The following is a 43,557-nucleotide window of genomic DNA, read 5'->3' on the forward strand; positions in this document are numbered from 1 at the left end:
ATGGGCGGGCTGATGATCCTGATCTCTTTGATGATTTCGGCGCTGCTGTGGATGGATTTGTCCAACCGCTTCGTCTGGGCCTGCATCTTCGTCACCGGCGGGTTCGCGCTGGTCGGCTTTCTCGACGATCTCGACAAGGTGACCAAGTCGAGCCATCGCGGCATTCCGGGGCGCGTGCGCCTGCTCGTCGAATTCGTGATCGCGGGCATCGCGGTCCTGCTGATCGTATCGCGGACCGGCACCGATCTTTATCTGCCCTTTTTCAGCGAAGTCTATATTCCCCTGGGGCCGCTCTATTATGTCTTCGCGATGGTGCTGATCGTCGGTTTCGGCAATGCGGTGAACCTGACCGACGGGCTCGACGGGCTCGCGACCTTTCCGGTGATGATCGCCAGTCTTGCTTTCCTCGTCATCGTCTATCTGTCGGGTAACGTGAAATTCGCGGGCTATCTGGGCATTCCCCATGTGCCGGGGGCGGGTGAGCTTGCGATCTTCGCCGCCGCGATCATCGGGGCCTGCCTTGCCTTTCTGTGGTTCAATGCGCCACCCGCGGCGGTGTTCATGGGCGATACGGGCAGCCTCGCGCTCGGCGGCGCGCTTGCCACGATTGCGGTGACGGCGCAGCACGAACTGGTGCTGGTACTGGTCGGCGGGCTGTTCGTCGTCGAGGCTTTGTCGGTGATCATCCAGGTCTTCTGGTACAAACGGACCGGCAAACGCATCTTCCGTATGGCGCCGATCCACCATCATTTCGAACAATTGGGCTGGCCCGAATCCACCGTCGTCGTCCGTTTCTGGATCGTCTCGATCGTCCTCGCGCTCGCGGGACTCGCGACGCTCAAGCTGCGGTGATCACCGCGCGCGCCTTTGCCGGTCGCCGCTATGCGGTGCTGGGACTGGCGCGCTCGGGGCTGGCGACCTGCGAGGCGCTGATCGCCAGCGGCGCGGGGGTGACCGCGTGGGACGAGCGCGAAGCGGCGCGCGATGCCGCGATGGCGCTCGGCACCGACATCGGCAATCCGTTGAAGATCGACCTTGTCGGCTTTGCCGGCGTCGTCGTGTCGCCGGGCGTGCCGCTCAACCGTCATCCCATCGCCGACCATGCCCGCGAAGCCGGCGTGCCGATCCTCGGCGATATCGAATTGTTTGCCGAAGCCGCGGCTGATCTGCCGCCGCACCGCATCGTCGGCATCACCGGCACCAACGGCAAATCGACGGTGACCGCGCTCGTAACCCACATGCTGGAAAGCGCGGGCGTCCCGACGCTGATGGGCGGCAACATCGGCCTGCCGATCCTTGCGCGCGATCCGCTCCCCGAAAACGGCGTCTATGTGCTCGAACTGTCGAGCTATCAGATCGACCTTGCGCACAGCCTGGCGTGCGATGTCGCCGTGCTGACCAACATCAGCCCCGATCACCTCGACCGTTATGACGGTTTCGCCGGCTATGCCGCGTCGAAGGAGCGGCTGTTCGCGCTCCAGCACCGCGATCAGGTCGCGATCGTCGCGGTCGACGACGATCCGTCGCGGATGATCGCGGGGCGCATCAACCACCGGCTCCACCGCGTCTCGGCGAAGGACATCGATCCCGCCGATCAGGCGCGCTGGCCCGCGCTGCAGGGACCGCACAATGCGCAGAATGCGGTGTGTGCGATCGCGGTATGCCGCGTGCTGGGGCTGAACGACGAACAGATCGAGCGCGGCCTCGCGAGTTATCGCGCGCTGCCGCACCGCATGGAATTGGTCGGCGAAGTCGCTGGCGTCCGCTGGTTCAACGACAGCAAGGCGACCAACGCGGCTTCCGCCGCACCGGCGCTGGCGGCCTTCCCGCCGGCGCCGGACCAGCGTGTCCACTGGATTGCCGGGGGGCAGGCCAAGGGCGACGGGCTGACCGCCTGTCGTCCTTGGTTCGGCCACGTCAAGCGCGCCTATCTGATCGGCGAGGCGATGGAGCCTTTCGCGGCCGAGATCGGCGACGCGCTGCCCGTCGAACGGTCGGGTGATCTGGCCGCCGCGGTCGCCGCCGCCGCCGCCGCGGCGACGCCCGGCGACATCGTGCTGCTGTCGCCTGCCTGTGCTTCGTTCGATCAGTTCAAGGATTATGAACAGCGCGGCGATCGCTTCCGCGAACTCGTGCAGGCGTTGGGGGATGGATGACGATATGAACGGGGGGGCGGACAATATGGATGCGACCACGGAACGGCCCGTCATCGCGACGACGCGGACGACGAAGCGCCGCGGCCCGCGCCTCAGCCGCGCCGACCGCACGCCGCTGGGCCTTTGGTTCTGGGAAATCGACCGCGTGCTGCTGCTGCTGGTGTCGATGCTGATCGCCATCGGCCTCGTCGCCGTGGCGGCGGCGTCGCCGGTCGCCGCGCAGAAGCTGTCGACCGCGACCGCCAGCCTCGACCCGCTCTATTATTTTTATCGCCAGCTGATGTGGGTCATGGTCGGCGTGCCGGTCATGCTCGCGGTATCGATGCTGCCCAAGCCGCAGGCCCGGCGCTTCGCCATCTATGGCACGATCACCTTCGTCTTCCTGCTGTTCATGGTGCCGCTGATCGGCACGACGGTGAACGGCGCACAGCGCTGGATCGGCAGCGGCATCTTCCGCCTCCAGCCGTCGGAATTTCTCAAGCCCTTCTTCGCGGTGTCGCTGGCGTGGATATTGTCGCTGCGGCTGCACGATCAGAATCTGCCGGTCGTGCCGCTGTCCTTCGTCTTTACCGGGATCATCGCGATCCTGCTGATGAGCCAGCCCGATCTGGGGCAAACGATCATCTTCGCGGGGACATGGTTCGTTCTCGTCATGGTCGCCGGCCTGTCGATGCGGATCATGGCGGGGCTCGCGGGCACGGGACTCGCCGGGCTGGTCCTTGCCTATTTCTTCTACCCGGTGGCGCAGCAGCGCATCAACATCTGGCTGTTCGCCGAGGGCGACAGCTTTCAGGTCGACAAGGCCCATGCGACGCTGACCGCCGGCGGGCTGATCGGCACCGGGCCGGGCGCGGGACTTGCCAAGTTCCAGCTTCCCGAGGCGCACACCGACTATATCTTCTCGGTCATCGGCGAAGAATTCGGGATCATCGCCTGCATCGCCATCGCCGTCCTTTATCTGGCGATCATCGTCCGCGTTCTGGTGCGGCTGCTCGACGAAGAGGACAGCTTCCTCATTCTCGCGGTCGCGGGTCTGATCGCGCAGTTCGGCGGGCAGGCGACGATCAACATGGCAGTGAATACCCAGCTCTTTCCGTCAAAGGGGATGACCTTGCCCTTCATCAGCTATGGCGGTTCGTCGTTCATCGCCTTGTCGATCGGCATGGGTTTGCTCTTGTCGCTGACCCGGCGAAACCCCTATGCGGCGCGGGTATCGATGACCCGCAACTGGAACAGGAAATGACGGCCCGGCCATGACCGCGACGCGCCACTATCTACTTGCCGCCGGAGGCACCGGCGGCCATATGCTGCCCGCTTATGCGCTGGCGGGCGAACTGATTGCGCGCGGACACCGCGTCGCGCTGGTCAGCGACGACCGCGGCCTCAGGATTCCGGGCGCGCCGGCCGAGCTGGAAACGCATGTTCTGCCTGCCGGGCGCGTTCATGGCGGTCCCGTCGGCTGGGTGAAGGCGGCGCTGGCGATCCGCAAGGGGCGCGCGATGGCGATCGACCTGATCCGCGATTTCGACCCGGCGGTGGTTGTGGGCTTCGGCGGCTATCCGTCGCTGCCCAGCCTGCTCGCCGCGCGCGCGACCAAGACGCCCAGCGTCATTCACGAACAAAATGCCGTGCTGGGCCGCACCAACCGGCTGATGGCGGGACGGGTCGATGCGATTGCGGTCGCCTACCATCATATCCGCCGTTTCCCGCCTGCCTGTGCCGACAAGCGCCACCTGATCGGCAATCCGGTGCGCGAGGAAATTATCGCGATCCGCGAGGACGGCTATCCGCCGCTGCCCGAGGACGGCATCGTTCGTCTGCTCATCGTCGGCGGCAGCCTGGGCGCGACGGTGCTGAGCGACGTCGTTCCCGCTGCCGTCGCCATGCTGCCGCGCGCGCTGCTCGACCGCTTGCAGGTGGTCCAGCAATGCCGCGAGACCGACATCGAAACGGTGCGCGCCAAATATGCCGCCCTTGGCGTCGCGGCCGAGTGCGCGCCCTATATCACCGACTTTCCCGAGCGGCTGCGCTGGGCGCATCTCGTCATCGCGCGGGCGGGGGCGTCGACGGTCGCCGAACTGGCCTGCGCCGGCAGGCCGGCGGTTTTCGTGCCCTATCCGCACGCGATGGACGATCACCAAACCTATAATGTCGGCGATCTCGTCGCGGCGGGTGGCGCGATCTCGATCCAGCAGAGCGATTTCAATCCCGCTGCGCTCGCCAAGCATATCCAGCGCATGGCGCTCGAACCCGGCGCGCTCGAAGAGGCTGCCGACCGGGCGGCGAACTGCGGCCTGCCCGATGCGACCCGCGATCTTGCCGACCTTGTCGAAAGCTTTGCCGCGCCGCCGATGATGGACGTCATCCGCGTCGGTGCCAGCACGCAGCGCGCCGCTTCGGGTGTCGCCGCCGCGCGGCGGGAGGCGAACTGATGCGCGGCGTCGCGACCGATATAGGTATCATCCACTTCATCGGCATCGGCGGCATCGGCATGTCGGGCATCGCAGAGGTGATGCACAACCTCGGCTATCAGGTGCAGGGCAGCGACATCGCTGACAGCTATGTTGTCGAAGGCCTGCGCAAACGCGGCATCAAAGTCGCGATCGGGCACGAGGCTGCGAACGTCGATGGCGTCGCCGTGGTTGTGACCTCGACGGCGGTGAAGCGCGGCAACCCCGAGGTCGAGGCCGCGCTCGCGCATCGCATCCCGATCGTCCGGCGCGCCGAAATGCTCGCCGAGTTGATGCGCCTCAAATCCACCGTCGCGATCGCGGGCACGCACGGCAAGACGACGACGACCAGCCTGGTCGCCGCCTTGCTCGATGCGGGCGGCATCGATCCGACCGTCATCAACGGCGGCATCATCAACAATTACGGCTCGAACGCACGGCTCGGCGCGTCGGACTGGATGGTGGTCGAGGCCGACGAGAGCGACGGCAGCTTCCTGCGCCTCGACGGGACGATCGCGGTCGTCACCAACATCGATCCCGAACATCTCGATCACTACGGCAGTTTCGACGCGATCAAGGACGCCTTCGTCGAGTTTATCGAGAATGTGCCCTTCTATGGTGCCGCGATGCTCTGCCTCGACCATCCCGAGGTGCAGGCGATCATCCCGCGCATCCGCGACCGCCGCATCGTCACCTATGGCTTTTCGGCGCAGGCCGATGTGCGCGGCACCAATGTGACACCGGGGCCCGACGGCAATCGCTTCGACGTCGTCGTGCGCGACCGCGACGGGAATAGCCGGACGATCGAGGGCATTCATTTGCCGATGTCGGGTCGCCACAATGTCCAGAATGCGCTCGCCGCGATTGCGGTCGCGCTGCATATGGGCGTCAGCGACGACAAGATCGCGTCGGGCTTCAACGGCTTCGCCGGGGTCAAGCGCCGCTTCACCAAGGTCGGCGAGATTGCGGCCGAAGGTGGAGTCGTAACGGTGATCGACGATTACGCTCATCACCCGGTCGAGATCCGCGCCGTGCTTTCGGCCGCGCGCGAGGGCGCCGGGGCGGGACGCGTCGTTGCCGTCGTCCAGCCGCATCGCTTTACCCGCCTGCGCGACCATATGGACGATTTCCAGCAGGCCTTTAACGACGCCGACATGGTGCTCGCGCTGCCCGTTTATGCAGCGGGCGAAAGCCCGATCGAGGGCGTGTCGTCGGATGCGCTGGCGCAGGGACTGCGCGACCGCGGCCATCGCCATGCGTCGACCGTTGCCGACGCCGGTGCGCTTGCTGCAACGATCGCGGACGCGATCCGCACCGAAACGCTCGGCGCGGGCGACATGATTATCTGCCTCGGCGCAGGCGACATCACCAAGATGGCAGCGGGGCTGGCGAGCGCGGTGGAGGCGGTATGAGCACCGCCGATACGCTTCCGGCGGTCCGCGGCAAGCTAACCGCAAAGGCGCCGCTGGCGCCGCTCGTCTGGTTCAAGTCAGGCGGTCCTGCCGACTGGCTGTTCGAGCCGAAGGACGCCGATGATCTTGCCGGTTTCCTGCGCGACCTCGATCCCGCGATCCCGGTAATGGCGCTCGGCCTTGGATCGAACCTCATCGTTCGCGACGGCGGCTTTCCGGGCGTCGTCGTCCGGCTCGGCAAGGCCTTTGCTAAGGTCGAAGCCGTCGACGCGACCAGCTTGCGCTGCGGAGGCGGTGCCTCGGGCATCCTCGTCTCGTCGACCGCGCGCGACGCAGGAATCGCGGGGATGGAGTTCCTGCGGTCGATCCCCGGCACCGTTGGCGGCTTCGTGCGGATGAACGGCGGCGCCTATGGCAGCGAGGTCAAGGACATATTGGTCGAAGCCGACATCGTCTTGCGCTCGGGCGAGCGCCGGACCTTGCCGCTTGCCGATCTGGGCTACACCTATCGCCACAGCGAATTGCCCGAGGGTGCTGTCGTGATCGGCGCGACCTTTCGCGGGCATCCGGGTGAGCCCGCCGCGATCCAGGCCGAAATGGACCGTATCTCGGCGAGCCGCGAGGCGTCGCAGCCGCTGCGTTCGAAGACCGGCGGATCGACCTTCAAGAACCCCGAGGGTCACAAGGCGTGGCAGCTTGTCGATGAGGCCGGTTGCCGCGGTTTCGCCATCGGCGGCGCGCAGGTGAGCGAGAAGCATACCAATTTCCTGATCAACACCGGTGCGGCGACGAGCGCCGACATCGAAGCGCTCGGCGAGGAAGTCCGCCGCCGGGTGAAGGCGAAGAGCGGCGTGGAACTGCAATGGGAGATACAACGCGTGGGAGTGGCGAAGTGAGCCGGGGTCCGTGGCATGTCGCCGTCCTGATGGGCGGCTGGTCCGCCGAACGCGAAGTGTCGCTGATGAGCGGCAAGGGCGTTGCCGACGCGCTGGAAAGCCGCGGGCACAGGGTCACGCGCATCGACATGGGCCGCGATGTAGCGCAGCGGCTTGCCGAAGCGCGGCCCGATGTCGTCTTCAACGCCCTCCACGGCGTTCCGGGCGAAGACGGCACCGTGCAGGGCATGCTCGACCTGATGGGCCTCAAATACACCCACAGCGGGCTCGTTACGTCGGTTATCGCGATCGACAAGGAATTGACGAAACAGGCGCTGGTGCCGCATGGTATTCCCATGCCGACGGGGACGATGGTCGACAGCGAAAATCTGTTTTCAGCCGACCCCCTGCCGCGCCCCTATGTCCTGAAACCCGTCAACGAAGGGTCGTCGGTCGGCGTCGCGATCGTCAAGGACGACAGCAACTACGGCAACCCGATCGCGCGCGAAGCGGTGGGGCCGTGGCAGGAGTTCGACCGGCTGCTCGCCGAGCCTTTCATCAAGGGGCGCGAACTGACCGTCGCGGTACTCGGCGACGAGGCGCTCGGCGTAACTGAACTGCGCGTAAAGTCGGGTTTCTACGATTATGACGCCAAATATACCGACGGGCTGACCGAACATGTCTGCCCTGCTGATGTCCCCGCCGACATCGCGCAACGGATGAAGCATCTGGCGGTCGAGGCGCATCGCCTGCTTGGCTGCAAAGGCGCGTCGCGTTCCGATTTTCGCTGGGACGACGAACATGGGCTCGCGGGCATTTTCTTGCTCGAGGTTAATACGCAGCCGGGGATGACACCGCTCAGCCTCGTGCCGGAACAGGCGCGCGCCATCGGCATGGACTATGCCGAACTCGTCGAACGCATCGTGGGGGAAGCATTGGCATGAGCAGCGGAGCATGAGCAGCACTAGGATCAAACGCGCGAAGGCGCCGCCGCGCCGTCCGTCGCGCGCGCCTAAAAGGCGCAGGTCGGTCAAGCAGTCGCGCCTCAACATGGTCATCAACGCCTTGCCGATCAGCCCGGCGCAGCTTCAGCGCGTCGCCAACTGGACGATCGGTATCGGGCTGGCGGGCGTGCTTGTGCTCGGTGCCGAGGTGACGGGCGTGACCGCGAAAATCCACGAAGAGTGGGCGCAGGCGGTCGGTCGCGCCGGATTCCAAGTGAAGAAGGTCGAAGTGGTCGGCGCCGATCGCATCGACCGGCTGAAGGTCTATGATATCGCGCTGGCGCAAAAAGACCGCTCGATGGCCGCGGTCGAGCTTGAGGATGTGCGCCGCGACCTGATGCAGTACGGCTGGATCAAGGATGCGCGCGTGTCGCGCCGCCTGCCCGACACGCTGGTCGTCGATATCGTCGAGCGCACCCCGGCGGCGATCTGGCAGAATGACGGTCGGTTGTCGCTGATCGACGACAGCGGGGTCGTCCTGGAACCGGTGACGGTCGCGACCATGCCCGACCTGCCGCTCGTCATCGGCCCCAATGCTAATCGGCGCGCGCAGGATCTCGACGCGCTGCTCGCCGAGGCCAGCTCGCTCAAGGAACTGCTCGCGGGCGCGACTTGGGTCGGCAACCGCCGCTGGGACCTGCGCTTCCGCAGCGGCGAAACGCTGTCGCTGCCTGAAGGCGATGCCGAAGCGAAGGCGGCGCTCGCCAAATTCGCGCACATGGACGGGGCAAACCGCCTCCTTGGCCGCGGTATCCTGCGTTTCGACATGCGCGATCCCAGCCGTTTCGTGCTACGCATGCCGCACGAAGGGCAGGTGGCGCCGTCGAAGATCGACGACGCGCGTGCCGCCGCCGACGCGGTGTCGGCGGGTCAGGCGAACGAGGGATAGAAGCGATGGCGCCGCCGCGCATCGAAAAGATTATCACCGCGCTCGATGTCGGGTCGTGGAAGGTCTGTGCGCTCATCGCGGGCCAGACCGCCGACGGGCAGTTGCACGTGCTCGGCACCGGCCAGCGCGAAAGCCGCGGCGTCCAGCGCGGCTATGTCGCCGACATGGAGCAGACCGAGCATATCGTGCGCGAGGCGATCGAACAGGCCGAGCGTATCGCGGGGCTCAATATCGACGATGTCTGGGTCAGCTTCTCGGCGGGCAGCCTCTTGAGCGACGTTGCCCCGATCGAGAGCGAACTCGGCGGCCACCGCATCGAACAGGAAGACATCGACGATCTGCTCGCCGCCGGGCGCGCCGGGATCGATCCCGAAGGGCGAATGATCCTGCACGCGCAGCCGGCGCTCTACACGCTCGACGGGCTGACCGGCGTCAAGAATCCGATCGGACTGCACGCCGACCGGCTGGGCGTCGATATCCACATCATCATGGCCGACGGCGCGCCGGTGCGCAATCTGGAAGCCGCGGTGCGGCAGGCGCATCTCGACGTCAATGCGGTGGTCGCCTCGCCGATCGCGGCGGGGCTCGCCTGCCTGTCGGAAGAAGAACGCGACCTTGGCGTGGCGCTTGTCGAGCTCGGCGCGGCGGTGACGACGGTGTCGCTCTATGCAGGCGGAATGCTCGTCGAGATGGTTTCGCTGCCGTTCGGGGCGAGCGACATCACCGACGACATCGCCTCGGCCTTCGGTATCCGGCGCAGCCAGGCGCAGCGGCTGCAGAGCTTCTACGGCTCGGCCTCGGCCAGCCCGCGCGACAACAATGATTTGATCGAACTCGATCCCGGCGCGCCCGCGGGCAGCGATGCGCCGCGCATCACGCGCGCGCAGCTGATCTCGGTCATTCGTCAGCGGCTCGACCAGATGATGGGCGACATCGGACGGACGCTGAAGGATCTTCACTTCGTCGGCCCGATCGGCCGTCAGGTCGTGCTCGTCGGCGGCGGCGCCGATCTGAAAGGCATCGCCGATTATACCCAGATCGCACTCGGCCGGGCGGCGCGCGTCGGGCGACCGCGCGGCTTGCACGGCTTGCCCGATGCCCATTCGGGACCGGCTTTCGCGACGCTTGCCGGTCTGGTTCTTTATGCCGCATCCGATCCCGTGGATCTGCGCGACCTGCCCACGATGGCGCAGGATGTGTACCGTCCCAAGGGGTCGTCGATCATCAACCGACTTATCACCGCGCTGAAGAGCAGTTTCTGACGCGCGGTTGCGCGAAAGGTTAATTTTTTGGGTGATTCCGGCGTCACAATAGTGCAATGCGATAAATCAATGACGGGCGGCCGGACTACCGCCCGAATGGGTCGCAAGGTGAGGGAAGCGGCGTTGGTCCGCCGCTACAGGGAGATTGGTTGATGAGCATCAATATTGGCCCGCCGCAGGTCGATGAACTGAAGCCGCGTATCGCCGTGATCGGCGTCGGCGGCGCGGGGGGCAATGCCATCGCGAACATGATCGCGGCGAAGGTCGAGGGCGTCGATTTCGTCGTCGCCAACACCGACGCGCAGGCGCTCAACGCCTCGCCGGCGGAGCGTCGCATCCAGCTCGGAACGCAGATCACCCAGGGTCTGGGTGCGGGTTCGCGTCCCGAAGTCGGCCGGGCGGCGGCCGAGGAAAGCATCGCGCAGGTCGAAGAGGCGCTGAACGGCGCGCATATGTGCTTCGTCGCGGCCGGCATGGGCGGCGGCACGGGCACCGGTGCGGCTCCGGTCATCGCCAAGGCGGCCCGCGACCGCGGCATTCTGACCGTCGGCGTCGTGACCAAGCCTTTCACCTTCGAAGGCAACCGCCGCATGCGGTCGGCCGAAGCCGGCATCGCCGAGCTTCAGGACCATGTCGACACGCTGATCGTCATTCCCAACCAGAATCTCTTCCTGGTCGCCAACCCGAACACGACCTTCAAGGAAGCCTTCACCATGGCGGATGAAGTGCTCCAGCAGGGCGTGCGCGGTATCACCGACCTGATGGTCATGCCCGGCCTCATCAACCTCGACTTTGCCGACGTGCGCAGCGTGATGCGCGAAATGGGCAAGGCGATGATGGGCACCGGCGAAGCCGAAGGCGACGGCCGCGCGCTCGAAGCTGCGCAGAAGGCGATCGCCAACCCGCTGCTCGACGGCGTGTCGATGGCGGGCGCGAAGGGCGTCATCATCTCGATTACCGGCGGCGAAGACATGCGCCTGATGGAAGTCGACGAAGCGGCGAACCATATTCGCGAACTCGTCGACCCCGACGCCAACATCATCTGGGGCAGCGCCTTCAACGAAGGGCTGGAAGGCAAGATTCGCGTATCGGTCGTTGCGACCGGCATCGACGGTTCTGGCGACGCGGCGGCTCCGGCCGCACCGGCGGCGCGCAGCTTCTCCTTCGCCCCCGCGCGCAGCCCGGCGCCGGCGCCCTTTGCCGAGGAGTCGGTCGAGGCGGCGGCTGTGGAAGCGCCGGTCGAAGCCGCGGAACCCGAAATCGACACCGACCCCGCACCGGGCTTCTCGCTGGGCGATGCTCCCGCGGCCGAAGCACCGGCGCCGGCCGAGGAAGAGCCGATGGAATTGTCGCAGGTCGCCGCGACCTATGACGATACCAGCGACGAGCTCGTACTCGATGCACCCGAGCCGGCGCCCGCGCCAGCTGCCGACCCGGCCCCCGCGGCCGAGCCTGCGCGGCCGATCGGTGGCGGCACCTTGTTCGAACGCATGTCGCGCCTGTCGCGTGGCGGTTCGGCCCCCGCCGAAGAGGGCGACAAGGAAGACGGGGTCGATATTCCGCGCTTCCTGGGCCGCCAGAACAACCAGTAACAGGGTTCATCGCGGCCGCCCGATGGGCAGGCGGCCCGAACACGGGATGATTTGCCCATGCGGCGATCCATATTGACGGCGGGGCCGCGGCGCGTTCGACTTCATGTCGGCGCGCTCGGCTTGCTGTTCCTGTCCGCTGCACCCTTCGCAGCGGCGCATGCATTTCAGGTGACGCCGCCCGATGCGGCCACCAAGGCGGCGATGGAAAAACGCACCGCCGCGCGGACGATGTTGTCGTCGGCGATCGCTAGACTCGCCTCGAATGCCACCGACAGCGCCGCGCTGCTTGAGGCCGGACGCGCCTCGATCGAGCTGGAGGATTATCGCGCCGCGCTCGGGTTTTTGACCCGTGCCGAGCAGGCGAACCCGCGCGACGGCGCGGTCAAGGCGGCGCTCGGGTCGGCGATGCTCCATCTCGAAAAGCCGTCGCGGGCGCTAGACTATTTCGGCGAGGCGCAGCTTCTCGGCGCTCCCGAGCGACTGTTCCTTGCCGACCGCGGGCTGGCGCGCGATTTGCTGGGCCAGCAGGATGCGGCGCAGCGCGATTATCAACTCGCCCTCTCGATCGCGCCGAGCGACGAAGTGATCCGCCGCTATGCGATCTCGCTCGGCATCACGGGGCAAGCCGACCGCGCGATTCAGCTCCTCACGCCGCAGCTTCGTACCCAGGACCGTGCCGCATGGCGGTCGCGCGCGATGATCCTCGCGATCAACGGCCGCAATGACGAGGCGACCGAGATCGTCAAGGCGACGATGCCCGCGCTGCTGGCGCAGAGCATTTTGCCCTATCTGACCCAGATGGATCGGCTCAACCCGGCGCAGCAGGCGGCCGCTGCGCATTTCGGGCGTTTCCCCGCCGGGGAACTTGGCCCGGTGCGCAAGCCCGTACAGGTCGCCGCGGCTGCTCCAGCCCCGACTCCCGTCCCATCCCCGACTTCGACGCCCAGCAAACGGCGCGGCGACAAGGACAAGCCGGTGCAGGTGGCCACCGCCACACGGCCACCGGCGACCCGACCCGCTCCTACGCCGACCCTGAAGCCGACACTGACACCGGCGCCCACGCCAGCGCCGACACCTGCGCCGACCGTGGCGCAGCCGCCGGCTGCCGTGCCGGTGCGCCGTGCCGATACGCCGTCCGTCCCGGCAGCAAAGCCCCCCGCGCCGACACCGGCGCCAGCGGCCGCCCAGCCGGTGGGCGTCGCCGCAAACAGCGGCGCCGGTCCCGTCGGCCCGGGTTTCTCGCTGAGCGATATCGGGCAGCCGCCGGCCGCCGCTGCCGCCCCGCCGTCGGCGACGGCCACGCCAACGCCCAGCGCGGCGGCTCCGCTCGCCTCGCTGGCGCAGATCGTCAACTCAATCGAGATTCCGCCCGAGGAACTGGAGCGCACCAGCGGCGCGGTCGGCGCCGATACGCTTGCCAAGCTGGTCGAGGACAAGCGCAAGGCAGACGCCGCCGAAGCGGCAAAGCGCGAAAAGGAAGAAGCCGCGGCCAAGGCCAAGGCGGAAGCCGACGCCAAGGCGAAGGAAGAGGCCGCGAAGAAAAAGGCCAATCCGTCGCGCATCTGGGTGCAAGTCGCGGCGGGGTCGAACCAGAAGGCGCTCGCCTTCGATTTCAACCGCTTCGCCAAAAAGAATGCCGCGCTGTTCAAGGGTAAGGATGGCGGTTCGACCGAATGGGGCCGTACGCGCCGCCTGCTCGTCGGGCCGTTCAAGGACAAGAAGGCGGCTGCGGACTGGCTCGCGCAATATAAGAAGGCGGGCGGCGACGGCTTCGTCTTCACCAGCGATGCGGGGCAGGAGGTCGACCTCTTCAAATGACGTTGTCGGCTTGTGCCAGCGACCCCAGGGCGACACGCGGACGCCGTCATGACGAACCGGGACGCGTTGTGCGCGGGCCGCGCGACGCCTTTCAGCGCGACCGCGACCGCATCATCCATTCGATCGCCTTTCGCCGGCTGCGCCACAAGACGCAGGTCTTCGTGGCGCCCGACGGCGACCATTATCGCGTCCGACTGACGCACAGCATCGAAGTCGCGCAGATCGGTCGCGGTATCGCCCGGGCGCTGGGGCTGAACGAAGATCTGACCGAGGCCTTGTGCCTTGCCCATGACATCGGCCACCCGCCCTTCGGCCATGCGGGCGAGGACGCGCTGAAAGCCGCAATGATGGCGCATGGCGGATTCGACCATAATGGCCACACGCTGCGCACGCTCGCGCGGCTCGAATGTCCCTATCCGCGCTTCGATGGCATCAATCTGACGTGGGAAACGCTGGAGGGGCTGGCGAAGCACAATGGTCCGGTGCGGCACCCCGGCTGGGCGTTGGCGGAAATCGACGCCGAATTTCCGCTCGACCTGACGAGCCACGCCAGCCTGGAGGCGCAGGTGGCGGCGGTCGCCGACGACATCGCGTACGACAATCACGATATCGACGACGGCCTGCGCGCGGGATTGTTGACGATCGACCAGTTGATGGCGCAACCCTTCGTCGCCGACAATTTCCGCCTCGTCGAAGGCCGCTTTCCGGGCGCGCCGCGCGACCGGTTGCTGCGCGAACTGGTGCGCGACCAGATCGGCGTGATGGTCAACGACGTGATCGCCGCGACCAAGGCCAATGTCGCCGATGCGGGGGTGGAGAGCGTGGCCGAAGTGCGCGCGGCGGGCCGCACGCTCGGCGGCTTTTCGGAAACGCTGGCGCGGCAGGAACGCGATCTCAAACGCTTCATGTATGCGAACCTCTATCACCATCCGTCGCAGATCGCCGCCGCCGACGCGGCGCGCACCGTCGTGTCGGGGCTGTTTGCGGCCTATCAGACTGACCCTGCGCTGATGGGCGAGGAATGGGCATCGCGGCTGCCCGATACGGACGGGGCGACGGTGCGCCACATCGGCGACTATATTGCCGGGATGACCGACCGATTCGCGATCGATCGCTTTGCCGAGATAAACGGGCGTGCCGCGGTGCCCGAGGCGCTGGCGCATGTCTGATTCCGCGCCCCGCGCGCTTCTGATCGGAGCGACGGGGCTCGTCGGACAGGCGGTTGACCGCTGCGGCCATGCCCTGCCACTGACCTTGCTGGCGCGCCGTCCGGTCGAGGCCGGGGCCAGCCACCGCGCCGTGACCGCCGATCCGGGCGAATGGGCCGAGATCATCGCGGCGGAGCGCCCCGGGATATTGATCTCCTGCCTCGGCACCACGATCCGCCAGGCGGGGTCGCAGGACGCGTTCCGCGCGGTCGATCATGATCTGCTGCTCGCCTGCGCCCGTGCGGCAAAGGCGGCGGGGACCGCGCACATGATCGCGGTCAGCAGCGTCGGCGCGGCGGCGCATAGCGCCAATTTCTATCTGCGGACGAAGGGTGAGGTGGAGGAGGCGCTGCGCGCGCTGAATTTCCTGCGGCTCGACCTGATGCGCCCCGGCCTGCTCACCGGTGACCGGCGGGGGCCGAAGCGGATTGGCGAGGGGCTGGCGATGCTTGCCGCGCCGCTCACCGACGCGCTGTTGCACGGATTGCTGCGCCGCTATCGCTCGATTCCGGCCGAAACGGTGGCGCGCGCGATCGTGGCGGCGGCGTCGCTGGCAGCGCCGGGGCAGTTCGTCCACGAAAATGACGCGATGCAACAGCTCGCCGATTGACTCTGCCGAAGGCGAGCGCCAAGGCTCAGGCGTCTGTCGAGCCTCTCCAAGAGATTCGACCGGCCACGCGGGAGAGCGCGGGGGCAGGGAAACCGGCCGTCGCCACCGAAGGAGCAACCGCCCCGGAAACTCTCAGGTCAACGGACCGCGCGGCTGGAACGGACACTCTGGAAAGCGTTCGGGCACGCCCGGACCACCGAAGGGGTAACTCCATGCCGGCCCGTCATTGTGGGCGCATGGACGAAAACTCTCAGGTTCCCGTGACAGAGGGGGCATGGCGAAGGAACGGCATCGGGCCGCGCCGCGTCATGTCAACGACGGGAGGCCGATATGAGCGAAACCGAAGAAATGGGCGAAACGGTCGCGATCGAATCGCTGCCGCTCGACGCCTGGCACCGTGCAAGGGGCGCGCGGATGGTCGAATTCGCCGGCTATCACATGCCGATCCAGTATGACGGCATCATGGCCGAACATCTGTGGACGCGCGACAATGCGGGCCTGTTCGACGTCAGCCACATGGGACAGCTCGTGTTCAGCGGTGAAGGCGCCGCCGAAGCGCTCGAAGCGCTGGTTCCGGGCGATATTTCGGCGTTGAAGCCGGGGCGGATGCGCTATTCGCTGCTGCTCGCCGACGATGGCGGCATCCTCGACGATCTGATGATCACCAATACGGGGCATGGCCTCTACATGGTCGTCAACGGCGCGGTGAAGTGGGACGACATCGCGCATCTGCGCGAACATCTGCCCGACGAGATCGAGATGAACCTGCTCGACGAACAGGCGCTGCTCGCGCTGCAGGGGCCAAAGGCCGCGGCCGCGCTGACGGCGCTCGGCGTGGTTCCCGAATTTCCCGACATTCTTCCCGTCGATCGCCTCGTCTTCATGCAGGCCGGCCCTTATCTGTGGGGCGACGTGCGGCTGGGGATCAGCCGTTCGGGCTATACCGGAGAAGACGGGTTCGAAATTTCGGTGCCGGCGAGCGACGTCTCGGCCCTCGCCGATGCGCTGTGCGCGCAGGGGGCGGTAAAACCGATCGGCCTCGGCGCGCGCGATTCGCTGCGGCTCGAAGCGGGATTGCCGCTCTACGGCCACGACCTTGACGAGGGCATCGACCCCGTGGAGGGCGATCTGGCCTTTGCGATCAGCAAGCGCCGCCGCGAGGAAGGCGGCTTTCCGGGCGCCGCGCGCATCCTCGGCCATCTTGCCGACGGCAGTCCGCGCAAGCGCGTCGGCCTGACCGTCGATGGCAAGATGCCGGTGCGCGAGGGCGCCAAGATTTTCGACGGGAACAGCGAAGTCGGCGTCGTCACCTCGGGCGGTTTTGCGCCGAGCGTCGGCGCCCCGATCGCGATGGGCTATGTGCCCACCGGCCTGTCCGAGCCCGGCACGGCGCTCGCCGCCGAAGTCCGCGGCAAGCGCGTCGCCGTGACGGTGACGCCGATGCCCTTCGTTCCACATCGTTACGTGCGCAAACAGGGAGGCTGATCGATGCCGCGTTTTTATACCGAAGAGCATGAATGGATTGATGTCGATGGCGAAGTCGCGACGGTCGGCATCACCGACTTCGCGCAGGGCCAGCTCGGCGATATCGTCTTCGTCGAGGTTCCCGACACCGGCGCCGAACTGTCGAAGGGCGGCGACGCCGCGGTTGTCGAATCGGTGAAGGCGGCGAGCGACGTCTACGCGCCCGTCGATGGCACCGTCACCGAAGGCAACGGCCAGCTTGAGGAGGACCCCGCGCTCGTCAATTCGGACCCCGAAGGCGAAGGCTGGTTCTTTCGCATGACGCTCAGCGACAAGAGCCAGCTCGACGGGCTGATGAATGCGCAGGCGTACAAGGATTTCATCGCCGATCTGTGATCGCAAACCCCTTCCGGTCGCGGGAGGGGGAAAGGCCGCAAGACCATGACGGACCCTGCGCTTGCCAATTGCCGCCTGATGGTGGCGACGCCCATCTATGACGGGGCGCAGGGTAGCTATGTCCGCGCGCTGCTCGACCTTGCGTTGCGGGCGCAGGCGATTGGCCTGACGGTGCGGTTCGAGTTCATCCTCTACCAGCCGTCGGTGACGCGCGCGCGCGACATGCTCGCCGCGATCTTCGCGGAAAGCGACTGCACCCACCTGCTGTTCGTCGATGCCGACATCGACTTCGGCGCCGAGGATGTGTTCGCGATGCTGCGCGCGATGGTCGGCCGCGACGATTGCGCGATTCTGGGGGCTGCCTGTCCGCGGCGGATGCTCAACTGGCGCAATGCGGCGCTGGCCGCCAAGGCAGGGCTGGGTGACGCCGATCCGGCGGCGCTCGGGCGCTTTGCGGGGGAGTTTGCGCTGCATTTCCTGCATCCCGACCAATCCTTCGCGCTCACCGATCTGGTCGAACTGACGCGGGTCGGCAGCGGGATGATGATGATCCGCCGCGACGTGTTCGACAGCCTGCGCGCGCGTCATCCCGAACTGGTCTTTCGCACCGATCCCGCCGAGCGCGCCGCGCACGGGATCGGCGAGGAGGCCTATGCCTATTTCCTGCCGATGATCGAACCCGACACGCGGGCGCAGTTGTCGGACGATTATGCCTTTTGCCGCCGCGTGCGCGATGCGGGGCTTCGCATCTGGCTCGCCCCCTGGGTGAAGACCACACATAGCGGGCCGGCGATCTTTACCGGGTCGCTTCCCGATCTGGCCCAACTTCTTGCTATAAAATCAGCTTCTTCGACGGAGTAGTTCATGCGTTATCTCCCCCTCACCCTCGATGACCGCAGCGCGATGCTCGCGGCGGTGGGCGCTGCCTCGATCGACGATCTGTTCGTCGACGTGCCCGCCGAAGCGCGGCTCGACGGCCCGATCACCGGCTTGCCCAACCATGCCAGCGAGCTGGCGGTCGAGCGCCATATGGCCGCACTCGCGCGACAGAATCGCGCCGCCGGCGACGGCCCCTTCTTCCTTGGTGCGGGCGCCTATCGCCACCATGTGCCGGCGAGTGTTGACCATCTGATCCAGCGCGGCGAGTTTCTGACCGCCTACACGCCCTATCAGCCCGAAATCGCGCAGGGCACGCTGCAGATGCTGTTCGAGTTCCAGACGCAGGTCGCGCGTCTGTTCGGCACCGACGTCGCCAATGCGTCGATGTACGACGGCTCGACCGCTTGCTGGGAAGCGATCGTGATGGCGCGGCGCATCACAAAGCGCGGCAAGGCGCTGCTCTCGACCGGCCTCCACCCTCATTATCGCAGCGTCGCGCGGACGATGGCGAAATATACCGGCGATCAGCTTGTCGACGGCGACCCGACGCTGGAGGCTGGTACCGACTGGGCTGTGCTCGCCGCCGCGGTCGACACGGATACAAGCTGCGTCGTCGTTCAATATCCCGACATATTGGGCCGCATCGACGACATGAGCGCGCTTGCCGCGGCATGCCAGGCCGCCGGCGCGCTGCTGATCGCGGTCGTTACCGAACCCGTTGCCCTCGGTCTCATCAAGTCGCCGGGCGAGATGGGCGCCGATATCGTGGTGGGCGAGGGGCAGGCGATCGGCGTCGGGCTCCAGTTCGGCGGCCCTTATGTGGGCCTGTTCGCCTGCAAGACGAAATATGTCCGCCAGATGCCGGGGCGGCTGTGCGGCGAGACGGTCGATGCCAATGGCAAGCGCGGCTTCGTCCTGACGCTGTCGACGCGCGAGCAGCATATCCGGCGTGAGAAGGCAACGAGCAATATCTGCACCAATGCAGGGCTTTGCGCGCTGGCCTTCAGCATTCACATGACCTTGCTCGGCGAAGCGGGGTTGCGGCAGCTGGCCGGTATCAACCACGGGCGCGCCAGGGTGGCGGCGGCCGCGCTGGCGCAGGTGCCGGGCGTGTCGGTCGTCAACAGCGGCTTCTTCAATGAATTCACGCTGCGGCTGCCCGTCGACGCGCGGGCGACGGTTCACAAGCTCGCCGAAAAGGGCGTGCTCGGCGGCGTGTCGCTCGGGCGCCTTTATCCTGACAATGACGCGCTTGCGAACGGGCTGGTCGTCGCCGTCACCGAAACCGCGACCGAAGAGGATATCGCCGCCTTTGCCGCGGCGCTGAAGGAGGTGCTGGCATGACCGCGCTCAACCCCGCCGGCTGGCGCCCCGAAATGCACGGCGCCGGTGGTGCCGCCGATACCGCGACCTTTACCGGCAACCGCGCACTGATGCTCGAGGAGCCGTTGATCTTCGAGATCGGTTCGACCGCGACCACCGGCGTCGATTTCGACGAGGCAGCGCCCGCTGCCGATCTCGGCGCGCTGATGCGCCGCGATCCCATCGGCCTGCCGGGGCTCAGCGAGTCCGAAACGGTGCGCCACTATACGCGCCTGTCGCGCCAGAATTATGCGATCGACCTCGGCCTTTTCCCGCTTGGCAGCTGCACGATGAAGCATAATCCGCGCCTCAACGAAAAGGTCGCGCGGATGCCCGGCTTCGCCGATGTTCACCCGCTCCAGCCGCAGGAAACGGTGCAGGGCGCGCTTGCGGTCATCAACGAACTCGCGGTGTGGCTGATCGAACTCACCGGCATGTACGGCGTCGCCATGTCGCCCAAGGCGGGCGCGCACGGCGAGCTTTGCGGGATCCTGTGCATCAAGGCGGCGCTCGAAGCGCGCGGTGAGGACCGGCGGGTGCTGCTCGTCCCCGAAAGCGCGCATGGGACCAATCCCGCGACCGCCGCCTTTGCCGGCTTCACGGTCGAGGATATTCCGGCGACCGCCGAAGGCCGCGTCGATCTCGCGGCGCTCAAGGCGCGGCTCGGCCCCGATGTGGCGGGGGTGATGATCACCAATCCCAACACCTGCGGCCTGTTCGAACGCGACATGAAAGCGATTTCGGACGCGGTGCACGCGGTGGGCGGCTATGTCTATTGCGACGGCGCCAACTTCAACGCGATCGTCGGCAAGGTTCGCCCCGGCGACCTTGGCATCGACGCGATGCACATCAACCTGCACAAGACCTTTTCGACCCCGCACGGCGGCGGTGGTCCCGGTTCGGGGCCGGTCGTGCTGTCGAAGGCGCTCGCGCCCTATGGGCCGATCCCCTATTCGGCGCGCTACGCCGACGGGTCTTTCAAGCTGATCGAGGAAGAAAGCGCGGGCGCCGAGCACCCCGACACCTTCGGCCGGATGACCGCCTTCCACGGCCAGATGGGCATGTTCACCCGCGCGCTGACCTATATTCTCAGCCACGGGGCCGACGGACTGAAGCAGGTCGCCGAGGACGCTGTGCTCAACGCCAACTATATCCTGCGCAGTCTGGAGGATGTGCTCGATGCCCCCTTCGCGGCATCGGGGCCGTGCATGCACGAGGCGCTGTTCAGCGATCGCGGGCTCGCCGAGGGCTTCTCGACGCTCGACATCGCCAAAGGGCTGATCGACGAAGGCTATCATCCGATGACGGTCTATTTCCCGCTCGTCGTCCACGGCGCGATGCTCGTCGAACCCACCGAGACCGAATCGAAGGCGGTGCTCGACCAGTTCGTCGGCGCGCTGCGCAGCATCGCGCTTCGCGCAAAGAACGGCGATCCTGCGCTCAAGTCGGCGCCGCATTTCGCGCCGCGCGCGCGGCTCGACGAGACGCTGGCGGCGCGCAAGCCGGTGCTTCGCTGGGAGGATTGATGCGCGCCGCGGGCGAGGATGAAAGCGGAGAAGCGCCGCGCCGGGGCGGCTGCGGCCTGGCCGCCGCCTTGTCGCTCGTCGTCTTCGCCGCGATCTGGCTTGCCGCGGTAACCGGCTACGGCCTTGTCGCCGAACAATGGGAAATCGTCCGGCCCCGCCGCGCGCTCGCGCACCACTGGGTGTTCGGCTATGCGCCGCTCATCGCGCTGGGTTTCGCGCTGCTTACCGCCTTCGTCGTGATGCGGCGGCGGGCCGCGGCGCAAATGACGCTGCTGATTTTGTCGGCGGGGCTGGTTGCATTGTTCGGCGGAATCCTCTTTCTCGGCGTCGGCGGACTGATCTGAAGGGGAGAAGCGATGAGCTGGGATAGCGTTTTCCTGCTGGCCAATTATTGGGCAATCGGTGGCTGGCTGCTCCTCGCCTTCGCGCCCCGCGGGCCGAAAGTGCTGGCGCTGATCCTCTATGCCGGGGTCTTCCTGCTGTGCCTCGCCTATGCCGTGATGCTCGGCGGCTTCCTCTCCGGCACGATCGATGCCGGCGGAACCGGCGGCGGCAATTTCACGACGCTGGCGGGGGTTATGAAATTGTTCGACAGTCCCGGCGGCGCGACGCTCGGCTGGACGCATTATCTGGCCTTCGACCTGTTCACGGGCATGTGGATTGCCCGCGATGCCGATGCCAAGGGTTTCAGCCGGATCGTCCAGTTCCCTTTCCTGTTCCTGACGCTGATGGTCGGGCCGGTCGGGCTGCTGGCGTGGCTGATCGTGCGCGAACGTCGCGCGCGGGCGCAGGCGAAGGCGAAGTGAGGCGGCCATGAACGCCGGAACCGCCCCGTCGCCGCTGCTGCAATATCTGATCCCCGCGGCGGTCGTTCTGCTCGTGTTGTTCTTTAGGCTGCGTTCGGTCGGCAAGGCGCGGCGGCTGCGGCTCGAACGGCTGTGGATCTTGCCGACCTTCTACGCGCTGTTGCTGGGGTTCGTTTTCTGGAACGCTCCGCCGCACGGCCTGGTGTGGATATGGTGTCTTGTCGCGCTCGCGGTGGGCAGCGGTCTCGGCTGGATGCGCGGCAAGTTGATGCAGGTCGCGGTCGATCCCGACACGCACGAGCTCAGTCAGACCGTGTCGCCCGCGGCGTTGCTCTTTTTCGTCGCGCTCATCTTCATCCGGGGTGTGTCGCGCAACATGGCCGAAGGCTTCGCCGGCCGCGGGCAGGCGGGGTTGATGGCCGTTACCGATATTCTGATGGCCTTCGCGCTTGGTTTCATCGTTTTTCAGCGGGTCGAGATCGCGCTGCGCGCCCGGCGCTTGCTCGCCGCGGCACGTGCGGCGCGGCGATGACGGGGCCGTGGACGCCGTCGGACGGCGGTGAGGGCGACAAGCGTCACGCCCCCGCGACCTTGCGCAATCGCGACGCGATCGCCGCGGTGCTCGCCGACTGGCTCCCCGCGTCGGGCACGGTGCTTGAGGTGGCAAGCGGTTCGGGCGAGCATGCCGTCCATTTCGCCGCCGCCTTCCCGAAGCTTCGCTGGCGGCCGAGCGACCCCGACCCCGCCGCGCTCGTCTCGATCGCGGCCTGGAGCGCCGAGGCAGGGCTGCCGAACATCGCCGCGCCGCTGCACCTCGACGCATCGGCACCGGACTGGCCGCTGGGCCACGCGGATGCGCTGTTGTGCATCAACATGGTGCATATCAGCCCGTGGGCGGCGACGCTGGGCCTGTTCGCGGGGGCGGCGCGATTGCTGGGTGCGGGTGCGCCTCTGATCCTTTACGGCCCCTATATCGAAGCCGCCGCCGCGACCGCCGACAGCAACCTTGCTTTCGACGCCAGCCTGCGCAGCCGCAATCCCGCGTGGGGGCTGCGCGAAGTGGAGGCGGTCGTCGATGCGGCCGCGCGGCACGGGTTTCGCTTTACCGAGCGCCGCACCATGCCGGCGAACAATCTGATGTTGCTCTTCCGCAAGGGCGGCTGAGTTCGGCGGCATACCCAAGCTGTCACTGCTGTCAGGTTGGGCGTTCGGCGCTTTACCTTGGCTGCCGAAGCTTTAGCGTCCTTCTCGATTGCAAATAGCAACGCGATTCGAGGAGAGAGGATCGATGGCTGCCGACGTTTCGGACCTTGTCACGTTCGACGAATTCATCACCCACTGGGCCGCCGACCGGCCGCAGCGCATTGCGATGCGCGAAGAGGACCGATTGTTCACCTATGCCGAGCTTGAGGAGCGGACCGCGCGCGTGGCGAGCGCGCTGCGCGCCGCGGGGCTTGAAAAGGGCGATCGCATCGCGTGGATCGGCAAGAACAGCGATCTCTATTTCACGCTCTTCTTTGGAGCCGCGCGCGCCGGGATCGTCATGGCGCCGATCGGCTGGCGGCTTTCGCCCGTCGAATGGGCCTATATCATCAACGATACCCGGGCGAAGATCGTCTTCACCGGCCCCGGCTTCGACGCGGTGCTCGATCAGTTGGCGGGCAAGCTCGACCATGCGCCGCGCATCGTCGGCGATACCGAGGCACGCGCGCTGATCGAGGCGACGCCGCGCGCGCCCTTCACCCCGTCCGGTCCCGACGATGCCGTGCTGCAACTTTATACCTCGGGGACCACCGGCAATCCCAAAGGTGCCGTGCTGTCGAACCGCAATTTGTTCGCGTTGCGGAAAAACTCGGCCGACGCCGACCTTGCCTATACGAAATGGGACGATGACGAGGCGGTCCTCGTCGCGATGCCGTGCGCACATATCGGCGGAACAGGGCTGGGGATCATGGCACTGGCGGCGGGACTGCCCGGTATCATCCTCGCCGAATTCAATCCCGACGGGGTTTTCGATGCGGTCGAACAGCATGGCGTGACGCGCTTCTTCATCGTTCCCGCGGCGCTTCAGATGCTGCTGCTCCACCCGCGCTGCGGCACCGTCGATTACAGCCGGCTCAAATATATCCTCTATGGCGCGGCGCCGATCCCGCTCGAACTGCTGCGCCAGTGCATCAAGATGTTCGGGGCGGAATTCATCCAGGCTTATGGGATGACCGAAACGACCGGCACGATCTGCATGCTGCCGCCCGAGGATCATGATCCCGAAGGCAACAAGCGCATGCGGTCGGCCGGCAAACCGCTGCCCGGCGTGGAGATCAGGATCATCGGCGACGACGGGCAGGACATGCCCGCGGGGGCGGTGGGCGAAGTCGTCACGCGCTCTTCGAACAATATGCTCGGCTACTGGAACCTGCCCGAGGCGACCGCGCGCACGATGACGGGCGACGGCTGGATCCACACCGGCGACGCCGGCTATATGGACGAGGACGGTTATCTCTACATCCACGACCGGGTGAAGGACATGATCATCACCGGCGGCGAGAATGTCTATCCGGCCGAGGTTGAAAGCGCGATCTACGGCCACCCGGCGGTGCAGGAAGTCGCCGTGATCGGCATCCCCGATCCCAAATGGGGTGAAACGGTCAAGGCGGTCGTCGTGCCCAAGCCCGGGACGACGGTGGAAGAGGCCGACATCATTGCCTGGGCGCGCGAGCGCATAGCGCCATTCAAATGTCCGCGCAGCGTTGACGTGATCGAGGCGCTGCCGCGCAACGCCAGCGGCAAGATTCTTCGCAAGGATCTCCGCGCCCCCTATTGGGAAGGCTATGAGCGGATGGTGAATTGACGGCCGATCCGATGCAGAGGCAGGGGTTGGAGGCCTTCCGGCAGGAGGTTCGCGGCTGGATCGCGGCCAATCTGACCGACGATCTGCGCGACGCCGCGGCGCGCGCGACGAGCGTGTTCGTCGACAAGCCGCATGCAATGGCGTGGCAGGCGATCCTGCATCGCCATGGCTGGGCGGCGCCGCACTGGCCGCGCGAATATGGCGGGACCGGCTGGGACGAAACGCAGCGGCATATCTTCGATTCCGAACTCGCCGCCGCCGGCGCGCCCAGCCTGTCGCCGATGGGATTGCGCATGGTGGCGCCGTGCATCATGCGCTTCGGCACCCCCGAGCAGAAGGCGCATTATCTGCCGCGTATCCTGTCGGGCGAGGATTTCTGGTGCCAGGGCTATTCCGAACCGCAGGCGGGATCGGATCTCGCCAGCCTGTCGCTCCGCGCGGAGCGCGACGGCGATGATTATGTGCTGAACGGGTCGAAAATCTGGACGACCCACGCCCATTTCGCGAACCGCATGTTCTGCCTGGTGCGCACCAGCCGCGACGGCCGCCCGCAACAGGGCATCACCTTCCTGTTGCTCGACATGGCGCTGCCGGGGATCGAGGTGCGGCCGATCCTGACGCTGTCGGGCGACCATGATTTCAACCAGGTCTTTTTCGACAATGTCCGCGTGCCGCAATCGGGCCGGCTCGGCGAAGAGGATCAGGGGTGGGGCGTCGCCAAATATCTGCTCGAGTTCGAACGCTCGGCGGCTTACGCTGCGGGGCTGACCGCGGCGCTCGATCGCCTGCTGGCCGGCGCGGCGGCGCGCGCTTTCGGCGAGGGCGGCACCTTGCTCGACGATCCGGCGATCCGGCGGCGTTTCGCACGGCTCTATACCGATGTACACGCGATCCATGCCGCCGAGCAGCGGATGATGGCGGCAATCGCGCGCGGGCGCAGCCCCGGCCCGGCGTCATCGATGCTGAAGGTGCAGGGCACCGAAGCGCAGCAGCGGATTCAGGAACTAGCGGTCGACATCGCCGGTCCCTACGCGGCGCCGCACCAGTTCGCGGCGCGCGCGGCGGGCAGCAATCTGCCCTTCGTCGGGCCCGAGGATGATCTCACCGCCTCGGCCCGCTATTTCAACGGTCGCGCCGCGTCGATCTATGGCGGGTCGAACGAGATTCAGCGCAATATCCTGGCCAAGCTGATGCTGGGGCTATAGCTGCGGCGCGTCGGTGCGCTGGCGTTCGCGGGCGCGAAGGAAGGCGGGGCGGGCAGTGCAGCGATGCAGCCAGTCGGCCGTCGCTTCGCCCAGCACGTCGGCCGCGCCCAGCGTCGTCGCAAGGAATGCGGCATAGCCGATGGCGATGTCGGCGGCGGTGAATCGCCCGGCGACCAACCATTCGCGCCCGTCGGCGAGCGCCGCCTCGATGCTCTTGGCGCGACCGCCGAAGAAGGCCTTGTAATCGTCGACCGCCTGCGCGAGCCGGCGCTCGGCGGGTTCGACCCGCGTGTAGCGGATCATGATCGCGAGCGGGAAGGTCAGCGTGGCATCGCTGCGGTGCAGCCAGTTGCGATAGTCCCAATAATCGGCTTCGTCGCGGCGCACCTCGAGCGCGCTGCCCTCGACGATGCGTTCGCATATGGCCGCCGATTCGGTCATCAATCGTCCGCCTTCGACCCAGCCCGGGACCGTCATCAGCGGATTGACCGCGCGATACTCGGGCGCAAAGGCGCGCGGCGGAAAGGGCAGGACGCGCAGGTCGACGTCTGCGCCCACCTCTTGGACCGCCCACAGGCAGCGCAGCGAGCGGGCATCGGGGCAATGGTAGAGGATGGGCGGGGTCATGCGGTGATATCCTTCATCCGTTCGATATGCAGGCGATGCTCGCGCCAGGCGATGAACAGCCCGCTCGCGACGATCAGCGGCGCGCCGACCCAGGTCGTCTCGGCGGGCAGAGTGCCGAAGAAGAACCAGCCGCAGGCAATCGACCACAGCAGGCTCGAATAATCCATCGGCGTCACCACGGCGACGGGCGCGAGGCGCAGCGCGCCGGTCAGCGACAATTGCACCACCGCGCCGAGCAGGCCGAGCCCGATCAGCAACGCCCATTCGCCGGCGCCGTGCGCGGTCATCACGAAAGGCAGCGCCAGACCGAGCGGGAGCATCGAGATCAGACTGAACCAGAAGACGATCGTCATCGGACTTTCGGTGCGCGCCAGGTCGCGGACCTGGATCGTGATCAGCGCGGTCATCACCGCGCCGCCGAGCGCAATCAGCGTGCCGAGCCCGTGATGGCCGGTGAAGCCCTGCGCGACGAGCGTCGTCGGATTGAGGACGAGCAGGACGCCGAGGAAACCGACCAGCACAGCGCTCCACCGCTGCAACCCCGTTGGCTCGCCGAGGAACAGCGCGGCAAAGATCACCGCGAAGATCGGCACCGACAGGTTGATCGTCGTCGCCTCGGCCATGGGCAAAAAGATCATCCCGCCGAAGTTGAGCGCCATGCCGGTCAGCCCCATCATCGCTCGCCGCGCGTGAGTGCCGATCCGCCGGGTACGATAGATGGCAAGGCCGCCCCGCGTCAGCGCCCAGCCGACGAGCATCGGCAGCACGATCGCCTGCCGCCAGAACAGGCTCTCGACGATATGGATGCCCGCGGCGTCGATCCGCTTCACGAGCACGAACATCAAGGAGAGACTGAGCATGGCGAGCAGCCGCAGCGCGATGCCGCCCAGATAATGCTGCGGAACCTCGGGGGACGGGGCAGTGCTCATGCGCCGTTTCGCATATCAGCCTGCCGATGCTTTGCAAGCTAGGGTTCCGGCCCGAGCCAAGCGGCGACAACAATGTTGGGATCGATCGTGCAATCCCCTTGCGCGCGGCCCCCCGTTACGGCTAAGGGCGCACTCCGGCCTAGGGGTATAGCTCAGCTGGTAGAGCATCGGTCTCCAAAACCGAGGGTCGCGGGTTCGAATCCTGCTGCCCCTGCCAGGCCGGACCACGGCGGCTCTCGAAGTGTGCGCCGTTCCAGCGAATATTGTAATTGATAGGGGCTTTCGTGGCGTCGCGCTCAAGGCCGCGCCGCATGTGCCAAAGCGCGGTCGAGAAGCGAGCGCTCCGCCAGCGCATCGTCCAGACGGTCGAGGAGCGGTATCAGATCGCCGGCTTCGGCATTGAGTTCGGCGGCGCTGTCGCTGAGCGCCTGCCAGAGTCCGGCGAGTTCTCTGGTCAGCGCCTCGCCTTTCGGCGTCAGCGCTATCGGACGTCTTCGCGCATCCTTGCCGTCGGTGAGACTGTGGACGAAGCCCTTGGCCTCCAGCGAACGCCGCGCCTGGCTTATCGAGACATGGGTTAGACGCAGCGCCGACGCGATGTCGCCTACGGTCATCGGCCCGTTGCGTATGATCTGATTGAGAATCCCGAACCATCGCTGCTCGAATTCGATGCCGAATGCGGCATATAGTTGAGCGCTCTCGCGATCGATCCGTTCGGACAGCCGGCGCAGCCTGGCGCCCAGTGCCGCGCCGCCGGCGAGCCGGCTGTAATCGGGCTGTTCGCTCATGAGAGCGCGTTCCCGAGCGTGAACAGTTTGCGCGCGATGGCCTTGATGGCGGCTTTGCTAGATGCGGTCGCCGAGCCGTTGGTCAGGATGGCGATCCCGATCGTCGTCGCGGGATCGAGGTAGACCGCGGTGAAAACGCCAGGATCGCCGCCCCAATGATTGATGCGCGGCGCGCCTTCGCCTTCGGACTCCATCCAGCCGAGCCCTTGGCCGGTAAGCCATGTTGGCAGACCGGGCGGCCTTTGCATGCGGAGCATCTCGTCCATCGAGGGTTCGGCGAGCATCCGGCGAGACCCGGTGCGGCCGCGATTTGCCGACGCCGCGACGAAGGGCATGAGGCCCGAGATCGAGGCGCGGAGCATGCCCGCAGGCCAATCGGGAAATCCGACGGGCGCAACAGGGACAAGGCGCTGCGCGTCTATTTCATAGGGCGTGACGCGAAGCCCGGCCGGAACATCGGCGAGGGTCCACGACAGATGATCCATGCCGAGCGGGCTGAACAGCCGGCGCTGCAGATAGGTCTTGAAATCGACGCCGGCGACGCGCGTGCCGATATAGCCGAGCAGGCCATAGCCGACGTTGGAATAGTCATAGGCCCGTCCCGGTGGCGCGCCGGAAAAGCTCCCGGTCGCAGAATAATGCGTCCCGCCGGGAACCAGATAACTGCCCAGGAAATCGCCGAGTGCGAGCGGCGAATCGTCGCCGTGCGTCCGGAAATCCACCGCATAATAGGTGGCATCCGAGATGCCCGACATGTGCATGAGAAGGTGGCGCGCGGTAATATTTTGCTCGGGCGCTGCCGGAGAAACGACCGCGAAGTCGAGGTAGCGGTTGATCGGCGCGTCGATATCCAGCCGTCCCTCCTCCGCCAGCATCATGATCCCGGTGGCGGTAATCGTTTTCGTCACCGACGCGAGGTGAAACATCGAATCGACGGTGACGGGCCGCCGCATGGCAATGTCGGCATGGCCGCAGGTTCGCGACAGCAGCACTTTGCTCGATCGCGCAAGGCCGACGGCAAGGCCTGCCATCCCGCCGCTGCGCCTCTGGTCCGCAAGGAAGCGGTCGAGGTTTTCGGCGGCGGGCGAGCGCGCGAGCGCTGGCGGCGCGAGCGCAACGGCCGAAAGCGCTCCGGCAAGAAAGGATCGGCGGCTCGCCGTGGCATGGATGGAAGCCGTCAATGCGGCCGAAGGATCATCGATCATCGGCCATCAATGTAGGTACCTACATATATTGTCAAGACAGGTAATTCGTGCGTCCCTATGCGCTCGCCGTCGCATCACCGCTGCTTCAGGAGCGATCGATTCGTTCCACGATCAGGGCGGCGCCAACCCCCATCGCGCCCGTTACGACCACGAGCCCCAAACGCCCGTCGCACGCATCGAGCGCGTCGAGCAGCGCCGACGTCAGGATCGCGCCGCTGGCGCCCATCGGATGTCCCTTTGCCAGATGACCTCCGCCGACGTTCACCCGCATCGGATCGACATCATAATCGCGCAGGAATTTGGCGATGGTGACCGCGAAGGCTTCCATGAATTCGATGCGATCCATGGCGTCGATCGTCAGTCCGGCGCGTGCCAATACCTTGTCCATCGCGGCGAAGCCGGCGGTCAGCGACGCGGCCGGATCGCCGCCGCATTCGGCAAAGGCGACGACGCGCGCGCGCGGGGCGTCGCCGAGCCCGTCGGTTCCGAGAAGCGCGAGGCCGGCGCCGTCGCAGATTGGCGGAGCGTGGGCGATGCTGTGCAGCGGCGCAAAGCGCACGCCGCCGAGCGCCGCGGCATATTGATCCTGCAGGTCGCCAAAGGCCGGCGGTGTGTCGGCGAGGGTTTCCGCGCTGGTTTGCGGGCGCAGGCATTCCTCGCGCGACAGCGCGCCGGTGTCGATGCGCGAGCGTTGCAGCGCCGGTCTGTCCTCCGCCGCCACCGCGCGCTGCTGTGACAGGAGGGCGACCGCGTCGAGGTCGGCACGCGCAATGCCTTCGGCATGGGCGAGCCGGTCGGCGCCGAGAACCGGCGGAACGAAGCGGGCGTGCGGCGGCAAGTCCGCGGCGGTGTAGAAGCTCGCCCGGTCGCCCAGAAAGGGCGCGCTGCTCATCGATTCGACGCCGCCGGCGAGCACCGAATTCATCTCGCCGCTCGCCACCCTCGCAATCGCATGGCCGATCGCCGAAAGTCCCGATGCGCAATAATTGTTGATGCTGTGCGCGGTGGTTTCTTGCGACAGACCGGCATGGAGTTTGGCGACCAGCGCGATGTGGCCACCCTGCGTACCGCTCTGCGTTACGCAGCCGAGCAGCAGCGCGTCGGGCGCGGCCGCCGCATCGCCGCCGCGCGCGCGCAGCGCTACAATCTGCTGGCGAACCAGTTCCTGCGGGCTGAGCTTTGCAAGGCCGCCGTCCGGCCGCGCCTTGCCGCGCGGTGTCCGCACCGCGTCGTGGATATAGACGTCGGTCAAATCAGGTGCCGACGACGAAGCTGACTGCGGTCGTGGCGCTGCCGCCGACGTTGAAGGTCGCGAAATTGCGCGCGCCTTCGACCTGATAGTCGCCGGCATTGCCCGTCACCTGCCGCCAGCCGTCGAGCAGCATCCGTACGCCCGTCGCGCCGACCGGATGGCCGAGCCCGATTAGCCCGCCCGACGGATTGACCGGCAGCTTGCCGCCGAGCGCAATTGTCCCGTCCTCGACCGCGCGCCAGCTTTCGCCTGGCTTGGTGATGCCGAAATGATCGATCGCCATATATTCGGTGATCGAGAAGCAATCATGCACCTCGACCCCGTCGCACGCATAGATGTCAGGCATCTCGGCGCGGCGCAGCGCGTCCATCATCGCCTTGCGCACGCTGGGGAAGACATAGTCGCCGCCGCGACTGTCGGCGACCTTGGTCGAATAGAGCAGGGGGGCGGTGGCGTGGCCCCAGCCCTTGATACGCGGGATGCTGTCGAGCGGAATGCCGCGGCGCTTCGCATAGGCCTCGGCAACCGCGCGCGAGGCGAGGAAGATGGCGGCAGCGCCGTCGGTCACCTGTCCGCAGTCGGACTTGCGCAGGCTTCCTTCGATCAGCGGATTGACCTCGTCATTCTCGCCGAGATGATCGTCAGTCACCGCCCAGCCCCGCGTCTGCGAGTTGGGGTTCTTCTTGGCATTGGCGAAATTATTGGCCGAAATGGCACGCAGATGCGCGCGATCGAGCCCGAAGCGCTCGTCATATTCCTCCGCGACGCGCGCAAACATGTACGGCCACAGGTAACGCGCCTCCTGCGCCTCGCGCCCGGCCCAGGCGGCGGCGCCGAGATATTCGGCGGCGCGCTGGCCGGGCACATTGCGCATTAGTTCGATGCCGAGCACGAGCGCGAGGCCATAGCGCTCGGCCTCGATCTCGGCCGCCGCGGCGAGGATCGCGATGCTGCCCGAGGCGCAGGCCGCCTCGTGGCGCGAGGCGGGGATGCCCGCAAGGTCGGGGTGGACATGGCCGAAGAAGCCGCCGAGCTGGCCTTGGCCCGCGAACAGTTCGCCGACGAAATTGCCGACATGCGCCGTTTCGACCTCTTTGGGTTCGATGCCGGTCGCGACGAACGCGGCTTCGGCAACGTCGCGGAACAGCTCGAACAGCCCGCCGCCCTCGCGTTCGAGGTTGCGCGAGAAGTCAGTTTGCGCGCCGCCGAGGATGAAGACGTCCTTTGCCATGTCAGGCTTCCTTTTCGAGAGTGGCGAGCGCCATTTCGCGCACTTCGCTGCGCATCACCTTGTTCGTGACGTTGCGCGGCAAGGTGTCGAAGCGGAACAGGCGCTCGGGCAGTTTGAACACCGCGAGGTCTTTTTCGCGGAGATAGTCGGTTACGTCGGGCAGCCCCACATCCACGCCGCCGCGCGGGACATAGGCGAGGCCGATCCGCTCGCCCATCTTCGCGCAGGGCAGCGAGAAGGAGCAAGCCTCGGCGAGCAAGGGATGGCCGCCCAAGAGCTGGTCGATCTCCTCGGGCGAGATGTTCACGCCGCCGCGGATGATCAGATCCTTGCAGCGCCCGACGAAGCGATAGAAATCGCCGCCTTCGGCAATTTCGAACAGGTCGCCGGTGCGGAACCAGCCGTCGGCTGTGAAGGCTTCGGCGGTGCGCTCGGGCGCGTTGTGATAGCCCTCGAACAAGGTCGGTCCGCGGATTTGAAGTTCGCCCGAGATGCCGTCCGCCTCGATCGGATCGCCGCCGCCGGGCGGGACGAGGCGGCTTTCGATATTGGGCGCGCGGCCCTCGCCATAGGGGCGCCGATAGGTGCCGCGGCGCGGGAACAGGCTCGCGCGCTTGTCGGGATCGGGCATGTCGCCCTCGCCGGTGATGAAGCTCATCCCCTCGTTCGACCCGAAGACGTTGACAATGACGATGCCGAGCTTTTCCTGAAAACCGCGCACCATCGCGGGCGCGAGCGGTGCCGAACCCGAAGCGATGACGCGCAGGCTGGAGAGATCGACGCTCGCCAGCAAAGTCTCATTCTGCAGCAGCATGTTGAGCACGGCGGGCGGGGCGATCGTCAGGCTCGGCCGTTCGGTCGCGATCTGCCGAAGATAGATGGCGGGATCGAAGGGATGGTGCAGCACCATCGTACCCGCGCTGGTCAGCCAGCACATGGTGATCCCGCCGATGCTCGCCATATTGATGAGCGGGAAGGGGTTGAGCAGGACATCGCCCGGCCCGACCTTCATCGCCTCGTATCCTGCCCCGGCGACCGCGATCCAGTGGTTATGGCTGCGCGGGACGCCCTTGGGCACGCCGGTGGTTCCCGAGGTCCAGCAGATGGTGAAGATGTCGTCGGCATCGACCGGGTTCCCGGCGACATGGGCTGCGAGAGCTCCGGCGTCGCCGCTGGCGGCCGACAGGTCGATCGCGCCGACGGGCGCCTTGGGGCCGAAGGTCATCAGCCGGACACCATCCAGCAGCGGCGCTGCTACGCCGACATGATCGCAACCCTTCATTTGCGTCGCGCAGACGAAGGCTTTGGGTTCGACCACGCCGATCATGCCTTTCAGCTCATGGCTGCGATATTGCACCGCCGCCGGGCTGACGATCGCGCCGATCTTCGCCGCCGCAAAATAGAGCGCGACGAACTCGCTGATGTTCGGAAGCTGGACGAGCAGCACATCATCCTTGCCGATCCCCGCCGCGACGAGCGCGCCCGCGAGCCGATCGATCTCCGCCGTCAGCTCGACATAGGTCAACCGCTGCGGATCGCCGAAAGCGAAGTCGGCGCGATTGGGGGCATCGACCAGTGCGAGCCGATCGGGATGGGCGGCAGCATTGGCCGCGAACAGATCGGCGAAGGTGCGATCGCCCCACCAGCCACTTTCGCGATAGCGCCGCCTTTTGTCCTCTCCCGCGACGATCATCGTCAGGCGGCCAGCACGCTGTTCGGACCCATGCCTATGTCATCGCCGCTCGCCCAGACGGTGTGTGTGCCCGAACAGATGCGCTCGGGCAGGATGATCCGGCACACTGGCCCCGCCGCGATATTCTTGGCGTCGATCAGCACGCATTCGGACGTGTCGGTTTTAAGGTCGGCGATGAAGGAAACGAGATAACCGTCGTCCTCGTCCTTGGCATCGATGCGCGGCGCGAAGGGCGCTTCGCTGCCGAAGCGGCCGGGGCCGAAAAGATACTCCTCGCTCGTGCCGGCATCGAGGTCATGCTTGACGAGGCCGCGGAACAGGAACCAGCCCGGCTCGGGGATAGCGCTATAGGCATAGCGATAGGGTTTGCCCGCATAGCGCTGGTTGAACATGCCGAATTCGAGATCGCGGTCGTCGAGCCTTTGTTCGGTTGTCTTTCCGGTCTTCAAGTTGAAGCACCAGCGGTGGAGGCGCGGCTTCAGGAGTCCCTGATCGAGATAGGCCATCATCCGTTCGAGCCCCTCGGGCGCGTTCGGATAGGATTTCGGCATCGGCTCTTCCTGATAATAGCCGTCGAGGATGATCTCGTCGCCTTCCTCCCAAGCGTTCAGCCAGTGGAGCGTGTAGGTCGGCGCGGCTTCGAACCAGCGGATATCCTCGGGGTTTCCGTGCCGCGGGATGATCGCGAAGCGCGTCTTTTCATCGGGATGAAACTGGACGACGTGCAGATTTTTTTCGAGCAGTTCCGCGTTCCAGTAGAGCGGCATGTCGTTGAGGATGGTGTAATTTTCGGTGAACGCCATGTCGTGCGGCAGGCGCGGCCCGGCGAGCGGGACGGGAATATAATGTTTGAGCTTATTGTCCGCGCCGACGACGCCATAATGCATATAGGGCGCGTGCTTCGAATAGTTGAAGAACATCAGTTCGCCGGTCGCGAGGTCGACCTTGCAATGCGCCGAAATGCCGTCGAGCGGTACCCAGCTTTCGGTGCCGAACTGTTCGAGCGTGAAGGGGTCGAGCCGATAGGCCTCGCCGCACTGGTAGAAGGTCGAGATGATCTTGCCCGCGTGGATCGCGACGTCGGTCGACGATGAATCCTTGAGCCATTCCTGCGCGCCCCAGCCGTGGCGGGTCGACTTGTGCGGCGGCTCCATCAACCCGGCCCAGAGCGAGCGGCCGGCTTCCTTCTCGGCCTCGAACCCCTTGGTGCGCACGAAGCGGCTGCGATAGCTCGCGCGGCCGTCCTTGAACGAGATCGCATGGATGAACCCGTCACCGTCAAAGGGATGATAGCGGCCGATCGGCTCGTGAATCTGGTTCTCGCCGGTGCGGACATAAACGCCGTCGATGTCGGCCGGGATCGTCCCGATCACCTCGGCATCGCCATTGGCGAAGATCGCGTTCCACTCGTTATAGGTCGGCCGCCACGCGCCCTTCATATAGGGATGGTCGTTCGGTTGAACGGTGGTCCGGATCGTGTCGACAAGCTGAGCGGTCATGCGATGACTCCTTCGGCGGCTGCAAAGCGCGGCCTTGCGACGGCCGCATCATATTCTTTCACGAGACGGTCGACGATGTCCGCGACCGGTTCGGTCGCGCGAACCGCGCCGACGCCCTGACCCGCAGACCAGACATTCTTCCATGCCTTGGCGTCGTCCAGCGCATCGGAGAAATTGGGGCGCTTGTCCTCAGGCATGTTCGCGGGGTCGTAGCCCGCAGCGATCAGGCTTGATTTCAGCCAGTTGGCGGTCACGCCGGTGATGCCCTTCGACGGCACGATGTCCTCGGCCCCCGCCGCGACCACCATGTCCTTGTAAGGCTGCGCCGCCATGCTCTCGGTGCAGGCGATCAGCGACGTGCCGAGATAGGCGAAGTCGGCCCCCAATATTTCGGCGGCCCGAATTGCCTGACCCGTCGAGATTGCGCCGCCCAGCACCAAGGGGCCGTCCCAGAACTGCCGCACTTCCTCGACAAAGGCGAAACCGGCGGTGGCGCCGGTATGGCCGCCGGCCCCCGCCGCGACGAGCACGAGTCCATCGACGCCCGCCGCCGCAGCCTTGCGGGCGAAGCCCACCGAATTGACGTCGGCGAAAACGATGCCGCCATAGGCGTGGATTTGCTCGACGACGCGGGCGGGACTGCCGAGCGCGGTGATGACGAGCGGAACCTTGTGCCGCACGACGCAGGCGAGGTCGTCGGCAAGTCGGCTGTTCGACGGATGCACTACCAGATTGACCGCCCAGGCGGCGGCGTCGGGATCATTCGACAGCGCCGCGTCGATGCGGCTCACCCAGGCTTCCAGATCGGCGGTCGTCCGCGCGTTGGGGGCGGGAAAGCTGCCGATCATTCCGGCACGCGAGGCGGCGATGACCATGTCGGGGCCCGACACGAGGAACATCGGCGCCGCGATTGCGGGCAGGCGTAAATTGCGCGTCAAAGCTGCGGGAAGGCCGTGCTTCGGCTTCATTCCTGTCTCCCAAAACTTACTTGCATAGTGATACTAACTTGCGTAACAGAACTTATGCCCGTTCAAGAGGCATTTGCAAGCAAAACATGCCGGCCCGTCGCCGGCAGTGGGGAGAGGGAGAATCATGAAGCATTCACTTGCTATGCTATTGGCCGCGTCGGCGCTTGCCGGTCCCACGGCGGCGTTCGCGCAGGACGCCCCCGCCGAAAGCCAGGGCGGCCTCGACGACATCATCGTTACCGCCCAGAAGCGCGCCGAGGGCTTGTCCGACGTGCCGATCTCGATTTCCGCGGTCAGCGGCAAGCAGGTCGAAAGCTATGGGCAGACCAACCTCGAACAGATCAGTTCGTCGGTCCCGAATCTGAAGATCACCCAGACCGCGATCGCCAATCGCATCGCGATCCGCGGCATCGCCTCGGGCGACAACAAGGGGTTCGAACAGTCGGTCGCGATGTTCGTCGATGGCGTCTATTATGGACGCGACCAGCTTTCGCGCCTGCCGCTCGTCGATATGGAGCGGGTCGAGGTTTTGCGAGGCCCCCAACCGACGCTGTTCGGCAAGAATGCGATCGCCGGGGCGGTCAATATCACGACACGCAGCCCGACCGACGAATTCGAGGGGACGGTGAGCGGCCTCTATGAATTCAATCACAAGGAACTGCAGCTGACCGGCGTCCTGTCGGGGCCGCTGAGCGACGGCATCGAAGCGCGCGTGGTTGGCTATCATCGCTCGATGGACGGATATTTCTACAACCAGAAATTGAAACGCAACGAGCCCAACGTCGATGAATATTATGTCCGCGGCAAGGTTGAGTTCGACAAGGGCGGGCCGCTCGCGGCCGAACTGAAGCTCGAATATGCAGACTTTGCGATGAAGGGCCAGCCGCGCGACGTGTTCGGCGCGGTCGGGAATTACAATGCGGTCTTCCAGGGCCCCTTCTTCGTCAGCACTGTCCCCGACTATGTGCGCGAGGATAATGGCTATGAAAGCCGCAACAAGGTGTTCGGGGCGACGCTGAACGCCGATCTGGAAATCGGCGAGCACACGCTGACCTCTGTGACGTCGCTGCTCGACTACAAGACGCGCGAGATCGTCGATGTCGACTTTTCGGGGATCAGCTTTCTCGACGGCACCAATTTGCGCGAGGATTATCGGCAGTTTTCACAAGAGCTGCGTTTAACGTCGCCCGGCGGCGAGGCGTTCAATTATATCGGCGGCGTCTATTATCAGCACGCCAAGCTGGACGTTCAGGATTTCACCCTCTTCAACCCGACCTTTCTGGGGCTGGGTGCGCCGTTCAACGCGCTCGGCGATACGCGCAACGACCGCGACTACAGCCAGACGTCGGACCTGATCTCGGCCTTTGCGCAGGGCGAATTATCGTTGACCGACCAGCTTCGCGTTACCGCGGGCGCGCGCTTCAATCATGAGAAGAAGAGCGGCCGCCGATCGCTCGCCATCGTGCAAGGCCCGCTCAGCACCGCGCCCGCCGCCGTTGTCGCCGCGGTGTTCCGCGCGCTCAATATCGAGGCGCACAGCATCGCCGGCAAGCTGAGCGAGGACAGCTTCAATCCGATGGTCAACGTCCAGTTCGACGCGACCGACGACCTGATGCTCTATGCGTCCTATGCGCGCGGAACCAAGGCCGGGGGCTTCGACATCCGGTCGAATTCGCTACCGACGTCGACCACGGTCGCCAAGCCCGGCGCGTTCGAATTCCAGGACGAAAGCGCCGACAATTTCGAAGCGGGGCTGAAATACAAGGGCCGCGACGTCGCCTTCAACCTGTCCTTCTATCGCACCAAATACAAGGATCTGCAGGTCAACATCTTCGACGGGACGCTCAACTTCAACGTCCGCAACGCTGCGGCGGCGCGGACGCAGGGGATCGAAGCGGATTTTCGCGCGGCGCTCGCCGAAGGCCTGACCATCAGCGGCGCGATCGCCTATCTCGATTTCAAATTCACCAACTTCACCGACGGCCAATGCTATTATCTGCAGACGCCGGGACCGGGTGGCTTCTGCGACTATAGCGGCAAGCGTAACGCGCTGAGTCCGAAATGGTCGGGTAATCTCAACGTCGATTACTGGACGCCGGTCGGCAGCGACCTCAAGCTGTCGTTCAACGTCAACGCCGACTTTTCCTCCTCCTATATCGCGGCGGCGAATCTCGACCCGCGGACCTATCAGGGCAGCTATGCGAAGCTTGGCGCCCGCATCGCCTTGGGACAGATCGACAATCGCTGGGAAGTGGCGCTGATTGGCCGCAATCTGACCGACCAGCGGATACTTCAGACCGGCAGCGCGATGCCGCTTGCGACGACGATCACGGGCGGGGCGGGCAATGCCTATAACGGGATCGTCGATCGGCCGCGCACGATAGCGGTGCAGGTCACGGGGCGCTTTTGAACCAGCTCTCCCCCGACGGAAGCATGGGCGCGGGCACCGCCCATCTTCCGTCGGACCGGCCTTGTCGCGTGCTGTTCGGCGGAGTAGGGCGGGCGCAGCAATGGACGCATCAGCCGTGAAAGAAGATCGCACCATCCGCGCCTGTTCGATCTGGCGCGCGCTCGATGTCGTCGGTGACGTTCCGGTGCTGCTCATCATGGAGCAGGCCTTTCTCGGCACCCATGGCTTCGACGAATTCGTGGCGCGGACCGGGCTCGCGCGGTCGGTCGTCAGCGGGCGGCTACGCAAGCTGGTCGACGAGGATTGCCTTGCCAAACGGCCGAAGAAGGAAGGGCGCGGTTCCTATTATGCGTTGACCCAGAAGGGGCGCGACCAGTTTCCCAACGCCTTGATGATGCTGCGCTGGCAGCATCGCTGGGAAGCCGCGAGCCGCGACTTTCGGGTTCGCCTGCGGCACAGCGCGTGCGGCGCGGAAACCGAGCCGACTCCGATCTGCGCCCATTGCAGGAAGGAAATCGACCCGCGCGACGTCGACTGGCGCGAAGGGCCGGGGCTGGCCCAGGTCGTTCCGCACTATGAACGCCGGCGCTTCAACGGCGCGGTGACGGCGCGCCGCCCGGGCGGGCGCCCGCTGGTCGATACGATGATCGAATTGTTCGGTGATCGATGGGCGACGCTTGTGGTGCGCGCGATGTTCACGCGCATCAACCGCTTCGATGACATTCAGCGCGACACGTTGATGGCGACCAATATCCTGACCGGCCGCCTCGAACGGCTGATCCGGCAGGGCATATTGCGGACCATTCCCTATTCGGCGCACGCCGACCGCGTCGAATATCGGCTGACCGAAAAGGGTCGCGACCTTTATCCCGTATTGCTGGCTCTGCTCCAGTGGGGCGACCGCTGGTTTTCCGACGAACGCGGCCCGCCGCTGATCCTGACGCACAAGCCATGCGGTCACGACCTTCGGATGGTCGTTGCCTGCAATCATTGCGACGGCGAAATCGGCATACACAATCTGACGTTCGAGATCGAATGAGCGTCAGGAGCCGGCATTGAAGCGCAGCCGCGCTAGTTAAGCCGCGTCCATGTCTTGGTTCGACAGAAAAAGGCGAGGCAGCCCTTTACTTCCAGCTTGCCGTTGCCGAGCAGCCGCAGTTCGCCGCGCGATGCCCCGTCGCCCGTTTCGGGGTCGTACACAGGCCCGCCTTTCCATTCCGACGGGCCGCCCTTGAAATTCTGGAGCACGACCAGTCCCATCAGCCGGCGCTGGCGTAGCTTGGGATCGCCGTTCCGCACGTCGCGCAGATCGGGATTGGCGCGCAGCCGCTTTGCATCGACCACCTTGCCGCATAGCGCCGCGCCGCAGCGATAGATTTCGACCCGTCCGCCTTCGCTGCCCGTGGCCCACAGCCCAACGGGATCGGCGGCCATGGCGCTTGCGGGGGCAAGGGCGGCGGCGGCAGCGAGGCCCATCGCGATCGCGCGGCGGCTCATGCCGCCTGCTCCCGGCTCGCGGGCGCGTTCAGCAAAGCGAGCGCTTCGGCCAGGAGGGGGCGGTCGTCGTGCTGCCAGGGATGAAAGCCCGGCCGCATATAGCCAACCACACCTTTGAGTAGATGCCGCATCAGGCCGTGCCTTCCATAGAGATAGGCGAGCAAGTGCCGCCACGTCGTCCAGTCGTTGCGACCGTCCTGCCGCAACAAATCTGCGGTATTGCGGAAAATCACATAGTGAAAGCGCAAAGTCGTAACGCCCATGACGGCGCAGCGCTTCAACCAGCGCCGCAGCGGCATCATGTCACGCGTCGCGTGAAGATAGGTGTCGTAGGCGACCGCCTTATGTTCGATTTCCTCGATCGCGTGCCACCGCCACAAACGCCGTGCTTCCTCGCTCGCGCCGCCCAGATGCCCGGGATTGGCGAGCGCGTCATGCGCCAGCGTTGCGGTAAAATGTTCGAGTGCGCAGGTTGCCGCCAATTGCTGGATCGGCGGGCGCCGTTTGGCCCATGCGATCGTCCGGCGTGCGCGTTCTTCGAGCGGGGCGATGTCGTAGCCTACATCTTCGGCCTGGCGATTGAAGACGACATGTTCGCGCGAATGCATCGATTCCTGATAGATGAAATCGTCGATCTGGCCGCGCAGCGGCTGCGGCGTGCCTTCGCGATACTGCCGGACCGATGTCATGAAGAATTTCTCGCCGACAGGGAAGGTGGACGACAGTGCGTTGAAAAAGGCGGTGCGACCGGGGTCGCCGCTGTGCCACCAGCGCGGCGGGGCCTGCTCGCGGCCGAACTTCATGTCGCGCTTCTCGATCCGGAGATCGGGAGGCGTGGGCGTGTCGAGGGTCATGAACAACTCCTGCGAATCATCAACATTAACATCAATGTTTATAATGCAAATATTCGCCATTCGCAAGAGATGCTACTATCCTGTTTCAGAACGGCTTTTTCGGAAGCCGATCGGAAGGCTGTTTCGCTTGCGTACATTGGTCTAAGGCCATGTGGACCGCAGGTGGAGGAAAGAGCGATGGCGCGAATGTACAAGATGGCGCGGCCCGCCCCGAAACGCCGCAAGCGATCGGGCGCGGAGGTACGCGAAGAAGGGCTTGCCGCGGCGCGTCGTCTGCTGCTCGACGGCGGTCCGGGTGCCGTGACGCTTGCCAACGTCGGCGAAGCAATCGGCATGTCGCACGCCAATGTGCTGCATCATTTCGGCTCGGCGGCGGGTCTGCAATCGGCGCTGATGGGATCGATGATCCAGGATCTGACGGGCGCGCTGGATAATGTCGTCGACCTGCTGAAAACCGACGATGCGGCGCCGCGCACGATTGCCGATCATGTTTTCGATGCCTTTGACAAGGGCGGCGCCGGGCCGCTCGCGGCGTGGATCGTTCTGTCGGGCGATGTTGGGCGCCTCGAGCCGATCCGCGAAGCGGTCGGTGCGCTCGTCACCGCGATCGTCGGTCAGTCGAAGGATGCCGCCGCGCGCGAGCGCGTCCGCGCCGCAGTGTTGATGGTCGCGGTCAGCGCGTTCGGCGATGCCGTGATCGGCCCCTATCTACGCGATATGCTGGGCCAGAAGGATGATGCGATGCGCGATCTCGTCACCCGCTTCCTGCCGCTGTTCCTGTCTCCCGGCTTCCTGGGGCTGGCCGACGACTAGGGTCAGTATCTTGGGGTCAGGGGCCGGCCGCGAGCAGGATGCTATCGTCGGATGCCGAAACGCGATGCGCGATGCCGCTGCGTTCCATCGCCTTGACGAACCCATCCGCGTCGCCTGCCAGGCGGCTCAACTGAGCCCTGTCGCGCAGGTGGATGGTGCGATAGCCGCGCCGGATCGCGCCCGCTTGCTCGAGCGCGGCAAGATGGGCGCTCACGACCTTGCGCGACAGGCCGCAGAGTTCGGCCAGATCCGACTGGCTGAGCGGTACGTCGGCGTCGCGCGCGAAGGTCAGAAGCCGCGCGGCGATGCGTCCGCGGGGCCTCAGCGACAGCATCTGTGCCAGCCCGTGCACGCTGGCGTCGAGTTGCCCGTACACCAGTTCGCTCGTCGCCTTCCAGAGCGCGGGGAGGCGATGCCCGATCCGGTCGAGCATCGTGTCGCTGATCGTCAGGACGCGGCTCGGCCGGCTGGCGATCGCGGTCACGATACGCGGACCGCCGCCCATCTGGCGCGACTGACCGAAGGCGTCACCGGCGCGGGCGATGCCGACCAGCACGGTCTTTTCCCCCGCTGCGGCTTCAAGGCGCAGCATCCCGTCGAGCACGATGACAATGCCGGTCGCCATGTCCCCTTCGCCATAGACCCATTTCCCGCGCGCGAGCGTTGCCAGCCGGCCATCGGCGGCGATCGCCTGCTGCACCGCAGGGTCGCAGCGGCCAAACCATCTGCATTGCCGGAGCTGATCGCCGATCGTCATGAGGGATTGTAACGAAGGTGGCATTTGGATGCCAGCGTTTGCGCTATCGTCGCCGGGATAATGCGGGAGAGTTCCATGACCTCGATACAGATGCACCCCCTGTCGCCGCACGTCGGTGTCGAAGCGACCGGGCTCGATTTGAACCATCTCGACGACAAGGATATCGGGCTTCTGCGGCAGGCCGTCGCCGAGCACGGCGTCCTCTTCGTGCGCGATCAGACGCTCACCCCCGAACAGCATATCGCTTTCGCCCGCCGCTGGGGCGAGATCGACATCAACAAATATTTCCCTGCCAATGGCGGGCACCCGGAAATTGCGGAGGTCCGCAAGTCGGAGACCCAGCAGACCAACATCGGCGGCGGGTGGCACACCGATCACAGCTATGACCAGATCCCCGCCATGGGCTCCATCCTCCTCGCCCGCGAAACCCCGCCGACCGGCGGCGATACGCTGTTCGCGGGCATGGGCGCGGCTTTCGATTCGTTGTCACCGGGCCTGAAGGACATGTTGCGGACGCTTCGCGCCGTCCACTCGGCCGACCATATCTACAGCGCCGATGGCCTCTATTCGAAGACCGATCAGGGTGTCGACCTGAAGGGGCATGAGGAACGAACGCGCGCGGTGCATCCGGTGGTGATCCGGCACCCGCAAAGCGGGCGCGAGATCCTGTACGTCAATCCGGCCTTCACACTGCATTTCGACGGCTGGACGCGCGAGGAGAGCGTGCCGCTGCTCACCTATCTCTATCAGGTCGCGATGCAGGAGCAGTTTCATTGCCGCGTCCAATGGGCGCCCGGATCGCTGGCAATCTGGGACAACCGGTCGACCTGGCATTATGCGATGAACGATTATCACGGCCATCGCCGCCTGATGCACCGCATCACCATTTCGGGCGAACCGCTCGCCTGATTTATGGGGCCAGCCCTTAAGGTCGGTCGATGCCGTAATCGATCCTGATCCGGACCCAGGCCCCGACCATCGAGCGCCCGCCGACCCGCGGCGGCCGCACGCGGAATTGCCACGCCGCCGCCAGCACCGCGCGGTTGATCTGCGATCCTTGCGGATATTCGTCGAGCCCGACGCAATCCTCGACGCGAAACTCGGGGGCGGTGCGACAGGCGATCAGGCCCCATCCCGGCCCACTGGCGGTGGACAGATAGCCGCGCAGTTCGTCGCGGCTCGGTTCGCGATACCATGCCGCGGCATAAAGCGGCTCGCCGTTCGGCGCGCTTCCCACGCGCGGCGTGTCGCGCGATGCCGCCGACCCGCCGC

The 43,557-nt window shown here is 65.9% G+C and carries 40 protein-coding genes, 1 tRNA gene, 1 pseudogene and 2 riboswitches (1 of these 44 running past the window's edge); of the genes and pseudogenes, 29 read left to right on the top strand and 13 right to left on the bottom strand.

Annotated elements, in window-relative coordinates; translation table 11 throughout:
- The 24 genes from mraY to ATE59_RS12435 form a co-directional block, all read left to right on the top strand.
- Positions 1 to 852, top strand: partial view of a phospho-N-acetylmuramoyl-pentapeptide-transferase gene (gene mraY, locus ATE59_RS12320; protein WP_003040039.1) — the 3' portion only. 219 nt of this gene lie to the left of the window's left edge; the window shows 852 of its 1,071 coding nt (coding positions 220-1,071); its start codon lies off the left edge, out of view; its stop codon occupies positions 850 to 852.
- Positions 849 to 2,156, top strand: coding sequence for a UDP-N-acetylmuramoyl-L-alanine--D-glutamate ligase (murD, locus tag ATE59_RS12325; protein WP_058812638.1), 1,308 nt, complete (start codon positions 849 to 851; stop codon positions 2,154 to 2,156). The genes mraY and murD overlap by 4 nt, the downstream gene beginning before the upstream one ends.
- Entirely contained in the window at positions 2,149 to 3,399 is a 1,251-nt protein-coding gene (locus ATE59_RS12330; RefSeq protein ID WP_003040034.1) for an FtsW/RodA/SpoVE family cell cycle protein, read from the top strand. The genes murD and ATE59_RS12330 overlap by 8 nt, the downstream gene beginning before the upstream one ends.
- 10 nt (positions 3,400 to 3,409) lie before the next feature.
- On the top strand, positions 3,410 to 4,588 hold the full coding sequence (gene murG / locus ATE59_RS12335) for an undecaprenyldiphospho-muramoylpentapeptide beta-N-acetylglucosaminyltransferase (protein ID WP_058812639.1): 1,179 nt from the start codon (positions 3,410 to 3,412) through the stop codon (positions 4,586 to 4,588).
- Entirely contained in the window at positions 4,588 to 6,018 is a 1,431-nt protein-coding gene (murC, locus tag ATE59_RS12340) for a UDP-N-acetylmuramate--L-alanine ligase (RefSeq protein WP_058812640.1), read from the top strand. The genes murG and murC overlap by 1 nt, the downstream gene beginning before the upstream one ends.
- Entirely contained in the window at positions 6,015 to 6,914 is a 900-nt protein-coding gene (gene murB, locus ATE59_RS12345; RefSeq protein ID WP_058812641.1) for a UDP-N-acetylmuramate dehydrogenase, read from the top strand. The genes murC and murB overlap by 4 nt, the downstream gene beginning before the upstream one ends.
- Positions 6,911 to 7,837 (top strand): D-alanine--D-alanine ligase, encoded by a 927-nt coding sequence (locus ATE59_RS12350; protein ID WP_082657415.1) that lies wholly within the window; start codon positions 6,911 to 6,913, stop codon positions 7,835 to 7,837. Before murB ends, ATE59_RS12350 begins: the two co-directional genes overlap by 4 nt.
- 10 nt (positions 7,838 to 7,847) lie before the next feature.
- Positions 7,848 to 8,786, top strand: coding sequence for a cell division protein FtsQ/DivIB (locus ATE59_RS12355; RefSeq protein WP_058812643.1), 939 nt, complete (start codon positions 7,848 to 7,850; stop codon positions 8,784 to 8,786).
- Positions 8,787 to 8,791: 5 nt separating this feature from the next.
- On the top strand, positions 8,792 to 10,048 hold the full coding sequence (ftsA, locus tag ATE59_RS12360; RefSeq protein ID WP_003040016.1) for a cell division protein FtsA: 1,257 nt from the start codon (positions 8,792 to 8,794) through the stop codon (positions 10,046 to 10,048).
- Positions 10,049 to 10,200: 152 nt separating this feature from the next.
- Positions 10,201 to 11,640: a cell division protein FtsZ gene (gene ftsZ / locus ATE59_RS12365; protein ID WP_058812644.1), complete on the top strand. Its 1,440-nt coding sequence runs from the start codon at positions 10,201 to 10,203 to the stop codon at positions 11,638 to 11,640.
- Between the two features lie 57 nt (positions 11,641 to 11,697).
- Positions 11,698 to 13,458: an SPOR domain-containing protein gene (locus ATE59_RS12370; RefSeq protein WP_058812645.1), complete on the top strand. Its 1,761-nt coding sequence runs from the start codon at positions 11,698 to 11,700 to the stop codon at positions 13,456 to 13,458.
- Positions 13,455 to 14,627, top strand: a complete 1,173-nt coding sequence (locus tag ATE59_RS12375; RefSeq protein ID WP_058812646.1) for a deoxyguanosinetriphosphate triphosphohydrolase — start codon at positions 13,455 to 13,457, stop codon at positions 14,625 to 14,627. Before ATE59_RS12370 ends, ATE59_RS12375 begins: the two co-directional genes overlap by 4 nt.
- Positions 14,620 to 15,276, top strand: coding sequence for an NAD(P)H-binding protein (locus ATE59_RS12380; RefSeq protein WP_058812678.1), 657 nt, complete (start codon positions 14,620 to 14,622; stop codon positions 15,274 to 15,276). Before ATE59_RS12375 ends, ATE59_RS12380 begins: the two co-directional genes overlap by 8 nt.
- Positions 15,277 to 15,334: 58 nt before the next feature.
- Positions 15,335 to 15,434, top strand: a riboswitch (glycine riboswitch).
- Positions 15,435 to 15,553, top strand: a riboswitch (glycine riboswitch). It abuts the riboswitch before it with no gap.
- A 53-nt stretch (positions 15,554 to 15,606) separates the two neighbouring features.
- On the top strand, positions 15,607 to 16,761 hold the full coding sequence (gene gcvT, locus ATE59_RS12385) for a glycine cleavage system aminomethyltransferase GcvT (protein ID WP_058812647.1): 1,155 nt from the start codon (positions 15,607 to 15,609) through the stop codon (positions 16,759 to 16,761).
- A 3-nt stretch (positions 16,762 to 16,764) separates the two neighbouring features.
- Positions 16,765 to 17,136 carry a glycine cleavage system protein GcvH gene (gcvH, locus tag ATE59_RS12390; RefSeq protein WP_058812648.1) on the top strand — a complete coding sequence of 124 codons (372 nt, stop codon included), beginning with the start codon at positions 16,765 to 16,767 and terminating at the stop codon, positions 17,134 to 17,136.
- A gap of 45 nt (positions 17,137 to 17,181) precedes the next feature.
- Positions 17,182 to 17,997, top strand: a complete 816-nt coding sequence (locus ATE59_RS12395; RefSeq protein ID WP_058812649.1) for a glycosyltransferase — start codon at positions 17,182 to 17,184, stop codon at positions 17,995 to 17,997.
- A gap of 3 nt (positions 17,998 to 18,000) precedes the next feature.
- Positions 18,001 to 19,359, top strand: a complete 1,359-nt coding sequence (gene gcvPA, locus ATE59_RS12400; RefSeq protein WP_058812650.1) for an aminomethyl-transferring glycine dehydrogenase subunit GcvPA — start codon at positions 18,001 to 18,003, stop codon at positions 19,357 to 19,359.
- A complete protein-coding gene (gene gcvPB / locus ATE59_RS12405; RefSeq protein ID WP_003039987.1) occupies positions 19,356 to 20,903 on the top strand; it encodes an aminomethyl-transferring glycine dehydrogenase subunit GcvPB in 1,548 nt (515 codons plus the stop codon). The genes gcvPA and gcvPB overlap by 4 nt, the downstream gene beginning before the upstream one ends.
- Positions 20,903 to 21,247 carry a hypothetical protein gene (locus tag ATE59_RS12410; protein ID WP_058812651.1) on the top strand — a complete coding sequence of 115 codons (345 nt, stop codon included), beginning with the start codon at positions 20,903 to 20,905 and terminating at the stop codon, positions 21,245 to 21,247. The genes gcvPB and ATE59_RS12410 overlap by 1 nt, the downstream gene beginning before the upstream one ends.
- 12 nt (positions 21,248 to 21,259) lie before the next feature.
- The gene (locus ATE59_RS12415; protein ID WP_058812652.1) at positions 21,260 to 21,709 is read left to right on the top strand and encodes an ABA4-like family protein; all 450 of its coding nucleotides are present in this window, start codon (positions 21,260 to 21,262) and stop codon (positions 21,707 to 21,709) included.
- 7 nt (positions 21,710 to 21,716) lie between these two features.
- The gene (locus tag ATE59_RS12420; RefSeq protein ID WP_058812653.1) at positions 21,717 to 22,241 is read left to right on the top strand and encodes a CcdC protein domain-containing protein; all 525 of its coding nucleotides are present in this window, start codon (positions 21,717 to 21,719) and stop codon (positions 22,239 to 22,241) included.
- Positions 22,238 to 22,873 (top strand): DUF938 domain-containing protein, encoded by a 636-nt coding sequence (locus ATE59_RS12425; protein ID WP_058812654.1) that lies wholly within the window; start codon positions 22,238 to 22,240, stop codon positions 22,871 to 22,873. Before ATE59_RS12420 ends, ATE59_RS12425 begins: the two co-directional genes overlap by 4 nt.
- Before the next feature lie 124 nt (positions 22,874 to 22,997).
- Positions 22,998 to 24,557: a fatty acid--CoA ligase gene (locus tag ATE59_RS12430; RefSeq protein WP_058812655.1), complete on the top strand. Its 1,560-nt coding sequence runs from the start codon at positions 22,998 to 23,000 to the stop codon at positions 24,555 to 24,557.
- Complete coding sequence (locus ATE59_RS12435) at positions 24,554 to 25,762, top strand: acyl-CoA dehydrogenase family protein (protein ID WP_082657417.1); 1,209 nt, start codon at positions 24,554 to 24,556, stop codon at positions 25,760 to 25,762. Before ATE59_RS12430 ends, ATE59_RS12435 begins: the two co-directional genes overlap by 4 nt.
- Here ATE59_RS12435 and ATE59_RS12440 read toward each other — a convergent pair.
- Together ATE59_RS12440 and ATE59_RS12445 are read right to left on the bottom strand one after the other, a co-directional pair.
- Entirely contained in the window at positions 25,757 to 26,389 is a 633-nt protein-coding gene (locus ATE59_RS12440; protein WP_058812656.1) for a glutathione S-transferase family protein, read from the bottom strand. The two genes, ATE59_RS12435 and ATE59_RS12440, sit on opposite strands and share 6 nt — an antisense overlap.
- Positions 26,386 to 27,318: a DMT family transporter gene (locus tag ATE59_RS12445; RefSeq protein ID WP_058812657.1), complete on the bottom strand. Its 933-nt coding sequence runs from the start codon at positions 27,316 to 27,318 to the stop codon at positions 26,386 to 26,388. The genes ATE59_RS12440 and ATE59_RS12445 overlap by 4 nt, the downstream gene beginning before the upstream one ends.
- Positions 27,319 to 27,459: 141 nt before the next feature.
- On the opposite strand from ATE59_RS12445, the gene ATE59_RS12450 reads away from it, so the two are divergent.
- Positions 27,460 to 27,535 (top strand) — tRNA-Trp (locus ATE59_RS12450).
- Between the two features lie 79 nt (positions 27,536 to 27,614).
- On the opposite strand, the gene ATE59_RS12455 is transcribed toward ATE59_RS12450, so the two are convergent.
- From ATE59_RS12455 to ATE59_RS12485, 7 genes are all read right to left on the bottom strand, one after another.
- On the bottom strand, positions 27,615 to 28,106 hold the full coding sequence (locus ATE59_RS12455) for a MarR family winged helix-turn-helix transcriptional regulator (RefSeq protein ID WP_058812658.1): 492 nt from the start codon (positions 28,104 to 28,106) through the stop codon (positions 27,615 to 27,617).
- The gene (locus ATE59_RS12460) at positions 28,103 to 29,311 is read right to left on the bottom strand and encodes a serine hydrolase domain-containing protein (RefSeq protein ID WP_058812659.1); all 1,209 of its coding nucleotides are present in this window, start codon (positions 29,309 to 29,311) and stop codon (positions 28,103 to 28,105) included. Before ATE59_RS12460 ends, ATE59_RS12455 begins: the two co-directional genes overlap by 4 nt.
- An 85-nt stretch (positions 29,312 to 29,396) precedes the next feature.
- Positions 29,397 to 30,563: an acetyl-CoA C-acyltransferase gene (locus tag ATE59_RS12465; protein ID WP_058812660.1), complete on the bottom strand. Its 1,167-nt coding sequence runs from the start codon at positions 30,561 to 30,563 to the stop codon at positions 29,397 to 29,399.
- A 1-nt stretch (position 30,564) separates the two neighbouring features.
- Positions 30,565 to 31,794, bottom strand: coding sequence for an acetyl-CoA acetyltransferase (locus ATE59_RS12470; RefSeq protein ID WP_058812661.1), 1,230 nt, complete (start codon positions 31,792 to 31,794; stop codon positions 30,565 to 30,567).
- A gap of 1 nt (position 31,795) precedes the next feature.
- Positions 31,796 to 33,487 (bottom strand): class I adenylate-forming enzyme family protein, encoded by a 1,692-nt coding sequence (locus ATE59_RS12475; RefSeq protein ID WP_058812662.1) that lies wholly within the window; start codon positions 33,485 to 33,487, stop codon positions 31,796 to 31,798.
- A 2-nt stretch (positions 33,488 to 33,489) separates the two neighbouring features.
- Entirely contained in the window at positions 33,490 to 34,986 is a 1,497-nt protein-coding gene (locus tag ATE59_RS12480; protein WP_058812663.1) for a carotenoid oxygenase family protein, read from the bottom strand.
- Positions 34,983 to 35,954, bottom strand: coding sequence for an NAD(P)H-dependent flavin oxidoreductase (locus ATE59_RS12485; protein ID WP_058812664.1), 972 nt, complete (start codon positions 35,952 to 35,954; stop codon positions 34,983 to 34,985). The genes ATE59_RS12480 and ATE59_RS12485 overlap by 4 nt, the downstream gene beginning before the upstream one ends.
- Before the next feature lie 124 nt (positions 35,955 to 36,078).
- Here ATE59_RS12485 and ATE59_RS12490 point away from each other — a divergent pair, with 124 nt between their 5' ends.
- Positions 36,079 to 38,364, top strand: a complete 2,286-nt coding sequence (locus tag ATE59_RS12490; protein ID WP_040589152.1) for a TonB-dependent receptor — start codon at positions 36,079 to 36,081, stop codon at positions 38,362 to 38,364.
- 100 nt (positions 38,365 to 38,464) lie between these two features.
- Positions 38,465 to 39,403, top strand: coding sequence for a winged helix-turn-helix transcriptional regulator (locus tag ATE59_RS12495; protein WP_003039943.1), 939 nt, complete (start codon positions 38,465 to 38,467; stop codon positions 39,401 to 39,403).
- Between the two features lie 32 nt (positions 39,404 to 39,435).
- Here the strand turns inward: ATE59_RS12495 and ATE59_RS12500 are convergent, their stop codons facing one another.
- Both ATE59_RS12500 and ATE59_RS12505 read right to left on the bottom strand, forming a co-directional pair.
- Positions 39,436 to 39,861 carry a DUF2147 domain-containing protein gene (locus tag ATE59_RS12500; RefSeq protein ID WP_058812665.1) on the bottom strand — a complete coding sequence of 142 codons (426 nt, stop codon included), beginning with the start codon at positions 39,859 to 39,861 and terminating at the stop codon, positions 39,436 to 39,438.
- A complete protein-coding gene (locus ATE59_RS12505) occupies positions 39,858 to 40,715 on the bottom strand; it encodes a metal-dependent hydrolase (protein ID WP_003039937.1) in 858 nt (285 codons plus the stop codon). The genes ATE59_RS12500 and ATE59_RS12505 overlap by 4 nt, the downstream gene beginning before the upstream one ends.
- A 177-nt stretch (positions 40,716 to 40,892) precedes the next feature.
- On the opposite strand from ATE59_RS12505, the gene ATE59_RS12510 reads away from it, so the two are divergent.
- Positions 40,893 to 41,528: a TetR/AcrR family transcriptional regulator gene (locus tag ATE59_RS12510; protein WP_231737329.1), complete on the top strand. Its 636-nt coding sequence runs from the start codon at positions 40,893 to 40,895 to the stop codon at positions 41,526 to 41,528.
- A 16-nt stretch (positions 41,529 to 41,544) separates the two neighbouring features.
- On the opposite strand, the gene ATE59_RS17855 is transcribed toward ATE59_RS12510, so the two are convergent.
- Entirely contained in the window at positions 41,545 to 42,285 is a 741-nt protein-coding gene (locus ATE59_RS17855; protein ID WP_058812667.1) for a Crp/Fnr family transcriptional regulator, read from the bottom strand.
- Between the two features lie 75 nt (positions 42,286 to 42,360).
- On the opposite strand from ATE59_RS17855, the gene ATE59_RS12520 reads away from it, so the two are divergent.
- On the top strand, positions 42,361 to 43,194 hold the full coding sequence (locus ATE59_RS12520) for a TauD/TfdA dioxygenase family protein (RefSeq protein WP_058812668.1): 834 nt from the start codon (positions 42,361 to 42,363) through the stop codon (positions 43,192 to 43,194).
- A 16-nt stretch (positions 43,195 to 43,210) separates the two neighbouring features.
- Here ATE59_RS12520 and ATE59_RS18030 read toward each other — a convergent pair.
- A pseudogene (locus ATE59_RS18030) lies at positions 43,211 to 43,557 on the bottom strand (hypothetical protein); the annotation flags it as partial.

Source organism: Sphingopyxis sp. A083 (assembly GCF_001468495.1).
Taxonomy (GTDB): domain Bacteria; phylum Pseudomonadota; class Alphaproteobacteria; order Sphingomonadales; family Sphingomonadaceae; genus Sphingopyxis; species Sphingopyxis terrae.

Bases quoted from the DNA above. Each gene is read 5' to 3' on its own strand.
- ATE59_RS12440 (WP_058812656.1), bottom strand. From the start codon at position 26,389: ATGACCCCGCCCATCCTCTACCATTGCCCCGATGCCCGCTCGCTGCGC.
- ATE59_RS12445 (WP_058812657.1), bottom strand. From the start codon at position 27,318: ATGAGCACTGCCCCGTCCCCCGAGGTTCCGCAGCATTATCTGGGCGGC.
- ATE59_RS12375 (WP_058812646.1), top strand. From the start codon at position 13,455: ATGACGTTGTCGGCTTGTGCCAGCGACCCCAGGGCGACACGCGGACGC.
- ATE59_RS12370 (WP_058812645.1), top strand. From the start codon at position 11,698: ATGCGGCGATCCATATTGACGGCGGGGCCGCGGCGCGTTCGACTTCAT.
- ATE59_RS12455 (WP_058812658.1), bottom strand. From the start codon at position 28,106: ATGAGCGAACAGCCCGATTACAGCCGGCTCGCCGGCGGCGCGGCACTG.
- ATE59_RS12475 (WP_058812662.1), bottom strand. From the start codon at position 33,487: ATGATCGTCGCGGGAGAGGACAAAAGGCGGCGCTATCGCGAAAGTGGC.
- ATE59_RS12330 (WP_003040034.1), top strand. From the start codon at position 2,149: ATGGATGACGATATGAACGGGGGGGCGGACAATATGGATGCGACCACG.
- ATE59_RS12410 (WP_058812651.1), top strand. From the start codon at position 20,903: ATGCGCGCCGCGGGCGAGGATGAAAGCGGAGAAGCGCCGCGCCGGGGC.
- ftsZ (WP_058812644.1), top strand. From the start codon at position 10,201: ATGAGCATCAATATTGGCCCGCCGCAGGTCGATGAACTGAAGCCGCGT.
- ATE59_RS12420 (WP_058812653.1), top strand. From the start codon at position 21,717: ATGAACGCCGGAACCGCCCCGTCGCCGCTGCTGCAATATCTGATCCCC.
- ATE59_RS12415 (WP_058812652.1), top strand. From the start codon at position 21,260: ATGAGCTGGGATAGCGTTTTCCTGCTGGCCAATTATTGGGCAATCGGT.
- murB (WP_058812641.1), top strand. From the start codon at position 6,015: ATGAGCACCGCCGATACGCTTCCGGCGGTCCGCGGCAAGCTAACCGCA.
- murC (WP_058812640.1), top strand. From the start codon at position 4,588: ATGCGCGGCGTCGCGACCGATATAGGTATCATCCACTTCATCGGCATC.
- gcvH (WP_058812648.1), top strand. From the start codon at position 16,765: ATGCCGCGTTTTTATACCGAAGAGCATGAATGGATTGATGTCGATGGC.
- ATE59_RS12505 (WP_003039937.1), bottom strand. From the start codon at position 40,715: ATGACCCTCGACACGCCCACGCCTCCCGATCTCCGGATCGAGAAGCGC.
- ATE59_RS12430 (WP_058812655.1), top strand. From the start codon at position 22,998: ATGGCTGCCGACGTTTCGGACCTTGTCACGTTCGACGAATTCATCACC.
- ATE59_RS12380 (WP_058812678.1), top strand. From the start codon at position 14,620: ATGTCTGATTCCGCGCCCCGCGCGCTTCTGATCGGAGCGACGGGGCTC.
- ATE59_RS12520 (WP_058812668.1), top strand. From the start codon at position 42,361: ATGACCTCGATACAGATGCACCCCCTGTCGCCGCACGTCGGTGTCGAA.
- ATE59_RS12425 (WP_058812654.1), top strand. From the start codon at position 22,238: ATGACGGGGCCGTGGACGCCGTCGGACGGCGGTGAGGGCGACAAGCGT.
- gcvPB (WP_003039987.1), top strand. From the start codon at position 19,356: ATGACCGCGCTCAACCCCGCCGGCTGGCGCCCCGAAATGCACGGCGCC.
- gcvPA (WP_058812650.1), top strand. From the start codon at position 18,001: ATGCGTTATCTCCCCCTCACCCTCGATGACCGCAGCGCGATGCTCGCG.
- ATE59_RS12490 (WP_040589152.1), top strand. From the start codon at position 36,079: ATGAAGCATTCACTTGCTATGCTATTGGCCGCGTCGGCGCTTGCCGGT.
- ATE59_RS12500 (WP_058812665.1), bottom strand. From the start codon at position 39,861: ATGAGCCGCCGCGCGATCGCGATGGGCCTCGCTGCCGCCGCCGCCCTT.
- ATE59_RS12480 (WP_058812663.1), bottom strand. From the start codon at position 34,986: ATGACCGCTCAGCTTGTCGACACGATCCGGACCACCGTTCAACCGAAC.
- gcvT (WP_058812647.1), top strand. From the start codon at position 15,607: ATGAGCGAAACCGAAGAAATGGGCGAAACGGTCGCGATCGAATCGCTG.
- murG (WP_058812639.1), top strand. From the start codon at position 3,410: ATGACCGCGACGCGCCACTATCTACTTGCCGCCGGAGGCACCGGCGGC.
- ATE59_RS12510 (WP_231737329.1), top strand. From the start codon at position 40,893: ATGGCGCGAATGTACAAGATGGCGCGGCCCGCCCCGAAACGCCGCAAG.
- ATE59_RS12470 (WP_058812661.1), bottom strand. From the start codon at position 31,794: ATGGCAAAGGACGTCTTCATCCTCGGCGGCGCGCAAACTGACTTCTCG.
- ATE59_RS17855 (WP_058812667.1), bottom strand. From the start codon at position 42,285: ATGACGATCGGCGATCAGCTCCGGCAATGCAGATGGTTTGGCCGCTGC.
- ATE59_RS12460 (WP_058812659.1), bottom strand. From the start codon at position 29,311: ATGATCGATGATCCTTCGGCCGCATTGACGGCTTCCATCCATGCCACG.
- ftsA (WP_003040016.1), top strand. From the start codon at position 8,792: ATGGCGCCGCCGCGCATCGAAAAGATTATCACCGCGCTCGATGTCGGG.
- ATE59_RS12495 (WP_003039943.1), top strand. From the start codon at position 38,465: ATGGACGCATCAGCCGTGAAAGAAGATCGCACCATCCGCGCCTGTTCG.
- ATE59_RS12485 (WP_058812664.1), bottom strand. From the start codon at position 35,954: ATGAAGCCGAAGCACGGCCTTCCCGCAGCTTTGACGCGCAATTTACGC.
- ATE59_RS12395 (WP_058812649.1), top strand. From the start codon at position 17,182: ATGACGGACCCTGCGCTTGCCAATTGCCGCCTGATGGTGGCGACGCCC.
- ATE59_RS12355 (WP_058812643.1), top strand. From the start codon at position 7,848: ATGAGCAGCACTAGGATCAAACGCGCGAAGGCGCCGCCGCGCCGTCCG.